Source organism: Acidobacteriota bacterium, assembly GCA_012729555.1.
Classification (GTDB): Bacteria; Acidobacteriota; UBA6911; order UBA6911; family UBA6911; genus UBA6911.
The window spans coordinates 1-43559 of sequence record JAAYCX010000028.1; the positions used below are offsets into that span (position 1 = coordinate 1).

The following is a 43559-nucleotide window of genomic DNA, read 5'->3' on the forward strand; positions in this document are numbered from 1 at the left end:
CCCGTTGACTCATAATTAAATGTTACCGAAGCGGGCCTCAGTGGATCGTTGACCACATATGGTCTGCTTATAGCAGGATTGGAAGATATTTTTAAGCTTTCTCTCGATGAATTCTCTGAGTGTGAATGGGTTCAGTGAGACAAATCTGGTTGCAAGATCCGTTTTGATCTCCTGAGAGACATGAGAGGATTCGAGCACTCGTTGGTATGGAGTTTTAGGGCTATCGTGAATCTTGATGGTTTTGGAACCCACCCTTTTTTTGTCCAGGAGTTTAACAGAGGGACAGAAGAAGTTTTGGAATAGACGCCATTCGTTGCAGTAGAGGTCATTGAGCAAAGAAACGACCCGAGGATTATCGAAACGATCATAGCCGAGCCACTGTCGCACGTGGGTCCAGTTTTTCTGCTCAATGTGGGCGTTGTCATCTTTGTGGTAAGCACGGCTGCGGGTGAAAAGAACCGGCTTGGAGCGATCACGGAAATGGCGCAGGAGGTGGTGGTTGAGAAACTCGGATCCGTTGTCGCAGTCGAATCCAAGCAGGGGGAATGGAAGAGATTGTTCGATGTGGCGGATCTGCATCAAGACATCGGTTTCGCCTCGGCCCCAAACGGCACGTTGCTCGCTCCATCCGGTGGCAATATCAACACAATCAATGGTATAGGCGAATTGGCCAGCCATGGATTCACCACAGTGAGCGACGGTGTCTGCCTCAAGAAAACCAGGTTTGCTCTGGTTCCATTGCTCGGTGGCGATGGGGATTTGGTTACGAAGCAGGGTTCCTGGTTTGGTTGTGCAGTGTCGTGTGTGACGAACACGAATGGGCTTCAGCAACCGGTCGATGGTGGCGGCAGAAATGCGCTGTAGCAGCTTCAGATTATCCGGAAGTAGCGAGCCATACCGATGCTCGTAGCCGGGGAGCCAAAGAGGCAGGATGGCCTTCAATCGTTTCGAGCACGGGAGATTGGCCGCAAGCCAAATCTTCTTGAGCGGCTGGAGGATTTCATCCGTGTTATAAACCGGCTTGGGGCCCCGGTGACCGAGTTGAACTCGTCGGCGGCGCTTTAACTTTCGCAGCAAACGGATCGCATGCTTTCGATGAAATCCGCAATTGGCACAGAGCTCATCCAGGATGTGGCTCTTGCCAATTCTGTCGCAACGCCGGTAGCGTTTAAGTACGGTTTCGAGATATTCGAGTTTGGTTCGTGGACTCATAATTCCAGCTTCCTCGGGGTCCAATCCCCGGTAACATGAAATATGAGTCAACGATCCCTTTTAAGTCCATTTTGGGTAACATTTAATGTGAGTCAATTCGGGCGCCGAAGGAAGCCTTGAGCCCGCCGGGTTCCGGCCGTACAATGATCCATTTGGGCGATGCATGCTAGAAAAGATCGTCATACGCGGCGCGCGCCAGCATAACCTCCGCAACCTCAGCCTCGAAATCCCGAGGCACAGGCTCACGGTCGTCACCGGCCTGTCCGGGTCGGGCAAATCGAGCCTGGCCTTCGACACCATCTACGCGGAGGGGCAGCGGCGCTACATCGAATCGCTCTCGACCTACGCGCGGCAGTTCCTGGAGCGGATGGAAAAGCCGGAGCTGGACAGCGCCGAGGGGCTCTCCCCCGCGATCAGCATCGAGCAGAAGACCACCAGCCGCAGCCCCCGCTCCACGGTCGGGACCATCACCGAGATTTACGACTACGCCCGGCTGCTGTTCGCCTCCGTCGGGCGCCCCCACTGCCCCCGGTGCGGCAAGCCGATCGCGGCGCAGACGGCCGACCGGATCGTGCAGCAGATCCTGGAATACCCTGAGGGGACGCGGGTGGTGGTGATGGCCCCGGTGGTGCGGGACAGGAAGGGGGAATTCCGGCAGCTGTTCGAGAGATACCTCAAGAAGGGGTACGTGCGGGTGCGGGTGGACGGGCGGATGCACGACCTCGAGGAGGCGATCCCCCTGGCCAGGACCCGCAACCACACGATCGAGGTGGTCGTCGACCGGGTCGTCGTCAAGCCCGGCCTCGGTGGAAGGCTGGAGTCCTCGGTGCGCAAGGCGCTCGAACTTGCCGAGGGGCTGGTGACGGTCGAGGCGCTCGAACTCGGGGAGCGCCTCTTTTCCGAGCGCCAGGCGTGCCTTGACTGCGGCGTCAGCGTGGCGACCCTGGAGCCCCGCTCCTTTTCCTTCAACTCGCGCCACGGCGCCTGCCCCGAATGCGGCGGCATGGGGACGCGGCAGGTCTTCAACCCGGAGAGCCTCGTCCCGGACCCGGGCCTCCCGCTCGCGGAAATGGCATTTCCGGTCGGCAACGCCCGGATCGCGGAGCACCTGAAGGACACCCTCCTCGGTCTCGCCCGGAGGCGCGGGATCGACCCGTCGACCCCGTTCGGGAAATTGCCGAAGGCGGCGCGCGACGCCTATTTCCACGGGGGGGAGGGGCGGCGGGGGATCGGGCCATGGCTTGAGGACCTGCTCGGGGAGAACCAGAGCCCCGGAACCCGGGAGGAGCTCGACCGCCTCTTCCGCGCCGAAGACTGCCCCGCCTGCGGGGGGGCGCGCCTGCGGCCCGAGAGCCGGGCGGTCAAAATCAACGGCCTCGCGATCTCCGATTACGCCCGGCTTTCGCTCGAGGGGGCGAGGGACGCCTTCGCCGCCGTCACCCTTTCGCCGCGGGAGGAACAGGTCGCCGGGCAGGTATTGAAGGAGATCCTCGACCGGCTGGAGTTTCTGCTCAACGTCGGGGTCGGGTATCTCTCGCTCGACCGCTCCGCGGCTTCGCTCTCCGGGGGGGAGGGGCAGCGCATCCGGCTGGCGACCCAGATCGGGTCCAAACTCCGGGGGGTCCTCTACGTGCTGGACGAGCCCTCGATCGGGCTGCACCCGCGGGACAACCGGAGGTTGCTCGACACGCTCGCCGGCCTGCGGGACATGGGGAACACGATCCTGGTCGTGGAGCACGACGAGGAGACCATGCGCGCCGCGGACCACATCATCGACCTGGGGCCGGGGGGCGGGCGCCTCGGCGGTTACCTGGTGGCGGAGGGGAGCGTCGGGGACCTGACCCGGTGCCCCGATTCGATCACTGGCGCCTACCTTTCGGGGGAGCGCAGCATCCCGGTCCCTGCGGTCCGGAGGCGGGGGAACGGCAAACGCCTGGTGGTCCAGGGGGCCCGGCACAACAATCTCCGGGACCTGACCGTGGAATTCCCGCTCGGGCTCTTCATCTGCGTGACGGGGGTTTCGGGCTCGGGGAAGAGTTCCCTCGTGGGGGACGTGCTCTACAACGCCCTGGCGCGCCGGCTGCACCGCGCGCTCTGCACCCCCGGGGCCCACGACGGGATCGCGGGGATGGAGCACCTGGACAAGGTGATCGAGATCGACCAGTCCCCCATCGGGCGGACCCCCCGGTCGAACCCCGCGACCTATACCGGGCTGTTCACCCCCCTGAGGGACCTGTACGCCCTTCTCCCCGAATCCCGCGTCCGGGGCTACGGCCCGGGGCGCTTCAGCTTCAACGTCAAGGGGGGGCGCTGCGAGGAGTGCCAGGGGGACGGGCAGCGGCGGATCGAAATGAACTTCCTCCCCGATGTGCACGTGCTGTGCGACGCCTGCCAGGGGAAACGGTACAACCGCGAAACCCTGGCGGTGAAGTACAAGGGGTATTCGATCGCCGACCTGCTGGGGATGAACATCAGCGAGGCGCTGCCGGTCCTGGAAAACATACCGGCGATCGCGCAGAAGCTGAAGGCGCTCGACGACGTGGGGCTCGGCTACGTGCAACTGGGACAGTCTTCCACCACCCTGTCGGGGGGGGAAGCCCAGAGGGTCAAACTGGCCCGGGAGCTCGGCCGGCGGGCGACGGGGCGGACGCTCTACATCCTGGACGAGCCGACGACGGGGCTCCATTTCCACGACGTCCACAAGCTGCTCGAGATCCTGAACAGCCTGGTCGACCTGGGAAACAGCGTGATCATCATCGAACACAACCTGGAAGTCATGAAGACGGCCGACCTCATCATCGATCTCGGTCCCGAGGGGGGGGAGCGGGGGGGGCGGGTGGTGGCCGCCGGGACCCCGGAGGAGGTGGCCCGGGTGGAGGATTCCGCCACCGGTCTCGCCCTGCGGTCGGTGCTGGGCACCGGACGGGAGACCCCCTCCCGGCGGAGGCCCGTCAAGAAGGGGCCCGTCAAGAAGGGGCCTCTCAAGAAGGGGCCCGTCAAGCAGGGGGTCGCCGAAGGGGGGAAGCGATGAGGGTCAACGAGTTCTTCTACAGCATCCAGGGGGAATCGAGTCATGCGGGCCGTCCCTGCGCCTTCATCCGGCTGACGGGGTGCAACCTCCGCTGCTCCTACTGCGACACCGAATACGCCTTCGAGGCGGGAATGGAGATGACGATCCCGGAGATCGTCGAGGCGGTCGGGGAATATCCCACGCGCCTGGTGCTGGTGACCGGGGGGGAGCCGATGCTCCAACCCGGGATCCACGAGCTGCTGGGGGCGCTGCTCGATCGCGGCTGCAGCGTGCTGCTCGAGACCGGGGGGCAGGTTCCCCTCTCCGGCGTGGACCCCCGGGTCCACAAGATCGTGGATTTCAAATGCCCTTCGAGCGGCATGACGGGGCACAACGACTACGGCAACGTCGGCTGCCTGACCATGCGGGACGAGGTGAAGTTCGTCGTGGGGGACCGCCCCGATTTCGACTGGGCGTGCGCCCGGATCCGGGAATACGACCTCACGGCGCGGGTTTCCGCGGTGCATCTTTCGCCCGTTTACGGCCTCCTGCCGCTGGACCGGCTGGCCGGCTGGGTGCTCGGGTGCGGGCTCGAGGTCCGGCTGGGGCTGCAGCTGCACAAGATCATCTGGCCCGGCGTCCCGCGCGGCGTCTGAATTTTCGTGAGCGTTCATGAATTCCTGGGAAGCCCTATCTGAAATCAGGCGGCGGGTCGCAAAAGAGGAGGGGGTGCTCCGCAGTCCCGCGGCCCTCCGGGTGGCGCTGTGCCATCCCGCTTCCTACGAGGTGGCCATGAGTTCCCTGGGATTCCAGGCCATCTACCGGGAGATCCATCTCCACCGCGGCGCCGCGGCGGAGCGGGCGTTCCTCCCCGACCGGCCGGCGGAGTACCGGAAAAACCGCCTGCCGGTGTTCACCTACGAGGGGGAGCGGCCCCTTTCGGAATACGCCGTCGTCGCCTTTTCCATCGCCTGGGAACTCGAGATCACCGGCCTGTTCGAGATGCTGGACCTGTGCGGCATCCCGCTCAGGCGCGGGGAACGGGGCGCACGCCACCCCCTCGTCGTCGCCGGGGGCCCGCTCACCCGCTCCAACCCTGCGATCCTGGCCCCCTTCGCCGACCTGATCGCGCTGGGGGAAGGGGAGGAGACGATCCACGACCTGCTCGACGCGGCCGCGGCCATGAACCGGGAACAGACGCTCGAGTACCTTTCGGGGCGGCCCGGTTTTCACGTCCCTGGGGTTTCCCCCGGTTTCGGCCCTCCAGGCAGGGTGGACGACGCCCGCCTTCCCGCTTCCTCCCAGATCCTCACCCCGAACGCCGTCCTCCGGTCGATGTTCCTGGTCGAGCCGGAGCGCGGCTGCTCCCGCACCTGCCGCTACTGCGTGATGCGGTGCGGCGCGGGGGGTGGGATGCGGGTGGTCCCCGCCGACCGGGTGTGGGCGAAGATCCCGGAAGCCGCCCGGCGCGTCGGGCTGGTGGGGGCCGCCGTCACCGACCACCCCGAAATCAGGCCCCTGATCCGGCGGATCGTCGACAGCGGCCGGGAGGTCGGCGTTTCCAGCCTGCGGGCCGACCGCCTCGACCCGGAACTGGTCGGGCTGCTGGCGCGCGGGGGGTACCGGACGCTGACGACGGCGTCCGACGGGGCTTCGCAGCGGATGCGGGACCTGGCCGGCCGCAACATCGACGAAAGCCACCTCCTCCGGGCGGCGGAACTGGCCCGCGGGGCGGGGATCGAGCGCCTCAGGCTCTACATGATGATCGGGTTCCCCGGGGAGACCGACGACGACATCGGGGAGCTGATCCGCCTCTGCGGCGAACTCGCCCGGGTCCTTCCCCTGTCCCTGAGCGTATCCCCCTTCGTGGCCAAGAAGCACACCCCGCTCGACGGCGCCCCCTTCGAGGATCTCCGGGTGCTGGACCGCAGGCTGCGGGCCATCCGTGCCGGGCTCAAGGGGAAGGCCGACGTCCGCCCCGGTTCGACCCGCTGGGCCTGGGTGGAATACGCGCTGTCGCAGGGGACGGAGGAAGCAGGCTTAGCCGCGCTCGACGCCTGGCGCGGCGGCGGGGGGATCGGGGCCTGGCGGAAGGGGTTCGCCGCCCGCGGGTGCACGCCGGCAAGGCCCTGATGCGGGGCTTGGATGGGAGCGCCATCCGCGTATAATAAGAACATGGCTTTTCTTATTCCCTGGGGCTTCGAACGGAAGTCGGCGTGCCGGGCACTGGCTCTGGTTCTTTTCGTCCTGCTCCCCACGTGCGCCCGCGGTGCGGGGCCGTCCCGGGAGGAGGGGGAATTCGAGATCCGGATCGACGGGGAGGAGATCGGGCGGGAAAAATATTCCATCGAGGTCCGCCCCGACGGAATCGTCAGCGTTTCCACCGGGACCCTCCGGAATTCCGGCAGCGAGGGGGGGCGCGTGAGGGTCGAGACGCGGCTGGAGATGGACCCTCATTACATGCCGCGCTCCTACCGGGTCGAGACTTCGGCCGGAGACCGGAAAGGGCGGCTGGAGGGGACCTTCTCCCCCGGCCAGGCCGATTTTCAGTACCTGATCGAGGGAGCCCCGCGCAGGAGCGGGCTGATGCTCGACGAATACTACGCCGTCCTGGACGCCAACGTCTTCCACCACTTCGCCTTCGTCGGCCGCCTCTTCGATTTCGATGACGGGGAGGCGCAGGCCCTCGACGTGGTGATCCCCCAGGAACTGGACAACGGGACCGTCGTCATCCGCGACGCCGGGTTGGACACCACCGAAATCGGAAGAAAAGAGAAGCGGCTGCGTCACCTGAAGCTCGATTCCGGGCAGCTGCTCATCGACCTGTGGCTGGACGAGGAGCGGGTGCTGCAGAAGATCGCCCTTCCGCAGCGGAGGATCGAGGTCGTCAGAAGACCGTAGGCGGTTTTTGCAACGGAATCGGCCGAATGGCGTAAAATGAAGGGCAGGAGCGGTCTTATTTATGGCATTCAAGGAGGAAAGGGTATGAGCGAACAGCCGAAAAGGGGATTTCCCGGCGGCAGGCGGATGCTCGGCGTTGTCATGGTTCTGGGAGTTCTGGGCCTCGGCATCGGGATCGGCAGCCTGATCACCGACCGGGTGGATGCCACGGGGCCCGGGGACAGCCGGCTCGAGATGCAGGAGGGGAAGCCGGTGGCGGGGGAGTCGGTCCTCAACCTGTCCAAGGCCTTCGAGGAGGTCTCCAACCGCGTCGAGTCCGCGGTCGTGAACATCAACACCGAGGAGGTCATTTCGCGCCGCGGGCGGCAGATGCCCCAGCCCGCCCCCGGCGACCCCATGTTCGATTTCTTCGAGCGCTTTTTCGGCGGGGTTCCCCAGATGCCGGAACAGCAGACGGTGCGCAGCCTCGGCTCCGGCGTCATCGTCGACCCCCAGGGCTACATCATCACCAACAATCACGTGGTGGAAGGGGCGACCAAAATCAAGGTGAACCTGGCAGGCGGGAGTGAATACAGCGCCAGGATGATCGGTGCCGACCCGATATCGGACATCGCGGTGATCAAGATCAGCGGCAGCAAGCCGTTCCCCTACGCCAAAGTCGGCAATTCCAAGGCGATGAAGGTCGGGGACTGGGTTCTCGCCATCGGCAGTCCCTTCGGCCTGGAGCAGACGGTGACGGCCGGGATCATCTCGACGACCGGTCGCACCTTCAAGGAGGGGGACGGTCCCTCGGATTACTCCGTGTTCAACGAGTACCTGCAGACCGACGCCGCCATCAACCGCGGCAACAGCGGCGGGCCCCTGGTGAACATGAACGCCGAGGTGATCGGGATCAACAGTTTCATCTCCACCCCGACCGGGTCCAATGCCGGGATCGGGTTCGCGGTCCCCTCCCAGCTGTTCGTCAGGGTGTACAACCAGGTCCTGGAAACGGGGAAGGTCTCCCGCGGCTGGATCGGCGTCAGCATGAACTCCCTCCCCTTCACCCCGGCCATGGCCGAATTCTTCAAGGTGAAGCAGGGGAGCGGGGTTCTGATCACCCAGCTGATCGACGAGAAGGGGAATCCCTCGACTGAAGGCCCGGCGGCCAAGGCGGGGGTGAAACCGGAGGACGTGGTCATCGAGTTCGACGGCAACAAGATCCGGGACAACCAGGATTTCCTGATGGCGGTGACCAACACCGTTCCGGGGCGGATGGCCAAAATGAAGGTGGTGCGCAACGGCGTGGAGAAGGAACTGGAGATCGTCCTGGCGGAACGGAGCCGGGAAACCCTGGCGGAGCGGCGCTACAGCTTTGAGGAGAGCGAGGAACCCCCGCGCACCGAAATCGGGCTCGAATTCGACAATGTTCCCCCCACGATCGCCAAGACGCTCAACATCACGGGCGGAGTCCTGGTCACCTCCGTCAAGCAGGGGAGCCTGGCTGACGAAGCGGGCCTGATCGGGCCCACGAGGACCGAGGAGGGGGAGGTGGTGGACGTGATCGTCGCCGCCAACGGGAGGAGCGTGAAGGACAAGGATGACCTGTTCAACACCGTCAAGGCGATGCGGAGCGGGAGTCCGGTGGTCCTCAAGTTCATGCGCGTCCTGCCGCGTTCCGAACCGGCCCCCTATTACACCAGCATCACCAAACCGTAGTTTCTCCACCGGCCGCCGGGGACGAAGGCCTCCCCGGCGGCCGGATTCCGCCCCCGGCCGCCGGGCCGCCGGAAGCTTTATCCCGTCCCTCCGTTTGACTTTGACTCCAGCGATACTATAATCTTTGCGGACAATGATTTGCCCGAAAGGCGAATGGTGTCCCCCAGAAGTTTTTCCGGATGGTCGGCGGTCATGACGGATGCCAGAGAATATCTTATTAATGAAAGGGTTCGCGAGATCCTCAACTGGGTGATCGCCTCTTTTACCGTGACCGGCCGGCCGGTGGGGTCGCGCGCGGTGGCGCGACACAGCCGGGAGCAGCTCAGCCCCGCCACCGTGCGCAATATCATGGCCGACCTGGAGGAGATGGGATACCTGCAGCAGCCGCACGCCTCGGCGGGCCGGGTGCCCACGGATAAGGCCTACCGGTTCTATGTCGATTATTTGTTGGAGAGAAAGGATTTATCTCTTCAGGATCAGGCCATTGTGGAACGGGACCTGCGCCTCGATGACAACGCCGAGCACCTGATGGTGCGCGCCAGCCAGGTGCTTTCCCGGGTGTCGAAGAACGTGGGGATCGTCGTTTCGCCGCCGATCAGCCGGGTGGCGTTGGAACACATTCATTTCACTAAACTTGCGGATAAGAGGATCCTCGTCATCCTGGTGTCGCGGTCGGGCATCGTCCAGAACCGGATCATCCACTGCACGGAGGAGATCGGCCAGAACGAACTGGACCAGGCTGCCCGCTACATCACCGATCATTTCAAGGACCGGACCCTGAGCGAGATCCGGAGCCGGATCCTCAAGATGATTCAGCACGAGCGGGCGATCTACGACACCTTCATGCAGCAGGTCATCACCCTGAGCACAAAGGCGTTTTCCGAAACGGGGGGAGTGCCCGACGCGGAGGTGTACCTCGACGGGGCTTCAAACCTGATCAACACGCCGGAATTTTCCGATATCAGCAGGATGAAGCTGCTGTTTGAAACCATCGAACAGAAAAGCCGGCTGGCGGACTTGCTTTCCCGCTGTATCGAGGGGGACACCCAGGAGGTCCGCATCACCATAGGAGCCGAGAACGCCCTCCCCGGAATCGAGGACTGCACCCTGATCACCTCGCGCTATGCCGTCGACGGGAAAACGCACGGGTCGCTGGGGATCCTCGGCCCCACCCGGATGGAGTACGCACGCGCCATTTCGCTGGTGGACTATGTCGCCCGCATGTTCGGACGGGTGCTTGAGACAGGAACCAAATCATGACGCTGAAAGACAATCCGGAAACCGCTGAAATTCAAGCGCAGGCCGCCGGGATGGACGGAAAGGGGGAGCCGGTCGAAGCGGTGGTCCCCTCCGATCCCGAGGCGCAGCTCGAGGCGGACCTCGAAAATGCCAGGAAGGAGGCGGCCGAGTGGCAGGACCGCTTCCTGCGCAAGGCGGCGGACCTGGAAAACTACCGGAAGCGGATGGACCGGGAAAGAACCGAAGCCCGGTCGCTGGCCCAAAGCACCATCCTGATCGAGTTCCTGCCGGTCGCCGATGCCTGCGAGAGGGCGCTGAAGGCGTTCGCGTCGGGGACGGGTGACGGCCTCGATCAGTACCGGGAAGGGGTCGAACTGCTCTACCGGCAGCTGCTGGATACCCTGGGCCGGGCGGGCGCCGTGCCCCTGGAGGCCGAAGGGAAGCCGTTCGACCCGCACCTGCACGAGGCCCTTTCGCGGCAGGAGACCGCCCAGTACCCGGAGGGGACCGTGATCACCGAACTCCTCAAGGGGTACCTGTTCAGGGACAAGCTTCTCCGGCCGGCCCAGGTGATCGTGGCGGCCACGCCGCCGACGGAAGACCCCGCAAACCCATGAGCAGGATCATCGGCATAGATCTGGGCACCACGAATTCGTGCGTGGCCGTCCTGGACGGCTCTTCGGTCGAGATCGTGCCCAGCGACCTCGGGGGGAGGACGACCCCGTCGATCGTGGCTTTCGCCGCGAACGGCGAGAGGGTCCTCGGCCAGGTGGCCAAGCGCCAGGCGGTCACCAACGCCGCGAACACGATCTCGGCGGTGAAGCGGCTGATGGGGAGGCGGTACGACTCCGACGAAATCCAGAAGATTGCGTCCTTTCTGACCTACGCCATCGTCCCCTCCGACAACGGGGACGTCCGGATTTCGGTCCGCGACCGGGAGTACAGCCCCCCGGAGATTTCGGCCATGCTCCTGCAGCACCTGAAACTCCTGGCCGAGAATCACCTGGGGGAGCCGGTCACGGAAGCGATCGTGACGGTCCCCGCCTACTTCGACGATTCCCAGCGGCAGGCCACCAAGGACGCGGGCCGGATCGCGGGCCTGGAAATCCGCCGGATCATCAACGAACCGACCGCCGCGGCCCTGGCCTACGGGCTGGGGAAGAGCGAGCGGGAGCGGATCGCCATCTATGATCTGGGGGGCGGGACGTTCGACATCTCCATCCTGGAACTGCACCAGGGGGTTTTCGAAGTCGTCTCGACCTGCGGGGACAGTTTCCTGGGAGGGGAGGATATCGACCGGGCCATAGTCGACTGGATGGTTGCCGGGTTTCGGGCCGAAACCGGGATCGATCTCTCCGCCGACATCCTGGCGCGTCAGAGGCTGAAGGAGTCGGCGGAAAAGGCCAAATGCGAGCTCTCCTTCGAGCCGCGGGCCCGAATCAGCCTTCCGTTCATCGCCTCCGGCCCGGCGGGGCCCCGGCACCTGGACCGGACGCTGGAGCGCGAGGAGTTTGAAAGGCTGGCGGCGCCGCTGATCGAGAGGACCACCGGGTTCTGCCATAAGGCCATGGAGGACGCCGGGTTGACTCCGGCGGATATCGGCAAGGTGATCCTGGTCGGGGGGCAGACCCGCACCCCGGCCGTCCAGCGCCATGTCGAGGCGGTTTTCGGGCAGCCCCCCTCGCTCGAGGTCAACCCGGACGAGGTCGTGGCGGTAGGGGCCGCGCTCCAGGGGGGGGTGCTGCGGGGGGATCTCAGGGATATCGTGCTCCTGGACGTGGTGCCGCTCTCACTGGGGGTCGAGACGCAGGGGGGGCTGTTCACCCGCGTCATCGAGCACAATTCGACGATCCCGCTCAGGAAGAAGAACATCTTCACCACCGTGGCGGACCACCAGACCGTGGTGGAGGTTCACGTCGTCCAGGGGGAGCGGGACCTGGCCCGGCACAACCGGTCGCTCGGGAAGTTCGAACTGGTGGGGATACAGCCGGCCCCCCGGGGGGTGCCCCAGGTCGAGGTGGCCTTTGACATGGATGCCAACGGGATCCTCTCGGTTTCCGCCCGCGACCTCCTTTCGGGCAGGGAGCAGGCTGTCCGGATCACCCCCTCGACCGGCCTGGGCAAGGACGAGATCGACCGGATGGTGGCCGAAGCCAGGGAGTTCGGGGAAAACGACCGGAAGAGCCGGGAGTTGACCGAACTGCGCAACCGCATCCAGGCCCGGGCGGCCGTGCTGGTCAGGAGCTACCTGGCCCTGGGGAGCCTGCTTGACGCGGCGGACCAGAAAATGTTAAACGAGGCGCTCCGCAGGGCCAGGGAACTCGGCCCCGAGGACGGAGACGCGGAGACGCTGGGCGAGCTCCTGGACCTGGTCGAAGCGGGCGCATCCCGGCTGTCCGAGGCCGTGATGTCGAGCCCCGGAGAGGGGCAGGGGGGCGACCCCGGCGGGACGGAAAAGCCCGAAACCGGCATGCGGAACCTGATGAAGGCGGCGCTTGACGATATGGAACATACCTAGGGAAGGCGGGGACGGAGCATTGAACGACAAAAGAGACTGCTATGAGGTCCTGGGGGTTTCGCGGGACGCTTCGGACCAGGAGATCAAGAGCGCCTACCGGCGCCTGGCGCTGAAGTATCACCCGGACAAGAACCCGAACGACAAGGGGGCCGAGGAGAAGTTCAAGGAGGCGGCCGAGGCCTACAGCATCCTCTGCGACCCCGACAAGCGCGCGCGCTACGACCGCTACGGGCACAGCGGGCTCCAGGGGGGGTTCAGCGGGTTCGACCCCACCACCTTCGGCGATTTCGGGGACATCCTCGGGGAATTTTTCGGGTTCGGGGACATCTTCGGGGGGCGCCGCCGGGGCGGGCCCGAGCGGGGGGCCGACCTGCGCTACGACCTGAAGATCTCTTTCCGTGAAGCCGCCTTCGGCCTCAAGACCCGGATCAAGATCCCACGCCAGGACACCTGCGGCGAGTGCGACGGCCGCGGAACGCCCAAGGGCAAGACGCCGGTCAAGTGCCCCACCTGCCACGGTACCGGCCAGGTGCGCTACCAGCAGGGATTCTTTTCCATCAGCCGGACGTGCAACCAGTGCAACGGCGCCGGGCAGATCGTGACCGAACCCTGCCCCGAGTGCCAGGGGCGCGGACGGGTCCGCAGGGAGAAGGTGCTCGAGGTCCGGATCCCCGCAGGGGTGGACAACGGCGCCCGGCTCCGCATCCAGGGCGAAGGGGAGGCGGGGGTGCACAACGGACCCCCCGGAGATCTCTACGTGGTGATCTACGTGGAGGAGCACCCGTTTTTCCAGCGGCAGGGGAACAATATCTACTGCCAGGTTCCCATCGGCGTCACCCAGGCGGTCCTGGGGGCCGATATCACCGTCCCGACGCTCGAGGGGGAGGAGAAGGTCCGGATCCCCGAGGGGACCCAGAGCGGCTCGGTGTTCCGGTTGCGCAACAAGGGTGTGGTCAGCCTCGGGGAGCGGGGGCGCGGCGACCAGTTCGTGACGGTCAGCGTGGTGATCCCCACCAAGCTGACGAGGGAGCAGCGCCAGCTGTTCGAATCTCTCGCCAAGGCCAGCAAGGACGACGAACTCGTACAGGAGCGGAATATCTTCGACAAGGTCAAGGATATTTTCGGATAGAGCCTCATGGCCCGCAGGCGCTTTTACGTTCCCCCGGAATCGATAACCGGTCCGTCGGCCGTTCTGCCGGAGGAGCAGGCGCACCACCTGCGCGACGTGCTGCGGCTCGGCGCGGGCGAAACGGTCGAGATCTTCGACGGCACCGGGCGGGGATGGGCGGGGGAGGTGACGTTCGGCGGTTTCCGCGTCCTGGTGTGCGGGCTGAGACCGCTGGCGGCTCAGGAATCGGGGGTCCCGGTAATCCTGGCGGCCGCGCTCATCAAACCGGCCAGATTTGAATGGATGATCGAGAAGGCGACCGAACTGGGGGTAGGCGAGGTCCTTCCCCTGAAGACGCGCTTTGGCGACGTCCGGATTCCCGGCGATAAGATCGGGGACCGCCTCGGCCGCTGGGACCGCATCGCCCGGGAAGCGTCGCGCCAGTGCGGGCGGATGGACGCTCCCCGGATCCACCCCCCGATCGATTTCGACCGGTTGCTCGATTCGGATGGCGTGCGCGGGCGCGGGTGCGTCCTCTTCCACGAAAAGGCCGCCGAGGTCTGGAACCCCGATCCGGCGCTCCCCGCGGCGGGCGTTCTCCTCTGCGTCGGGCCCGAGGGGGGGTGGGCCGACCGGGAGACGGAGGCGGCGCGCGCGGCGGGGTTCGAGGTGCGCGGGCTGGGAACGCGGATCCTGCGCGCGGAGACGGCGGCCGTGGCGGCCCTGGCCATCCTGCAGCACCGGATCTCCGGGGCCGGCGGCGACGTTTCCGGGCCGCGGGGGCCGTTAACGTCGGCGGGCAAATCTTGAGGCTTCGGGAGGGCGGTGTGCGGAAGCGGTTCTGGACGGTGTGGGTCGCCTGTTTGATCTTTCCGGCGGTGGTGTGGGGCCAGCAGCGGCCGCTGGCGACCGACGACGCGGAAATCCTGGCTACGGGGCGGGTCCGGGCCCAGGTCGGGATCGAGTTCCTGCAGCGACAGCGCTACACCCTCTCCGGGCTCGAGGGGGACCTGTCGCGCCTGGGGGTGGCGGCCGTGCAGGTGGGGGTGGGGGAGTACGCGGAGTTCCAGCTGTCGGGAGTGCTCCAGGAGGTCCTGTCGGTGACCGGCCGGTCCGAACCGGTGGTGGCCCCCGGATTTTCCGGGGAGTCCACGAGCGCCTTCGGGAACCTGAGGCTGGGGACGAAACTCCGGATGGTGCGCGAGAAGGGGCGGAGGCCGGCCGTCGCCTTCAAGTTCGCGGTCGAACTCCCCAATACAAACCAGAAGAGCGGGCTGGGGAACGATGAAATGCGGTTTTACTCCAGCCTCCTCTTCAAAAAGGGCTTCGCCCGGGCCGAGGTGCTGGGCGAGGTCGGGTTCGCCATCCTGGGATCCCCCGTCGCCGCCGGAAGGCAGGCCGACCCGTTGACGTACGGCGTCGGGGTCCTCGTCCCCCTGCATCGCAACGTGAAACTGGTGGCGGAGGTCAACGGCCGGCAGGGGCCGGGGGGAAGGATCGGCAACGAAAACAGATCGCAGGCCCGGGCAGGAGTGCAGTTCCGGACCGGGGCCGTGCGCTGGGACCTCGCGGGGGTGGCGGGCCTGACCCGGGACGATGCGCGATCGGGGATCGTGGCGGGGGCCACCTACGAGTTCCAGGCCTTCAACCGGAAACCGGTCCCGGTCAGGCTGGTCGACTGAACGGCGCCCCCCTGCGGCGTTTCGGTCAGTCCCTCATGAGGCAGGCGACCAGGCGCCGGGGTCCGTGCGCGCCGAGGATGAGGATCTTCTCGATATCGGCGGTGCGGCTGGGGCCCGTGATCAGCAGGAGGTTCTTCCGCTCCTCGGGCGGCATTCGCTTGAAAAGCTCGAAGTGGTTGGCGACCAGTGATTTCGCGGAAACCAGCGCGATGACGATCTCCGGCAGGAAATAGGCCTGCATGCTGCGCCCGTCGAGGGGGATGGCAAGCGTGGCGGTGTCGGCCACGGCGCAGGGGGCCTCCACGATTCCGACCAGGATCTTCGCGACGGCGTTCTTGCGGGCGTCCCCCTCCAGGGTTTCGGGCTTCACCAGGCGTATCCCACCGGCGGAGAGCGCGGCCGAGACCGCGTCGACGAGGGGACCGGAGGAGACGGAGGCTTCCGCGGCCGGGGCCTCGCGCACGAGGGCGGCGATCTTTTCCGCCGCTTCGGCCGCCGAGGCGGCCTCGATGTATTCCCCCGACACCGCTTTCATTTCATCCCGGAAGAGACGGATCTTCTCCTCGAGGCCGAGTTCGGGTATGGCGGTGGCTTCGGAGAGCGTTTCGGGCGCCGCTTCGTCGGGAAGGTGGGAGGGCGTTTCGAGCGCCCGGCGGATGGAATCGAGTATCTGCTGCCGTGCATCCATGTCTTGTTCCTAATCAGGTCAGGCGGTTGTTATCGGGAGTTCTTTTCGAGTTCCAGGAACCGTTTCCGGAACCCCTTGTCGTCAAAGCGCCCCAATGCGCGCTCCGCGGAGTAGCCGGGCGCCGGGAACGATCCCTTGAGAAGCTTCTGGAATCTCCCGGGGAACCATGTCGCCAGCCGGTACATGAGCGGATGCTTCGCGAGGAAGGCCCAGACCGCGATGCCGGCGCGCTCCACCTTCATCGATTCGCCCGCCTCGACCACCCGGTTGCGCAGCTTGAGCAGGTGGTGGGGGATGTCGATCGACATGGGGCAGATCTGGCGGCAGGCGCCACAGAGGCTGGAGGTGAAGGGGGCGTACCGCCCCTCGTGCGTGCCGAGGTATTGCGGGATGAGGGTCGCGCCGATCGGGCCCATGTAGACCCAGCCGTAAGCGTGGCCGCCGACCTGCTGGTAGATCGGGCAGGTGTTCAGGCAGGCGCCGCAGCGGATGCAGAAAAGGGTCTCGCGCAGCTGCGGGTCGGCCAGGATCTTCGAACGGCCGTTGTCGAGCAGGACGACGTGCACCTGCTCCGGGCCCTCCCCGCTTTTGGAGCGCTGGGGCCCGCCGACGACGTTGACGTACACGGTCTGTTTCTGGCCCGTGGCGCTCACAGGCAGGAGCTTGAGAAATACCGGGAGGAGTTCGAAGGACGGCACCAGTTTTTCGATCCCCATCACGGCGACGTGGACCCTGGGCACGCCGACGCTCAGGCGCGCGTTGCATTCGTTTTCCACGACGACGCAGCAGCCGGAGTCGACGACCCCGAAATTGACCCCCGAGATGCCCATGTCGGCGGCGAGGAACTTCTCCCTCAGCTTGGCCCGCGCGATCGCCAGGAGCTCCGTCGGAACCTCGGTGTATTCCACCCCGAGCTTTTCGTGGAAGACGCGGCCGACGTCCTTGCGCGTCAGGTGCAGCGCGGGCGCCGTCAGGTGCGAGGGGATCTGGTCGAGGAGCTGGACGATATACTCCCCCAGGTCGGTTTCGAGCGTCTCGATCCCCTCGTCGATCAGGAACTTGTTGAGGTGGATCTCCTCGGTGGTCAGGCTCTTGGATTTGACCACCGTGCGGACGTTGTTCTCGCGCGCGATCCCGAGCACGATGGAGCGCGCCTCGGCCGCGTCGCGCGCCCAGTGGACCGTCATCCCGTTGTTGCGGCATTCGGTCTCGAACCGGGCGAGGTTTTCGTCCAGGCGTTCCACGACCGCGCGCTTCGCCGCGTGCCCCAGCTTCCGCAGCTCTTCCCAGAAGGGGTTGATCGCGACCTTTTCGGCCCGCTTCGCGAGCGCCGTCTGCGTCGCCTTGTCGACCGCGTCGCGAACGGCGTCGTCCTTGAGCGCCTTCTTGATGTACCGTTTTGTCTCTGATGCCCGCAGTTCCATTACAGCCCCAGACTTTCCGCCAGCAGTTCGGCAATGTGCAGGGTTTTCGCCTTCATCCCGTGCTTGCGCAGGTACCCCTCGATGTTCATCAGGCAGCTCGAGTCGGCCCCGATGCAGTACTCCGCCCCGCTGGCCTCGATCAAGCGGCATTTGCGCGCCACCATGGCGACCGATAATTCGGAAAATTTATAGGAGAAAGTCCCGCCGAACCCGCAGCACAGATCGGGCATCCCCATCTCCACGAAGTCGATGTCAGGGATGCCCCGGATCAGCTTGCGCGGCTGGGCGTTGATGCCCAGTTCGCGGTTGAGGTGGCAGGAGTCGTGGTAGGTGACGGTGTGGGGGAAGGATCCCCCCAGCGCGTCCCTCCCCATCACGTCCACGAGATATTCGGTGAACTCGAAGATGCGACCGGCCAGCCTCTTGCGGGCCTCGACGAGAGCGGGCCGGATGTCGAGGTCGAAATAGAACTTGCGCACCATCGCCACGCAGGATCCGCTGGGGGCCACGATGGCGTCCTTGTCGCTGAACATCTCGATGAAGCGTTCGGCTACGGGGATGATGTCCTTGCGGTAGCCGGAATTGAAGGCCGGCTGGCCGCAGCAGGTCTGGCCCTCGACGTATTCGATCTCCGCCCCGACGTGGCGCAGGACCTTGACCATGTCCAGTGCCGCCTTGGGGTATAAATGTTCGGAAAGGCAGGGTACAAACAGTGCAACGCGCATAATCACCGTCATTGATAGATGAACAAGCCGCTGCGCCGCGAGGCGCACTCGTTTCCTGGCGGGGGGCGCACGCCCTGGGACGCACGGGAAGGGGAATTAAACGGCCTGGGAGCCCAAAAGTAAAGGGCTTTTTGGCAAACCCTTAAAACGCAATATTTTCTCCCGGGCCGGGGAGTACGGCGAAATCAGGCGATGACCTCGAATGCGCCCATCAGGGTCGCCTCGGAGTCGCCGCCGATCCAGAGGTGGAAGGTCCCCGGCTCCACCACGTAGTCCATGCCGGCGTCGTGAAACCCGAGGACGTCGACCGACAGGTCGAAGATGACGGTCCGGGATTCCTGCGGCCGGAGGCGGACGCGCTTGAACCCCTTCAGTTCCCTGACCGGGCGGGTGAGGCTCGCCACGGTGTCGCGGATGTAGAGCTGGACCACCTCCTCGGCCTCGACCGCGCCGATGTTGGCCACTTCCACGGAAACCAGCAGCCTCTCCCCCGCCCGGATCTTCGTTGAGGAGATCTCCAGGTTGAAATAGCCGAACTCGGTGTAGGACAAGCCGTAACCGAAGGGGTAGAGCGGCCGGTAGCCGGCGTCGAGGTAGCGCGCGCAGTCGCCGAGCGAACTCTGCCGCGCGCGCAGCGGGATGTCGTCGATCAGGGTGAGCGGCTGTTTGTCCGGGGGCCGGCCGGTGTTCTTGTGCGCGTAGTAGATCGGGATCTGCCCCTCGGTCGACGGGAAGGTGACCGGCAGCTTCCCCGAGGGGGATTCGGTCCCGAAGATCAGGTCGACCAGGGCGGGTCCGCACATGGTGCCGGGGTGCCAGGCGTAGAGCACCGCGTCCGCCTTTTCGGCCGCGCTCCCGATGGTCAGGGGCCTTCCGGCGAGGATGACGAGGACGAGGGGTCTGCCCGAGCGGGCGATTTCGGCGATGAGCGCGTCCTGGGCCCCCGGCAGGTCGAGTCGCGCGCGGCTGTGCGCTTCCCCGGAGAGGATGGCCTCCTCGCCGCCGAAAAAGAGCACGACGTCCGATTGCCGAGCCGCATCGAGCGCCGCCTCGAACTGGCTGGTGTAGCGGCTGCGCGTGTAGTCGAGCCCCGCGACCGCGTGGATCCGCGTCTTCCCCCCGAGAAACTCCCGGAGCGCCTCGAGGGGGGTTACGGTCTCCTCCGTGCGGCCGTCCCGGTTCCATGTCCCCAGGACTTCGTAGGGATCGTCGGCCAGGGGGCCGATCACGGCCAGCGACCGCACCCCGCGGGACAACGGGAGGAGGCGGCCGCGGTTTTTGAGCAGGACGACGCTTTCGCGCGCCGCCTGCCGGGCCAGTTCCAGGTGCGCCGGTTCCGGTTTCGGGTCGGGTCCCGCTGCACAGGGGCGCCTCCCGTCGAACAGGCCGAGCCGGAACTTGACCTCCAGGATGCGGCGGGCCGCCTCGTCGACGAGCCCGGGCGGCACCTCCCCCGAGGTCACCAGTTCCTCGAGGTGGTCGGCGTAGGCCGTGCTCTGCATTTCCATGTCAACCCCCGCCAGGAGCGCCTTCCGGGCCGCGTCGCCGAGGTCGGTGCAGAACCCGTGCTCGATCATTTCCGCCGGTGCCTGCCAGTCGCTGACCACGAAGCCGCCGAATCCCCACTCCTCGCGCAGGATCCTGCGGAGCAGGTGCGCGCTGCCGGTCGCGGGCACCCCGTTGAGTTCGTTGAACGCCGTCATCACCGTGGCGACGCCGGCGTCGACGGCGGCCCTGAACGGCGGGAGGTGGACGTCGCGCAGGAGCCCCTCGGGAAGGCTTACGGTGTCGTAGTCGCGCCCCCCCTCCACCGCCCCGTACCCGGCGAAATGCTTGGCGCACGCCGCGACGGCGTCGGGATCGGAGAGGTCGTTCCCCTGGAAGCCGCGGACCATGGCCGCGGCGAAGTCGGAGGCCAGGCAGGGGTCCTCCCCGAAGCTCTCGGCGATCCGGCCCCACCTCGGGTCGCGCGCGATGTCCATCATCGGGGCGAAGGTCCAGTGGTAGCCCGCCCGGGAGGCTTCCCGCGCGGCCGCGCGGGCGCACGCCCGGGCGAGCTGCGGGTTCCAGGTCGCCGCCAGCCCCAGCGGGATCGGGAAGAGGGTGCGGAACCCGTGCACGACGTCGCGCCCCATGATCAAGGGGATCCCCAGCCGGCTCTCCTCGAGGGCGATCCGCTGGATCTCGCGGCTCGCTTCCGGATCGGCGACGTTGAGCATCGACCCGATCCTCCCTTCCCGCAGCCGTTGCCTCAATCCGTCCGTGACCCCGCCGCAATCGGAGAGCTGGACCATCTGTCCGACCTTTTCCCGCAGCGTCATCGCGGCGAGAAGCTTTTCGATCCTCTTTCCGGTCTCGGTTCTGGCGGTCATGTTGTTCCGATCAGGATTCGGGCGTTTGACTTCAATCATACCGCGCGTTCCCCCTTCTTGCGGCCAATTCCCGCTCGACGGCCAGCACCTTTGCGCGGTCGAGGGGGTAGAGGAGCAGGGCGATCCCCTTGCCGACGGCGAAAAGGGCGGGGATGACGGAGAACATCAGCAGGATCCCCCGGAGGGTGGATTCCGATTGCGCCCGGTTGGCGACAAAGCCGAACCCGGCGAGCAGGTGACCCCCCAGAAACCCCGCGATCATGGTGCCCGTCTTCAGGGAGAAGAGGGAGGCGGAGTGGATCAGCCCGGTGGAACGCCTGCCGAAGCGGCTCTCGCCGTAGTCGGCGACATCGCCGTACATCGACCAGACCAGGGCGGAGGTCGGGCCCATCATGAAGGAACCGGCGGCGTTCAGGGCCAGCATGAGGCCATAGTATCCGGGCGGAACGAAGTAGAAGGCGAACCAGCACGCGGCGGTGCCGAAGGTGAGGGCGGCCGACAGCGGCTTCTTGTCGACCCTCCGGATCAGGAAACCGACGCAGAGCACCCCGAGCATCATCATGAGCCGGCCCAGGCTCAGGAAGAGCGAGACCCTGTCCATTCCCAGGAAAACGGGATCCCCCCCCGCCCCGACCACGTACTTGAAATAATGAAGGGTGACCGAGTCGCGGACGGCGATGAAGGTCGTGGAGAAGAGGGCGGCGAAAAAGAGGATGACCCAGGGGCGGTTGCGCACGAGTTCCCCGAGTTCCTCCCGGATATCCTGGCGCTGCCCCTCGGGAGGCTGCACCCGTTCGCGCGTCGAAAGGAAGGTGATCCAGAAGAGAACGACCGACGCCACGGCGAACAGCCCCATGGTGTGCTGGAACCCGCGCAGTTCGTCCCCGCCCCCGAGCCGCTCGACCAGGCCCCGGACATACATCGAGATCAGCAGGCCGCCCCCGTAGGCGCCGGCGAACCGGAAGTTGGAGGCCACGGTCCGTGCGTGCGACGAGGGGCTCAGCACCCCCATCAGCGAGGAGTAGGGGACGTTGATGGCGGTGTAGGCCATCATCATCATCGAGTAGGTGAAGTAGGCGTAAACGATCTTGGCCGCCCCCTCGAGCGGCGGGTTGGCGAAGATCAGGTACCCGAAGATCCCGTAGGGGACGGACACCCAGAACAGCCAGGGGCGGTACTTGCCCCAGCGGGTGCGGGTGCGGTCGCAGATGATGCCCATGATCGGGTCGTTGACGGCGTCCCACAGCCGGGTGATGAGAAACATCGTCCCGGCGGCGGCGGCGTCGATTCCGAACACGTCGGTGTAGTAGTAGAGAAGGAAGATGTTGAAGGTCTGAAAGAAGAAATTGGAGGCGGTGTCGCCGAGCGCGAAGCCGACATTTTCGAAAAAGGGCAGTCTTCCTTGCGGACGGCCGCCGGGGGTCTGGCGCATGAGGTTCTCGACGTTTCCGGGTTCAGACGATGCCTTGTGGGCTGCGATCTTACTATCGGGCCGCGGGCGCGTCAACCGCCATCGGGCGGCGCGCCCCTTTTGCCGGGGGAACCGATGGCGGGCCGCCCGTGCTTTCGGGTATAATCGCCCCGGGAGGAATGGATGAAATTTACGCTGAATCACAACAACTTCAACGTCCTGGACCTCGAGAAGAGCCTCCAATTTTACACGGAGGCCCTGGGGTTGGTCGAAACGAGGCGGTACGAACCCGAGGACAAAAGCTTCAAGCTGGTATTCCTCGGAGACGGCGAGACGCCGCACCGGATCGAGTTGACATGGCTCCGGGACCGCACCGAGCCGTATGACCTGGGGGACAACGAATTCCATCTCGCCCTGAAGACGGACGACTACGCCGCCGCCTTCGCCCGCCACAAGGAGATGGGGTGCGTGTGCTACGAAAACCCCGGGATGGGCATTTACTTCATCGAAGACCCGGACGGCTACTGGATCGAGATCATCCCGGAGCGCGGCTAGGCGAAGACATTACCACGAAGGCGGCGCAGACGCCGCAGGGGAGGAACCATGGGCCGCGACCCGTACCGTATCGCCGTCATCGTCGGGAGCCTGCGCCGGGAATCGATCAACCGCCGGCTGTCGGAGGCGCTGATCCGGCTGGCGCCTCCGGACCTGGCCCTGCAGCGGGTCGGGATCGGCGACCTGCCGCTCTACAACCAGGACGACGACGAGCGGCAGGCGGCCCCGGTGCTGCGGTTCAAGGGGGAGATCGAGGCCTCCGAGGGCCTGATCTTCGTCACCCCCGAGTACAACCGGTCGATCCCCGGCGTCCTCAAGAACGCCATCGACCACGGGTCCCGCCCCTACGGCAAGAGCGTGTGGGGCGGCCGGCCCGCGGGCGTCATCGGGGCCACCTTCGGCATGATCGGCACGGCGGCGGCCCAGCAGCATCTGCGCAACATCCTCGCGTGCCTGAACGTGCGGACCATGGGTCAGCCAGAAGCCTTCATCCGGATCACCGACGGCTTCTTCGACCCGGAAGGGAACGCGGGCTCCGAAAGCAGGGAGTTCCTGCAGAAATGGATGAAGCGGTTCGCGGCCTGGGTGAGGCTGCACGCCGACTGAGGCGGCCGGGCGGCCTTCAGTCCACGTACACCCGCGGCACCCGGGTGTTGATATTGGTCAGGATCTCGTAGGGGATCGTCCCCGCCCAGCGGGCCAGGTCTTCGGCCGTGATCCGCTCCCCCCCCGACTCCCCCAGGAGCACCACCTCGTCGCCGTTGTAGGCGGAGCCCCGCCCGATGTGGACCATCATCTGGTCCATGCAGATGGTGCCGACTTGGACGTGGCGCTCTCCCCGGATAAGGACTTCGGCCCGGTTGGACATGCTCCGGAAGTATCCGTCGCCGTACCCGACCGGGACGGTCACCACGCGCGCCGCCTGTTCGGGCCGCCACGTGGACCCGTAACTGACGCCGTGGCCCGGCTGGACGACCTTGAAATAGACTACGCGCGATTTCCACGCGAGCGCCGGTTCCACCGCGATCGTGCGCTCGACCTCGGGAGAGGGGTAGACCCCGTAGAGCAGGATTCCGGGGCGCACCATGTCCAGGCGGCTCTCGGGGAGGCGCAGCACCGCCGCGGAATTGGCGATGTGGCGCACCGGCATGGGAAGGCTGCGGCGCTCGTAGAAGCGGAGCACCTCCTGGAACCGCTGCAGCTGCCGCCGCGCGTCGGCCGGGTCCGGGGCGTCGGAGTTGGCGAAGTGGGAGAAGATCCCCTCCACCTGCACGTGCGCGCACCGGAGCGCCGCCTCCTGCAGCCGCCCGGCGCTGTAGTGGTGGACGCCGATGCGCTCCATGCCGGTGTCGATTTTCAGGTGCACCTTCGCCGCGAGCCCCATCGCCCCGGCCACCGCGTCGATCTGCTCGAGGCGCTCCACCGACGACGCCGTCAGGGTGAGGTCGTGCCGGAGGTAGCTCCCGATCTGGTCCCCCCAGACCCCGCCAAGGACGAGGATGGGGGCCGTCACCCCCAGCCGGCGCAGCAGGATCCCCTCCTCGAGCACCGCGACGCCGACGCAGTCGGTCCTGGGGGAGAGCGCCCGCGCCACCGCCGCCAACCCGTGCCCGTAGGCGTTGGCCTTCACCACCAGCATGATTTTCGCCGGGGCGACCGCTTTGCGGATGGCTTCGAGGTTGCGCCCGAGGCGGCCGAGGTGCACCTCTGCCCAGGTCGCTCGGACCCCGCCCTCCTCGGCTATGACGCTGTCGTGGATCTGCATGGGGCGTATTCTAGCCCAAATCGGCTCCGCCGGGTACCGGGAACCCGCCGGCTGAGGGCCCGAATCTGCTTTACTCCCGGTCGGATGCCGTTTTAAAGTCGCTGCCAGGGAGGGAGTGCCATGAACAAGAGGGCGTATGCCGCGCTGATCATCGTCTTTCTGGGGGGATTCCCGGCGCTGTCGGGGTGCAGGGGGGGCAAGACTCCCCGGCTGGGGAAAGACCCTGTCGCGCGCGTCGTCGCCGCCATGACGCTCGATGAGAAGGCCTGGTTCGTGACCGGCACCGGCATGGAGTTGCCCGGGATGCCGGGTGAAGCGGAGGCGGTGGCGGCCGCGGGGGCTCCGGTGGTGGGGGAGACCCGGAACCTGGTGCCGGGCGCCGCCGGCACCACCTATGAAATCCCCCGGCTCGGTATCCCGGCGATGGTGATGGCCGACGGCCCCGCGGGAGTGCGCATCAGCCCCACCCGGGAAGGGGACCCCGCCACCTATTACTGCACCGCCTTCCCCGTCGCCACCCTCCTGGCGTCCACGTGGGACCCGGACCTCGTCCGCAGGGTGGGGGAAGCCATGGGAGAGGAGGCGCTGGAATACGGGGTCGATATCCTGCTGGCGCCCGGGATGAACCTTCACCGCAACCCGCTCTGCGGAAGAAATTTCGAATACTATTCCGAGGATCCGCTGGTGACCGGGACCATGGCCGCGGCCATGGTCGGGGGGGTGCAGTCCCGGGGGGTGGGGACCGCGGTCAAGCATTTCGCCGCCAACAACGCCGAGACCAACCGCAACGCGCTGGACACGGTGGTCGGCCGGAGGGCGCTCAGGGAACTCTACCTCGAGGGATTCCGCGTCGCGATTCAGGAGGCGAAGCCCTGGACCGTCATGTCTTCCTATAACCTGATCAACGGCGTGCATGCCTCGGAAAGCCACGACCTGCTGACGAGGGTGCTGCGCGACGACTGGGGATTCGGCGGCTTCGTCATGACCGACTGGTTCGGCGGTGTCGACGCGGCCGCCCAGCTGCGGGCGGGGAACGACCTGCTCATGCCGGGGAAGGCCGATCAGGGTGCGGCCGTCATCCGGGCGGTGAGCGAGAAACGGCTCGAGGAGAGCGTGCTCGACCGGAATATCGAACGGATCCTTAAGGTCCTCCTGGAAAGCCCGCGGCTGAAGGGGTACCGGTACTCCAACCGTCCCGATCTGAAGGCCCATGCCGCGGTGGCGCGGCAGGCTGCGGCCGAGGGGATGGTGCTGCTCGAGAACCGCCGGTCGACCCTGCCGCTTCCGTCGCGGTCCAAGACCATTGCCGCTTTCGGAAACACCTCCTATGCCATCATCACCGGGGGGACGGGAAGCGGGGATGTGAACGAAGCCTACAGCGTTTCCCTGACCGGGGGCCTCGAGGGGGCCGGGTTCAGGGTCGAGCCGCATCTCGGGGACGCCTACGAGGCCTATCTCCTGCGGGAGCGCGAGCGGCGGCCCCCCGCCAAGCCGTTCTCCCTCCCCGACCCGATCGCCGAGATGGGGGTTTCTCCCGCCCTGGCGGCCAGAATGGCCCGATCTTCGGATGCGGCCCTGATCACCATCGGCCGCAACTCGGGCGAGGGGGGGGACCGCAAGGTGGAGGCCGATTTCAACCTCACCCAGGGGGAGAAGGAGCTGATCCGGCGGGTGGCCGAGGCTTTTCATGCCAGGGGGAAGCGGGTGATCGTGGTGCTCAATGTCGGTGGTGTCATCGAAACCGCCAGCTGGCGCCATCTGCCCGATGCCATCCTGCTCGCCTGGCAGGGGGGGCAGGAAACGGGGAATTCGATCGCCGATATCCTCGGCGGCAGGGTGAATCCCTCCGGGCGGCTCGCGTCCACCTTCCCGGTGAAATACGAGGACGTCCCCTCGGCCGACCACTTTCCCGGGGAGGTGGTGGAGAAGACGCCGTCCCGCCCCGGGGAGGATCCTGGCGACATGGCAGGACCCTTCCGGCGCCCGCGGGCCAGCCGGGTCGAATACCGGGAAGGGATCTACGTCGGGTATCGGTATTACGGGACCTTCGGCGTCGAGCCCGCGTACCCGTTCGGGCACGGTCTTTCCTATACGACGTTCGAGTACGGTGCCCTTGCGCTCGGCGCGCCCGAATTTTCGGGATCGATGAGGGTGACGGTCAGGGTGAGAAACGCCGGCGGGGTCGCGGGCAGGGAGGTCGTGCAGCTTTACCTGAGCGCGCCCGCGCGCCGGCTCGACAAGCCGGCGCTGGAGCTCAAGGGCTTCGCGAAGACGCGGCTCCTGGAGCCGGGCGAGTCCGAGACCCTGGAGTTCCTCCTCACGCCGCGATCGATCGCCTCCTTCGACCCCGCCCGTTCGAGCTGGGTCGCGGAGGAGGGGGCCTACACCGTGAAGGTCGGGGCCTCCGCGCGCGACATCCGCCTGGTCGCGGGTTTCGGGCTGGAGCGGGAAATAGTGGTGCGAGGGGAGAGCGACGCGCTCCCCCCCCGGGCCCCGATCGAGGAGAGGAAGCCGCCGGCGCGATAGGCTAGGCCGGCTGCCGGTCTTCGGCCTCGATCAGGGCGACGAAGACGTCCTCGAGGGAGGGCTGGATCTTCTCGAGCCGGCGGATCCCGATGCCGCGCTCGCCGAGGCGCGCGCGGATGACGGCGGCGCCCGATTCGAAGTCGTCGACCCCCACGTGCAGCCCCCCGCCGAAGACCGCGACCTCCCGTATCCCCGGGAGCTTTTCCAGCGCCCGCATGGTGTCGAGCGGCGCCGACGTGTCCAGCTGCACGAGGGTGTGGGTGGCGAGGTCCGCCCGCAGCCGGCCCGGCGCGCCCAGCGCGATGATGCGGCCGCGGTACATCAGCGCCAGGCGGTGGCAGTACTCCGCCTCGTCCATGTAGTGGGTGCTGACGAAGATGGTGTGGCCGGTCCCGGCCATTTCACGGATCAGGTCCCAGAAGGCCGCGCGCGCGATCGGGTCCACCCCGGAGGTGGGTTCGTCCAGGAAAAGGATCGGCGGGTCGTGCAGAATGGCGCAGCCGAGCGCCAGCCGCTGTTTCCACCCCCCCGAGAGGGTGCGCGTCAGCGCCGTGCGCCTCTCCGAGAGGCCGGCCATTTCGAGCACGTACCGTTTCCGCTCCTCGCGCATGCCGCGCGCGACGCCGTACATGCCGGTGTAGAAATCGATGTTCTGCTCGACGGTCAGGTCGTCGTACAGGGAGAACTTCTGCGACATGTAGCCGATGTTCCGCCGCACCTCCTCCGGGTCGGCGGCCACGTCGACGCCCCCCACCCGGGCCCTTCCCGCGGTGGGGGTCAGCAGGCCGCACAGCATCCGGATCGTGGTGGACTTCCCCGCGCCGTTCGGCCCCAGGAAGCCGAAGATCTCCCCCCGGCCCACCCGCAGGGTGACGCCGTCCACGGCCGTGAAGGAGCCGAATGTCTTCACCAGCCCGTCGGTTTCCACCGCGTGGTCGTTCATGATCCTCCCGCGGTTTCGGCCGCGCGCACCGTCCGGATGAAGACCGCCTCGAGGTTCTCCGCTCCCGCGGCGCGCTTGAGCGCCTCGGGCGCGTCGCAGCGGATCAGGGAGCCGCGGTGCATCAGCCCCACGCGGTTGCAGCGTTCGGCTTCGTCGAGGTAGGCCGTCGTCATCAGGATGGTGATCCCGTCCTTGAGCAGCTGGTAGAGGATGGTCCAGAAATCCCTGCGTGACACCGGGTCCACGCCGTTGGTGGGTTCGTCCAGAAACAGGATCTCGGGCCGGTGGAGGAGCGTGCACATGAGCGCGAGCTTCTGTTTCATTCCCCCCGAGAGCTGGCCCGCACGGCGGTCCCGGAACGGCTCCATGCGCGTCATGGCGAGCAGGCGCCGGGAAAGGTCGGAGCGCTCCGCTCCCGTGACCCCGAAGAGGTCGGCGTAGAAACTCATGTTTTCGCGGACGGAGAGGTCCGCGTAGAGCCCGAAGCGCTGAGCCATGTACCCGATCCTGTCCTTCACGGCCTGCGGCTCGCGCGCGACGTCGAACCCGGCGACCTCGGCGCTCCCCCCGGTGGGGTCCATGAGGCCGCAGAGCATGCGCAGCGTCGTCGTCTTTCCGGCCCCGTCCGGGCCGACCAGGCCGAAGATCTCCCCGCGCGCCACCTCGAGGTCCAGGCCGTCGACCGCGACCAGCTCCCCGAAGCGGCGGGTCAGGCCCCGCGTCCGGATGATGGGATCCATGGCTTACTCCAGTTCCAGGACGGCGTCCGCGGGCATGTTCGACTTCAACTCCTGGTCCGGGTTCGCCAGATCGATCTTGATCCGGTAGACCAGCTTCACGCGCTCCTCCGGGGTCTGGATCTGCTTGGGGGTGAACTCCGCCTCGGAGGAGATGAAGCTCACCCGCCCCTCGTACTTTTTATCCGGATAGGAGTCGGTGGTGACGACGGCGCGGGTCCCGAGCTTGACCCTGCCCAGGTCGGTCTGGTTGATGTAGGCGCGCAGCCACGGGTGCTCGATGTCCCCGATCGAAAGGACCGGCGTCCCGGCGGCGAGGACCTCCCCCGGCTCGGCCGATTTCACCAGGACCACCCCGTCGACCGGGGAGACCGCGGCCGCATCGGCGATCTGGGTGTTGACGAGTGCGAGGTTCGCCCCGGCTCGGGCGATTTCGGCCCGGCGCAGGGGGAGCTCCTGCTCCCGCTTCCGGATCTCCAGGCGGTTGTTTTCGGCCGCCCGGACGGCGGCACGCGCCCGCTCCACCTGTGCGGCGGCGGCTTCGATCTGCTCCTTGCGCGGCCCGGCCAGCGCCAGGGCCCGCCGCTGCCGGGCCTGGGTGAGAGCGGCCTCCGCCCCCTCCCACCGGCTGCGGTACTGGTCGTACTGCGCGGTGGAGATGTCGTCGTCCTTGTAGAGCTTCTCCGCGCGCTCCCAGTCGCGCCGCGCCCGGTCGAATTCGGCCTCGGCGGAGGCCACGGCGGCTTCGGCCTCCCTGATTTCCTCCGGGCGGGATCCGTTTTCGAGTTCCTGGAGCCGGGCCTCGAAGGCCGCCAGGTCGGCCCGGCGCTCGACGAGGTTCGCGGCGAAGCTCTCTGTCTGCCAGGCGAGGGCCGTTTCCGCCTGGGCCAGCTGGGCTTTGGCCAGGGCCAGGGCGGCGGTTTCCCGCTCCCGCTGCGCCTCGAGCTGGTCCTGGTCGAGGCGGGCGACGACCATTCCCTTCTGGACCACGTCCCCTTCGTCCACGTTCCGCTCCAGCAGCCGGCCCGAGGTCTTGAAGGCGATCTGGACTTCGGTCAGCTCGATGTTCCCGGAGACCTCGATCCGGTTCGGGGCCTCGTCGCCCGTCCGGGTGAGCAGATAGACGGCGGCGCCGGCGGCGGCCAGCGCGACGATGATGACGGGGATTCGTTTTTTCATTTCGGGTTCTCCGGTGCAATCGCTGCCCGCGGCCGCGGTGCGGCTACGGCAGCCGCTGCCTCACCCTGCCCATCGCCTGTTCCAGGTCGATGCGCGCGAGGTTGTAATTATACAGTGCCTGGATCTGGTTGTCCCGGGCCCGTTCGAGCCGTGTCTGCGCATCGGTCACCTCGAGCCCGAAAGACACGCCGGCCGCGTAACGCCGCCGGGCCTGCGCCAGCTCGTTTTCCGCCAGGCGCAGCCCCTCGCCGGAGACCTCGATCTGCTCCCGGGCCGAATGGAGCGCGTCGAGCGCCAGCCGGACGTCCAGCTCGATCTGCTTTTCGAGGTCCTCGGTCCGCGCCTTCTCGGCGCGGTGCAGCGAGGCGGATTCGGCCCGCCGGGCGTCCATGCGCCCGCCGTCGAAGATGGGGAGCCGGAGGGAGATGCCGTACGCGCGGGTCGGCAGCGCGTCGTCGAAGCCCCCGCCGATGGTGCCGTAGTCGCCGAAAAAGGAGAGCGAGGGGAGGCGTTCCATTTTGACGGCGCTCGAGGCCAGCCGGGCGCTTCGCTCGCGCTCCCGCTGCGCCGCGAGATCCGGCCGTCCGGCCAGCGCCAGGGCGGCGGCGCTCTCGAGCGTGGCCGGGTCCGCGGGGACGTATCCCAGGCGGTCGGTCAGTTCGAGCGCGACCTCGAGTTCGAGGTTCATGGCGCGCAGCAGTTCCATATGGGCGCGGCGCCGCGCGGTCTGGGCTACCAGCAGCCGCTGCCGGTCGTTGGCCAGCTGCACGCGGGCGCGGGTGATTTCGATGCCGGTGGAGGTACCCGCGGCTTTCTGGTTTTCGGCCAGGTCCAGCACCCCCTCGGAAAGGGTGACGTTGGCGCCGGCCGCCTCCAGGTCCGCATCGGCCCGGATGGCCGAGAGATAGGCGCGGGCGACGCGCGCGGCGACCTCCTCCTCGGCGCTTTCCATCTCCTTGCGCGCCGCCGAAACGGCGGCCCGCGAGGACTGGAACCGGCGGATGGAGCCGAAATCGAAGAGGGTCTGGGAGCCGGAAAGCCGGGCGTCCATGACGTTGTAAGGACCCACGAGGGCCGGGAAGGAGAAGGCGGAGCCCTCGATGACGGGGATGTGGAACCTCAGCCCGTTCGCCCGGAGGTTGACGGTCTGGTCGCGGTAATTGAGCGACGAGGAGACCTGGGGCAGCAGTTCGGCGCGGGCCTGGGCCGAACGGGCGCCCGCCTGGCGGAGCCCTTCCCGGGCCAGCCGGACCCGTACGTTGCCTTCCGGGGCCAGGGCGATGTCGACCGCCCGGCGGAGACTCAGGGGAAGCGCCTGCCCCCCGGTTCCCTCCTGGGCGGCGCCTGCGGCCGGCAGGAGCGCGGCCAGCAGAATCCATAGTGCTTTCATGATTTCACCTCGGTATGGTTCATGATGCCGGATTGGGACTCCCATGCTGCAAATGATTAAAGCACAGGGAGGGGGGGATCCGGAAAAATTTCCAAAGGAATTCCTCCCCCGGGGCTGCTAGACTGGTAAGCCATGAAAATTCCCGTCGCCCTCACCGTCGCCGGCTCCGACCCCTCGGGGGGGGCCGGGATCCAGGCCGATCTGAAGACCTTTCACCAGCGGGGGGTTTACGGGACGGCGGTCCTGACCCTCCTGACGGTCCAGAACACGAAGAGCGTCGACTCCGTGGAGGTCCTGTCCCCCTCCCTGGTCGGCGCGCAGATCGGGGCGGTGCTCGAGGACATCCCCCCGGCGGCGGCCAAGACGGGGGCGCTGGGGGACTCCGCGATCGTCGAGCTCGTCGCCGAAAGGGCGAAGGCATTCGACTTCCCCCTGGTCGTGGACCCGGTGATGATCAGCAAGCACGGGACCCCGCTGATGACCGCGGAGGCGCGCCGGGCGCTGGCTTCGCTCCTGCTCCCGCGGGCGTTCCTGGTGACGCCCAACCTCAGCGAGGCGGGGGAACTGGCGGGCATGCCGATCGACGATCTCGCTTCCATGAAGGAGGGGGCCCTGAGGATCGCCTCCCTCGGGGTGGCGGCCGTCCTGGTCAAGGGGGGGCACCTGGAGGGGGACGCCGTGGACCTGCTCCTTCACCGGGGGGAGGTCACCCTCTACCGGGAGCACCGGATTCCGACCCGGAACACCCACGGGACGGGGTGCACCTTTTCGGCCTGCATCACCGCGGAGCTCGCCAAGGGGCGCCCGCTGGCAGAGGCCGTGGGCACGGCCAAGAAGTACATCACCCTCGCCATCGAAACCGCTCCCGGCCTGGGCGGAGGCGCGGGGCCGGTGAACCATCATGCGCGGATCGAACCGTGACCCGGTCCGTGGAAAACCAACGACCGCAGGAGACAGACGAATGACCGACACGCCCAAACGACCGCTTAAAGCCTATCGCAACCCCCGGTTCCTCCACGGCAACGACGCCCGCGTGGTCCGGATGATCAGCGAATATCTCGAGCCGGCCAGCCGGCTGGGCCGGCATCACATCCAGGACACGATCGTTTTTTTCGGCTCCGCCCGTATCCTGCCGCTGGAGGAAAGCCGGAAGCGGCTGGACGACGTGCGCCGGCGCGCGGATTCCGTGTCGGGCCCGGACACCCCCTCCCCGGAGGAGGTCGCCCGCGCGGAAACGGCGGTGCGGCTGTCGCGCTACTACGAGGACGCCGCGACCCTGGCGGGACTGATCGTCGACTGGGCGAAGACGCTCGACGGCGGCATGAAGCGCCTGCTGGTCTGCTCCGGGGGCGGCCCGGGGATCATGGAGGCGGCCAACCGCGGGGCCAAAAGCGCCGGGGGGCAGTCGATCGGGTTTTCGATCAGCCTGCCGATGGAGCAGTCGGTCAACGACTATATTCCCGAGGAGCTGGCCTTCGAGTTCCACTACTTCTTCATGCGCAAGTTCTGGTTCGTGTACCTGGCGAAAGCCATGGTCATTTTCCCCGGCGGCTTCGGCACCCTGGACGAGGCGTTCGAGGTGCTCACCCTGGTCCAGACCGGAAAGGCCGGAAAGAGGATGCCGGTCGTGGTGTACGGGTCCGAATACTGGAAGGAGATCCTGAACATCGAGGCCATGGCCCGCTGGGGGACGATTTCGCCCGATGACCTCGGTCTCATCCGTTTCTGCGACGATCCCCGTGAGGCCTTCGAATACCTGAAGGGCGAACTCACCAGGCTCTATCGTCTCTAGCCCGGGCATCCGCCCCCCGGGAGGGCCACCGATATGGAAGAATTTCTGCTCGAGCGCCGACACCCTGAGGAAGCCCCCTCCTTGCGGGACCATCGCCATGCCACCGAGCGCGACCGGGACCGGATCCTGCACAGCTCCGCCTTCCGAAGGCTGCAGGGGAAAACGCAGGTGTTCGGGATCGGGCAGGCCGATTTCTACCGCACGCGCCTGACCCACAGCATCGAGGCCTCGCAGATCTCGCGGGCGATCGCCCACAACCTGCTGGTGGAGCAGCCGCAGCTCGGGCCGTGCCTGACCCCGGAGCTGGCCGAGGCGGTCGCGCTCGCGCACGACCTGGGGCATCCCCCCTTCGGGCATGCGGGGGAGCAGGCGCTGGACGCCTGCATGCGGGAGGTCAGCCGGGGGGCGAAACTGAGCGGGAGGCATTTCCTGCGCTTCGAGGGGAACGCCCAGACCTTCCACATCCTGGTGGCCGCCGAACCGAAATCCCCCGCCTACGCCGGGTTGAACCTGACCCGGGCGACCCTGTCCGGGGTCATGAAGTACCCCTACGAGCAGGACATCGGCAACGACAAGTTCATCTTCGCCTCCGATCTCCCGGCCGCCCGGTGGGCCCTCCGGCGGGGGGGCGGGGTTCTCAGGGCCCCCCGCCGGGGGCCGGGGCCGCGCCCCCGGACCTCCTTCGCCTGCCAGGTCATGGACTGGGCCGACGATTGCGCCTATTCGGTGCACGATGTGGAGGACGCGCTGCAGGCGCAGTTCCTCCACCCGGGGGACCTGGAACAGCCGCGGTTCATCCGCCGCGTCCTGGCGCACTACGAGGAGACCCGGCGGCAGGAGGCGGTCCCGAAACTGGCGCTCGCGGAGGTGAAGGAGCGTCTCTCGGACCTGAAGCGAAGGATCCTGCCGTCGGACGCGGGGGACGAGCGCGCCGAGCGCAAATCGGCCATGCGCAACATTCTGAACGACCTGATCACCTCGGTGTCGGTCGAGCCGTGCCCGGACAGCCGGCGCGCCGATTTCGCCTGGAAGCTCCGGGTTCCGGCCGAGGCCCGCATCCTGTCGGTCCTCTGCAAAGCCGTCATCTGGGAGGCGGTGATCACCGACCCCCGCGTGGCCGCCGTCAGCACGAAGGGGAGGGAAATCCTGCGCGACCTCTTCCACCTGCTCTTCGAGGAGGTCGTGGAGAAAAGGAGCGTGGCGCTCTTCCCGCGCTATTACCGTCCGATCCTGGAGGAGATCGCCGACGGGGATCCCGGGGCGGCGGCGCGCGAGGTCTGCAACTTCCTCGCCCTTCTGACCGACATGGACGCGCTCAGGCTGCACGCCCTCCTGCGCGGGTCCAAGGGTTCCTCGGTCTTCGATTTCATCTGACTTCCGGTTCGGGAGTTGCGGGCGGCGCGGGACGGCGCCCGAAGGCGCAGCGCCAGAGGGTGGCGGCCCACCAGGCGGCGGCTTCCTCCCAGCCGAGGGGCGATGTTTCCACCCGCACCAGCCCCCGCTTCACGGCCGAGACGATGGAGGAAACCTCCGGTTCGGCGTAGATCCAGGTGAAGGTGCGGTCGAGCTGCCAGAGGTAATGAACGTCCCCGAACCCCACCAGCGGCTTGTGCGCCCCGCGGGCGAATGCGGCCGCGCGGCGGTTGAAATCGAGCCCCCTGACCCGGAAGCCCGAATACTCCACGGCGTCGAAGGCGTCGGCGTTCGACGCGAGACGCTCCCGGAGGCTCATGGGGCCGGGGTAGAAGGGGTGCGGGGCGATGACGAGGGTGTCCCTGCCGGAGCGGGCGCGGATCTTGGCCAGGGTGTCGAGCTCTTCCGGTGCGGCGCGGAAATTATAGGCCAGCACGTGGCGTCCGTCGTCGTCGGCGACCTCCATGCCGGGGACCAGGACGATGCCCCGGCTCCGGGCGTACTCCGCCAGGCCGGGCGTCCAGATATCCAGGTTGTGGCAGGTGATCGCCAGCACCCGGTAGCCAAGTCCGGCCGACCGCTCGATCAGGTCTTCGGGCGAATGGGGGCAGATCCGGCAGTCCGAGGGGTCGAGGCTGCAGTGGGCGTGCAGTTCGGCCTTGAGCCAGAGTTTTCGGGAGTCCCCGCCGTCGGTCGGTTCCATGTGCGTCATTTCCGCAAAATATAGCAGTCCCGGTCCGCCCGGGCAAACGCGTTCGGGCAAACGCGTTCGGGCAAACGAGCCCGGGGTCCGCCCGTTCTCCATATCGGCCGGTTTCGGGCGCCGCGCGCGCGAATTCGGCCCGCTCAATCGTCGATTGACTTCGCCCCCCGCCTTTTATAGGCTTTTCGCTTCTGGACGTCGCTCGAAACCCTGGTGCTTGGAAAGGCGGAAGATATGGCGGAGCAGAAACTCCCCTCCCGGTCGGAAGATTTCTCGGAATGGTACAACAATCTCGTCCTGCGGGCCGAGTTGGCCGACTACGCGCCGGTCCGCGGGTGCATGATCGTGCGCCCCTACGGGTGGGCCCTGTGGGAGAACATACAGAAGGCGCTCGACGGCCGCTTCAAGGCGACGGGGCACGTGAACGCTCAGTTCCCCCTCTTCATCCCTCAGAGCTTCATCGAGAAGGAGAAGTCCCACGTGGAGGGATTCTCCCCGGAACTGGCGGTGGTGACGCACGGGGGGGGAGAAAAGCTGGAGGAGCCGCTGGTGGTCCGGCCGACCTCGGAGACCATCATCGGGCACTCCTACGCCCGGTGGATCCAGTCCTACCGGGACCTGCCGCTGCTGATCAACCAGTGGAACAACGTGGTGCGCTGGGAACTGCGGACCAAGCTGTTTCTGCGCACCCTCGAGTTCTTCTGGCAGGAGGGGCACACGGCCCACGCCACCGCGGAGGAAGCCGAGGCCGAGACGCTGCAGATGATCGACATCTACCGGGACTTCGCCGTCAACGAGGCCGCGGTGCCGGTGATCGTCGGGCGCAAATCCGCGGGCGAGCGGTTCGCGGGCGCCAACGAGACCTACACGATCGAGGCGATGATGGGGGACGGCAAGGCGCTGCAGTCGGGCACCAGCCACAACCTGGGCCAGAACTTCGCCAAGGCGTTCGATATCCGGTACCTCGACCGGAACGGGGCGCTGCAGCACTGCTGGACCACCTCCTGGGGGGTGTCCACCCGCTTCATCGGCGCCATCATCATGGTGCACGGGGACGACCAGGGGCTGATCCTGCCGCCGCGCCTCGCCCCCTGGCAGGTGGTGATCGTCCCCATTTACAAGACCGACGACGAAAGGGCTTCGGTGCTGGAAGCGGCCCGCGGGGTGCGTGCGGCTCTCGGCGGTTTCCGGGTGACCCTGGATGAGCGGGAGGGCTCGAGCCCCGGCTTCAAGTTCAACGACTGGGAGATGCGGGGGGTCCCCCTCAGGATCGAAATCGGGCCGAAGGACGTGGCCAAGGGGACGGTGGTGCTCGCCCGGCGCGACCGGCCTGGCAGGGAAGGGAAATCGTTCGTCCCGCGGGAGGAGGTCGCCGCGGCGGTGGGGCGGACGCTGGACGAGATCCAGAAGGCGCTGTACGAGCGCGCGCTCGCCTTCCGCGAGGCCCGCACGGCCGATCCCGCGGACTACGCCGAATTCAGGTCCGCCGTGGAGCAGGGGTTCGCCCGTTCCTACTGGTGCGGCAGCGCCGAGTGTGAAAAGAGCATCAAGGAGGAAACGAAGGCGACGCTGCGGTGCGTCCCCCTCGATCAGCCTCCCGGGGAGGGGCGCTGCATCTACTGCGGCGCCGGCGCCCGGGAAAAGGCCTATTTCGCCAAGGCGTACTGACCCGGGCTACCTCATGTCGCGGGCGAAGCGTTCGGCCGACTCGTAGTTCATGTAGGGGTTGTTCCTCTTCTGCTCCCCCAGGGTCGAGGTCGGACTCCCCCCATAGTCGTGGCCGGGATAGAGGAGGGTGCAGTCCGGGAGGTCTCTCAGCGTGCGGCTGAGGCTGCGCCACATTTTTTTCGCGTCCCCTCCCGGGGTGTCTACGCGCCCGCAGGCGTCGACGAAGAGCGTGTCCCCCGAGAACAGGCATCCTTCCACCAGGAAGCACTGCGACCCCGGGGTGTGCCCCGGGGTGTGCAGGCACTGGACCGCGAGACTCCCCACCCGGACGATCTCCCCGTGCGACACGGTGCGGATGCCCGGCGCCCGGGCCTCCAGAAGTCCCGGGTCGATCCCGAAGGCTCCCGCCGCCCGGCGCACGTAGGCCAGCTCCTCCTCGTGGAGGACCACCTCGGCGTCGACCTCCGCCAGCAGCGGCTCCAGCGCGTTGAGGTGGTCGGGGTGCCCGTGCGTCAGGAGGACGTGCCGGATCTCGAGGTCCGCCTCCCGCGCCCGCCGGAGGATGGCCGCCGCGTCCCACGCGGGGTCCACGACCGCCGCCTCGCGCGACGACGGGCAGCCGGCCAGGTAGACGAAGTTCATCATGGGGCCGAGTTCCATCCGGTGGACGATGATGTTTTCGGGTGTCATGGCTCCTCCTCCCGACAGTATACAGGGGGCCGGGGGAGTTTTCAGGTATCCGCCCGGGGGGAAAAGCTGGTATAAAGCGGGCATGCCGGACAGGGACACCCATGGGAAACTGGTGGAGGCCTGGCTGCGTTTCCACCGGGACGAACTCTGCCAGAAGCTGGACGCGGTCTTCGTCTTCGGCGACGAGGGGGTGGAAGTCTGGTGCGTCGTCGAGAGCCGGAAGCACTACGAGCGGCTAGAGCGGCTGCTCGAGCCGCTCGAGGGGGCTTTCCGGGTGGACCTGTACCCGACCCGCCCCGCCGGGGACCGGAGGAAGATGGAGGACCCCCCTCCCAGCCTCTGCGAAAACCGCGAGCTGCGGGCGTTTCTGGATGACCCGTTTCTGCGCTTCGAGCGGTCCCTGGACGACCTCGCGATCCGCGGGTCGATTTTCCCCCCCGACGAGCTGATGAAGCGGAGGCTGCTGGCCTACGCCCGGCAGCTCCTCGGGTGGAACGAAAGGGTGCGGCGCTACGGGTCGGAGCTGCCGGCGCTGGTTGCGGTCGCGTCCGACCCGGCGCGTCCCGGGAAGCTGAGGAGGCTGGCGGCCGGCGTCTGCCGCGCCCACGCCCGGGAACTCGGGAAGGTCGTGCGCAAGATGAAGAAGGAGCTGGCCTACGCGATCCCCGATCCGGCCGGCGGCCGGGAACCACCGCCGGGGACCGATCGTGGGACCGGGGGGGGGGATCCGCGGGAGGGGGCGGAACGGGTCGCCCGGGCCGCCGCGGAGGTCTTCCGGGGGGTGAAGCGCTTCCTCTACCCGGAGCGGCACACGGTGGATGTGAACGACCTGCACCGGCCGGGACTCCTCGAGTCCGTGGAAACGCTCGAAGGGGCCGTGGAGCGCCTCGGGAAACTGATCGATGAAACCCGGCCCTCGTAAGCGACCCGGGCCGGCAGGGGAGGACATGACACTTACGCCGGAAGTGGACGCGCACCCGCTCTGGGTCGAAAACCTGCGCCGGCACGCGACCCTGGGGGAACTCCGCAGGTCCCCTTTCTTTGCCGAATGGGGCGGGCGGATCGAGCGGTTTCTGTCCACCCCCCAGGTCGTTCCCCTCCCCGGAGCGGCCCCTCGCCTCGGCTCCTTCCTCCGGGTGGCCTCCTGGAACGTGGAGAAGGGGAGACGTTTTGAAGAGGTCGCCCGCCTGCTCGAGGCGGACCCGGTCCTCCGATGGGCCGACGTGATCCTGCTCAACGAGGCGGACCGGGGGATGAACCGGTCGGGAAACCGGCATGTGGCCCGGGACCTGGCCCGTCGGCTCGGGATGCACATGGTCTTCGCCCCCGCCCATTTCGAACTGACGAAGGGGGTCGGCGAGGACCTGGATCTCCAGGGGGAAAACAGGGAGGGCCTTCAGGGGAACGCCATCCTCTCCCGCTACCCGATCGAGGAGGCCCGGACGGTGATGCTTCCCGTCTCCTTCGAGCCGTACGAGTTCCACGAAAAGCGCTTCGGCCGGCGCAACTGCGTGTGGGCTCGGCTGAGGCTCGGGAAGGGGGCCCTGTGGGCGGGAACGACCCACCTGGAACTGCGCAACACCCCCGCGTGCCGCGCCGCGGCGATACGGTGCATCCTCGAACGGCTCCCCGGCGCCGGGGATGAGGCGTATCTCCTCGGCGGAGACCTCAATACCAACACCTTCGGACGCGGGACCGCGTGGCGCACGCTCAAGGCGGCGTCACGCCTGCTCCTGCTCCCCCCGTCGCGGGTCGCGCGGCAGCTGCTCCATCCCGAATCGGGACGGGAACCCCTCTTCGCGGCGCTCCGGCGCGGAGGATTCGAGTGGGAGGGCCTCAATGCCCCCGGGGAGACCGCCCGTGCCCCCATAGGCTCGCTGGAGGAGATGCGCGTCCTCCCCCGGCCGCTCCGCAGCCTGCTCCCGGGCCGGCTGGACGCCTATGGGGGGTACCTCGGGCTCAAGCTGGACTGGCTCCTGGGGAAACACGTCCGGGGGCTTCGTGCCGGACAGGCCAGGGACCGCGCGGCGGGGGTGGAATCGGCGGACCCCGGATGCCGGGCGGCGGTGCATACGGGCCCCGACCGCCTTTCGGATCATTTGCCCGTGTACGCCGATCTCGATCTGGCATAATGGGACGACACCGCCCCGGCGGGAGAAAGGATTTTATGAGCCGAAGCGAGCGTTTCTTGCAGGCCTGCCGAGGGGAGGCCGCCGACTGCACCCCGGTCTGGTTCATGCGTCAGGCCGGCAGGTACATGAAGGCGTACCAGGAGATCCGTGCCCGATACCCGCTGATGGAGATGTTCCGCACCCCCGGGCTCGCGGCCGAGGTCACCCTGCAGCCGGTCCGCGCCTTCCCGATCGACGCCGCCATCATCTTCGCCGACATTCTCCTCCCCCTGGAGGGGATGGGGATCGGGTTCGAGTTCGTCGAAAGCCGGGGGCCCGTGATTGCCCGGCCGGTGCGGAGCGCTGCGGACATCGAGGCGCTCCGGGTGGCCGATCCCGAGGAAGACCTGGGTTACGTGCTCGAGGCCGTGCGCCAGGTGAGGGCCGAGATCGACGGGAAGGTCCCGCTCATCGGCTTTGCCGGCGCCCCGTTCACCCTGGCCGGGTATGCGATCGAGGGGGGGGGGTCCCCCAACCATCTGCTGACGAAAAGGGTGATGTACGAGCAGCCGGAGGCCTGGAACCTCCTGATGGACAAGATGGTCCGGACCCTGGTCCCCTTCCTGAAGGCGCAGGTGCGGGCGGGAGCCCAGGTGGTGCAGCTGTTCGATTCCTGGGTGGGGTGTCTCGACCCGTCAGACTACGCGCGCCACGTACTGCCTCACACCCGGAGGATCTTCCGGGAACTGCGTGCGGAGGGCATAGTGACCATCCATTTCGGGACCGGGACCGCGGGGCTGCTCCCGTTCATGGCCGAGGCGGGGGGGGACGTCCTTGGAGTGGACTGGCGGCTTCCGCTCGGGGAGGCGTGGCGGAAAGCGGGACCCGGGGTGCGCATCCAGGGGAACCTCGACCCGGCGGCGCTGCTGGCCCCCCGGGAGGTCCTCGTCCGGAAAGCGGTGGAGGTGCTCGATTCCGCCGCCGGCCGGCCCGGCCACATCTACAACCTCGGGCACGGAATCCTCCCCGGGACGCCCGAGGATTCGGTGCGGGCCCTGGCGGACCTGGTGCACGAGCGTTCCGCGGGCCTCAGTCGAACACAACCGTCTGAAGCGACGTGATTTCGATCGTCTTCCCGCAGCGCGGATTCCGGCACCGGATCTTGTCGTCGAGCCGGATGCGGTAGTCCCGGGCCTTGGCGTACCTCGCCCGGTCGCGTTCGTCCGCGCCGCGCGGGAGGGATGCCTTCTTGGTCCTCCGGCGCCACCGGATGGGGTATTCCATCGAGGTCCGGCATTTCGGGCAGTAGATCGTGGCGGTCACGGTCTCGTCCTTTTCGTTGTACAGGTCGCGTTCTTCCATGGGAACGTATTATATGCTTCAATGCTCCCGGCGGCATCAAGAACTTGCCTTGAACCGAAAATAAGGGCGCACGGCTTCGGGCCGGCGGGCTCATCAGGGAACAGGAGACTATGGGACTCATCAGCAGGCTCTTTTCAAGGGAATCCGGCCCTTCGCCGGGCCAGGTCCGGAAGGCGCTCAAGCAGGTCACCCAGATGCACGGCGAAGCGGGGACGCGCGTCGCCGCCATGGAGCGGCTGGCGTCCTGGCGCACGCCCGAGGCCGCCCGGGCTCTTCTGCGGCGGTTTACGGTCCAGACGCCGCAGGCCAGCATGGACCTGGAGGAGAAACAGTACGCGGTCAAACTGCTCGCCGGCATGGGGGAACCGGCCGTCGAGCCGATTCTCCAATACCTGAGGACGGAGCCGGACGTGACCCACCCGGTCCGGGCGCTCGAGGAAATCCTCGCGCCCCAGGAATTTCATGGCGCGCTCCTGGGAATCCTCACCGGGATGGCGGACGAATATACCCGCTGGCCCGAGGCCAAGGCCGTGCTCATCGGGCACCTTTCGGATCAGGCGTTTTCCCTGGTTGCGGATACGGTGGAGCGGTTCATCGACGACGACGATGACGACGTCTCGATCGCGGCCATCGACTACCTGGCCCGCAGCGGGGACGAAGCCGTGCGGGAAAAGCTGTTGGAAGCCTACCTGGCCGCCGAACACCGTCCCAGGGTCCGGGGGAGAATCCTGGACCACTTCTGCGAGCTGGGGTGGCCCGTCAGGGGATACCGTAAGAAGATGGAGGAGGCGGTCGAACTCCCCTACTACCTGACGGGCAAGGGGATCGTCAAGCGCCGGACCGGCCCGGAAGCCTGAAGCCGCCGGTCATTTTCCCCCGAAGAACGATTCGAGCGCCTGGTTGAACGCCTGCGGTTTCTCCAGGAACATGGCGGAGCCGGTCCCTTCGATGATTTCGAGCCCGGACCGGGGCACGCTCTTTTTGAGGTACTCCCCGAGCGCCCGGTTCTCCGGCGTGGTGACAAAGAGGCTGGGAACGGTGATGTGGCGGAGATCCTCCCTCCTGTCTCCCGTGACGAGGTCGAAATAGAGCGCGAGTGCCGCCGCCATGGGGGTTTTCAGGCTGGCCTTGGACAACTGGCCGATCACCCGCTCGCTCGGACCCGACCGGAACAGGCCGCGGACATAGCCGTCGGTGGCCTCGGTCCGGTCGTCCTGGAAACCCAGCAGCAGTTTCCGGGTCCGGTCGAGGGGGACTCCGGCGTAATCCTCCGATTCCATGAACGCGGGGCTGAAATCGACGAACACGGCCATGTCGGGATCGATGGTCTCGGGACTGGCCAGGTATTCCAGCAGGGCCGTCCCCCCCGCGCCCCAGCCCACCAGGTAGGAATGCTCGATTTTGAGCTCCTGCAGGAACGCGTGCAGGTCGGCCGCCTGCTGGCGGTAGGTGTTCCCCTGCTCGGTCTTCGTGGTCTCCCCGTGACTGCGGGGATCCAGGGCCAGCACCCTGAAGCCGCGGGCGGAGAAATAGGGGATCTGCTCCTGCCAGGCTTCGGCCGGCATCGTCCATCCCGGGATGAAAACCAGGGTGCGGTCGCCGGACCCCGCATCCAGGTAGCGTATCCTGATATCCCCCGCCTTCAGCTTCTGCTCCCTCCATGTGGCGCCGTTCCCCGCCGGGAGAAACAGCCCGCCGAGAAGCATCATCCCCGCCCAGAGAACTCCCGCCCGCCGTGGCATCTTCATCTTCCCCCTTCCTCCTCCGAAACCGCGCTGTCTTGCCATCCTCGCTCCGAAATCGGCTGTGGTCAACCGTCAATCGACGGCCTGGGTACCATTGTATGTAACAAGCCGCATCATTTTGACGTAATTACACAACGAAACCGGTCAGGATCGACCGGCTTCAGGACGCGCCTTCCCCGATGGGGGCGCCTCGATTTTTTGACAGGAGACAGGGTAAAAGTCATGCTTCGATTCCTGCTTGCCGCTCTGCTCGTGGCCGTCCCGCTGGGCGCGGGGTCGGCAAACGCCCAGGCTGTTGCGTTTAAAAACTTTGCCTCGTTCCGAAATCTCGTTCCGGGGATCGATTTTTTCGCCTCCAGCCGGAAGGCGGTGTCCCCCTACGAAAAGCCGGCGGCCGAGGCGATCGCGCGGCTGAAGGAGCTGATGGGCGAGGAACTGCCCAGGGGCGCCATCTTCATCTGCTCCAATCTGCAGCAGAAGGATTCGGTCTTCGAGCCCCGGGTTCTCCGGTCCGGCTACCGCTGGTCCATAACGGTGGTGACGCCCGAAGTCCGCATGCAGGAGATGATGGAGCGCATGAAGGCCCAGATGGGGGACGACCTCCCGGCCGAGATCAGGAACCGGATGCGGGAGCGGCCGCCGGAGATGATGGCCAATGTCGAGCAGCAGGCGGCGGCCGCCCTGGTGCAGCAGATCGCCCACGCGGTGACCCAGACCTCCATGGACGAAAACATCCAGTTCCGCTCCTCCCGGCTGGACGACATGGGCAAGAGCCCCCTGCCTGACTGGCTGGACATAGGGATCGCCTGGTACGCCGCGGGAGGCAAGGCGAATCTGGAGTTCCTGAATCAGAACATGGAGCAGACCTTTCCGATCGAGGATATCATTTCCATGTCCCGGCCCTTCGTGGCATCGTCCTTCGACCAGGGGGGCGGCATGCCCGGGACGAACGGCGGCGGCTTTCCCGGCGGCGGCATGCCCGGGATGAACGG

General features: G+C 67.0%; 37 protein-coding genes and 1 pseudogene. 23 read left to right on the plus strand and 15 right to left on the minus strand.

Features of this window, described 5'->3' with window-relative positions; genetic code table 11:
• Positions 1-78: 78 nt before the first annotated feature.
• Positions 79-1212, minus strand: a pseudogene (locus GXY47_06845) (transposase family protein).
• Positions 1213-1375: 163 nt separating this feature from the next.
• On the opposite strand from GXY47_06845, the gene uvrA reads away from it, so the two are divergent.
• The 11 genes from uvrA to GXY47_06900 all read left to right on the plus strand — a co-directional run bounded on the left by uvrA (position 1376) and on the right by GXY47_06900 (position 15368).
• A complete protein-coding gene (gene uvrA / locus GXY47_06850; GenBank protein NLV30860.1) occupies positions 1376-4243 on the plus strand; it encodes an excinuclease ABC subunit UvrA in 2868 nt (955 codons plus the stop codon).
• Complete coding sequence (locus GXY47_06855; protein ID NLV30861.1) at positions 4240-4878, plus strand: radical SAM protein; 639 nt, start codon at positions 4240-4242, stop codon at positions 4876-4878. Before uvrA ends, GXY47_06855 begins: the two co-directional genes overlap by 4 nt.
• A 16-nt stretch (positions 4879-4894) precedes the next feature.
• A complete protein-coding gene (locus GXY47_06860; protein ID NLV30862.1) occupies positions 4895-6355 on the plus strand; it encodes a radical SAM protein in 1461 nt (486 codons plus the stop codon).
• A gap of 42 nt (positions 6356-6397) precedes the next feature.
• Complete coding sequence (locus GXY47_06865; GenBank protein ID NLV30863.1) at positions 6398-7123, plus strand: hypothetical protein; 726 nt, start codon at positions 6398-6400, stop codon at positions 7121-7123.
• Positions 7124-7207: 84 nt separating this feature from the next.
• Positions 7208-8821 carry a PDZ domain-containing protein gene (locus tag GXY47_06870; GenBank protein ID NLV30864.1) on the plus strand — a complete coding sequence of 538 codons (1614 nt, stop codon included), beginning with the start codon at positions 7208-7210 and terminating at the stop codon, positions 8819-8821.
• 192 nt (positions 8822-9013) lie between these two features.
• The gene (hrcA, locus tag GXY47_06875; protein ID NLV30865.1) at positions 9014-10081 is read left to right on the plus strand and encodes a heat-inducible transcription repressor HrcA; all 1068 of its coding nucleotides are present in this window, start codon (positions 9014-9016) and stop codon (positions 10079-10081) included.
• Entirely contained in the window at positions 10078-10677 is a 600-nt protein-coding gene (locus GXY47_06880; protein NLV30866.1) for a nucleotide exchange factor GrpE, read from the plus strand. Before hrcA ends, GXY47_06880 begins: the two co-directional genes overlap by 4 nt.
• Positions 10674-12578 carry a molecular chaperone DnaK gene (gene dnaK / locus GXY47_06885; protein NLV30867.1) on the plus strand — a complete coding sequence of 635 codons (1905 nt, stop codon included), beginning with the start codon at positions 10674-10676 and terminating at the stop codon, positions 12576-12578. Before GXY47_06880 ends, dnaK begins: the two co-directional genes overlap by 4 nt.
• 19 nt (positions 12579-12597) lie before the next feature.
• Positions 12598-13707 carry a molecular chaperone DnaJ gene (gene dnaJ, locus GXY47_06890; protein ID NLV30868.1) on the plus strand — a complete coding sequence of 370 codons (1110 nt, stop codon included), beginning with the start codon at positions 12598-12600 and terminating at the stop codon, positions 13705-13707.
• A 6-nt stretch (positions 13708-13713) separates the two neighbouring features.
• Positions 13714-14496, plus strand: coding sequence for a 16S rRNA (uracil(1498)-N(3))-methyltransferase (locus GXY47_06895; GenBank protein ID NLV30869.1), 783 nt, complete (start codon positions 13714-13716; stop codon positions 14494-14496).
• Positions 14497-14513: 17 nt separating this feature from the next.
• On the plus strand, positions 14514-15368 hold the full coding sequence (locus GXY47_06900) for a hypothetical protein (GenBank protein NLV30870.1): 855 nt from the start codon (positions 14514-14516) through the stop codon (positions 15366-15368).
• Between the two features lie 25 nt (positions 15369-15393).
• On the opposite strand, the gene GXY47_06905 is transcribed toward GXY47_06900, so the two are convergent.
• From GXY47_06905 to GXY47_06925, 5 genes are all read right to left on the minus strand, one after another.
• Complete coding sequence (locus GXY47_06905; GenBank protein ID NLV30871.1) at positions 15394-16056, minus strand: LUD domain-containing protein; 663 nt, start codon at positions 16054-16056, stop codon at positions 15394-15396.
• A gap of 29 nt (positions 16057-16085) precedes the next feature.
• Complete coding sequence (locus GXY47_06910) at positions 16086-17480, minus strand: iron-sulfur cluster-binding protein (protein ID NLV30872.1); 1395 nt, start codon at positions 17478-17480, stop codon at positions 16086-16088.
• Positions 17480-18205 carry a (Fe-S)-binding protein gene (locus GXY47_06915; GenBank protein ID NLV30873.1) on the minus strand — a complete coding sequence of 242 codons (726 nt, stop codon included), beginning with the start codon at positions 18203-18205 and terminating at the stop codon, positions 17480-17482. Before GXY47_06915 ends, GXY47_06910 begins: the two co-directional genes overlap by 1 nt.
• 185 nt (positions 18206-18390) lie before the next feature.
• Positions 18391-20577 (minus strand): beta-glucosidase BglX, encoded by a 2187-nt coding sequence (gene bglX / locus GXY47_06920; GenBank protein ID NLV30874.1) that lies wholly within the window; start codon positions 20575-20577, stop codon positions 18391-18393.
• Positions 20578-20608: 31 nt separating this feature from the next.
• Positions 20609-22009, minus strand: coding sequence for an MFS transporter (locus GXY47_06925; GenBank protein NLV30875.1), 1401 nt, complete (start codon positions 22007-22009; stop codon positions 20609-20611).
• A gap of 162 nt (positions 22010-22171) precedes the next feature.
• Here GXY47_06925 and GXY47_06930 point away from each other — a divergent pair, with 162 nt between their 5' ends.
• The gene (locus GXY47_06930; protein ID NLV30876.1) at positions 22172-22543 is read left to right on the plus strand and encodes a lactoylglutathione lyase; all 372 of its coding nucleotides are present in this window, start codon (positions 22172-22174) and stop codon (positions 22541-22543) included.
• Positions 22544-22591: 48 nt separating this feature from the next.
• Complete coding sequence (locus GXY47_06935; protein NLV30877.1) at positions 22592-23149, plus strand: NAD(P)H-dependent oxidoreductase; 558 nt, start codon at positions 22592-22594, stop codon at positions 23147-23149.
• A 16-nt stretch (positions 23150-23165) separates the two neighbouring features.
• Here GXY47_06935 and alr read toward each other — a convergent pair whose 3' ends face one another.
• Positions 23166-24308, minus strand: a complete 1143-nt coding sequence (gene alr / locus GXY47_06940) for an alanine racemase (protein ID NLV30878.1) — start codon at positions 24306-24308, stop codon at positions 23166-23168.
• A gap of 120 nt (positions 24309-24428) precedes the next feature.
• Here alr and GXY47_06945 point away from each other — a divergent pair, with 120 nt between their 5' ends.
• The gene (locus GXY47_06945) at positions 24429-26834 is read left to right on the plus strand and encodes a beta-glucosidase (protein ID NLV30879.1); all 2406 of its coding nucleotides are present in this window, start codon (positions 24429-24431) and stop codon (positions 26832-26834) included.
• Between the two features lies 1 nt (position 26835).
• Here GXY47_06945 and GXY47_06950 read toward each other — a convergent pair whose 3' ends face one another.
• The 4 genes from GXY47_06950 to GXY47_06965 are packed head-to-tail and all read right to left on the minus strand — an operon-like array spanning position 26836 to position 31083.
• Positions 26836-27777, minus strand: coding sequence for an ABC transporter ATP-binding protein (locus GXY47_06950; protein ID NLV30880.1), 942 nt, complete (start codon positions 27775-27777; stop codon positions 26836-26838).
• A complete protein-coding gene (locus GXY47_06955) occupies positions 27774-28517 on the minus strand; it encodes an ABC transporter ATP-binding protein (protein ID NLV30881.1) in 744 nt (247 codons plus the stop codon). The genes GXY47_06950 and GXY47_06955 overlap by 4 nt, the downstream gene beginning before the upstream one ends.
• A 3-nt stretch (positions 28518-28520) precedes the next feature.
• Positions 28521-29693, minus strand: a complete 1173-nt coding sequence (locus tag GXY47_06960; protein ID NLV30882.1) for an HlyD family efflux transporter periplasmic adaptor subunit — start codon at positions 29691-29693, stop codon at positions 28521-28523.
• A 43-nt stretch (positions 29694-29736) separates the two neighbouring features.
• Positions 29737-31083 (minus strand): TolC family protein, encoded by a 1347-nt coding sequence (locus tag GXY47_06965; protein ID NLV30883.1) that lies wholly within the window; start codon positions 31081-31083, stop codon positions 29737-29739.
• 132 nt (positions 31084-31215) lie between these two features.
• Between GXY47_06965 and thiD the strand changes: the two genes are divergently transcribed.
• The 3 genes from thiD to dgt are packed head-to-tail and all read left to right on the plus strand — an operon-like array spanning position 31216 to position 34249.
• Positions 31216-32004, plus strand: coding sequence for a bifunctional hydroxymethylpyrimidine kinase/phosphomethylpyrimidine kinase (gene thiD, locus GXY47_06970; GenBank protein NLV30884.1), 789 nt, complete (start codon positions 31216-31218; stop codon positions 32002-32004).
• Between the two features lie 40 nt (positions 32005-32044).
• Complete coding sequence (locus GXY47_06975) at positions 32045-32875, plus strand: LOG family protein (GenBank protein NLV30885.1); 831 nt, start codon at positions 32045-32047, stop codon at positions 32873-32875.
• Between the two features lie 33 nt (positions 32876-32908).
• The gene (gene dgt / locus GXY47_06980; GenBank protein ID NLV30886.1) at positions 32909-34249 is read left to right on the plus strand and encodes a dNTP triphosphohydrolase; all 1341 of its coding nucleotides are present in this window, start codon (positions 32909-32911) and stop codon (positions 34247-34249) included.
• On the opposite strand, the gene GXY47_06985 is transcribed toward dgt, so the two are convergent.
• Entirely contained in the window at positions 34242-34991 is a 750-nt protein-coding gene (locus tag GXY47_06985) for a hypothetical protein (protein ID NLV30887.1), read from the minus strand. The genes dgt and GXY47_06985 overlap by 8 nt on opposite strands.
• Positions 34992-35225: 234 nt before the next feature.
• Between GXY47_06985 and GXY47_06990 the strand changes: the two genes are divergently transcribed.
• The gene (locus GXY47_06990) at positions 35226-36659 is read left to right on the plus strand and encodes a proline--tRNA ligase (GenBank protein ID NLV30888.1); all 1434 of its coding nucleotides are present in this window, start codon (positions 35226-35228) and stop codon (positions 36657-36659) included.
• Between the two features lie 6 nt (positions 36660-36665).
• Here the strand turns inward: GXY47_06990 and GXY47_06995 are convergent, their stop codons facing one another.
• A complete protein-coding gene (locus GXY47_06995; protein NLV30889.1) occupies positions 36666-37349 on the minus strand; it encodes an MBL fold metallo-hydrolase in 684 nt (227 codons plus the stop codon).
• 82 nt (positions 37350-37431) lie between these two features.
• Here GXY47_06995 and GXY47_07000 point away from each other — a divergent pair, with 82 nt between their 5' ends.
• Genes GXY47_07000 through hemE form a run of 3 tightly spaced genes read left to right on the plus strand, consistent with a single transcriptional unit; the run spans position 37432 to position 40581 of the window.
• A complete protein-coding gene (locus tag GXY47_07000) occupies positions 37432-38271 on the plus strand; it encodes a hypothetical protein (protein ID NLV30890.1) in 840 nt (279 codons plus the stop codon).
• A 25-nt stretch (positions 38272-38296) separates the two neighbouring features.
• Positions 38297-39481 (plus strand): hypothetical protein, encoded by a 1185-nt coding sequence (locus GXY47_07005; protein ID NLV30891.1) that lies wholly within the window; start codon positions 38297-38299, stop codon positions 39479-39481.
• Positions 39482-39516: 35 nt separating this feature from the next.
• Positions 39517-40581, plus strand: a complete 1065-nt coding sequence (gene hemE / locus GXY47_07010) for a uroporphyrinogen decarboxylase (protein ID NLV30892.1) — start codon at positions 39517-39519, stop codon at positions 40579-40581.
• Here the strand turns inward: hemE and GXY47_07015 are convergent.
• The gene (locus tag GXY47_07015) at positions 40550-40822 is read right to left on the minus strand and encodes a hypothetical protein (protein NLV30893.1); all 273 of its coding nucleotides are present in this window, start codon (positions 40820-40822) and stop codon (positions 40550-40552) included. The two genes, hemE and GXY47_07015, sit on opposite strands and share 32 nt — an antisense overlap.
• A gap of 110 nt (positions 40823-40932) precedes the next feature.
• Between GXY47_07015 and GXY47_07020 the strand changes: the two genes are divergently transcribed.
• Positions 40933-41679, plus strand: a complete 747-nt coding sequence (locus GXY47_07020; GenBank protein ID NLV30894.1) for a hypothetical protein — start codon at positions 40933-40935, stop codon at positions 41677-41679.
• 9 nt (positions 41680-41688) lie between these two features.
• Here the strand turns inward: GXY47_07020 and GXY47_07025 are convergent, their stop codons facing one another.
• Complete coding sequence (locus tag GXY47_07025) at positions 41689-42570, minus strand: alpha/beta hydrolase (protein NLV30895.1); 882 nt, start codon at positions 42568-42570, stop codon at positions 41689-41691.
• Between the two features lie 219 nt (positions 42571-42789).
• Here GXY47_07025 and GXY47_07030 point away from each other — a divergent pair.
• On the plus strand, positions 42790-43559 hold a 770-nt coding region (locus tag GXY47_07030), incomplete at its 3' end, for a hypothetical protein (protein NLV30896.1).

What these genes read in the sequence shown, in the direction of transcription:
- uvrA (NLV30860.1), top strand. Translation starts at nt 1,376, where the DNA reads ATGCTAGAAAAGATCGTCATACGCGGCGCGCGCCAGCATAACCTCCGC.
- GXY47_07005 (NLV30891.1), top strand. Translation starts at nt 38,297, where the DNA reads ATGACACTTACGCCGGAAGTGGACGCGCACCCGCTCTGGGTCGAAAAC.
- GXY47_07000 (NLV30890.1), top strand. Translation starts at nt 37,432, where the DNA reads ATGCCGGACAGGGACACCCATGGGAAACTGGTGGAGGCCTGGCTGCGT.
- GXY47_06935 (NLV30877.1), top strand. Translation starts at nt 22,592, where the DNA reads ATGGGCCGCGACCCGTACCGTATCGCCGTCATCGTCGGGAGCCTGCGC.
- GXY47_07025 (NLV30895.1), bottom strand. Translation starts at nt 42,570, where the DNA reads ATGAAGATGCCACGGCGGGCGGGAGTTCTCTGGGCGGGGATGATGCTT.
- GXY47_06870 (NLV30864.1), top strand. Translation starts at nt 7,208, where the DNA reads ATGAGCGAACAGCCGAAAAGGGGATTTCCCGGCGGCAGGCGGATGCTC.
- GXY47_06865 (NLV30863.1), top strand. Translation starts at nt 6,398, where the DNA reads ATGGCTTTTCTTATTCCCTGGGGCTTCGAACGGAAGTCGGCGTGCCGG.
- GXY47_07015 (NLV30893.1), bottom strand. Translation starts at nt 40,822, where the DNA reads ATGGAAGAACGCGACCTGTACAACGAAAAGGACGAGACCGTGACCGCC.
- alr (NLV30878.1), bottom strand. Translation starts at nt 24,308, where the DNA reads ATGCAGATCCACGACAGCGTCATAGCCGAGGAGGGCGGGGTCCGAGCG.
- dnaK (NLV30867.1), top strand. Translation starts at nt 10,674, where the DNA reads ATGAGCAGGATCATCGGCATAGATCTGGGCACCACGAATTCGTGCGTG.
- dgt (NLV30886.1), top strand. Translation starts at nt 32,909, where the DNA reads ATGGAAGAATTTCTGCTCGAGCGCCGACACCCTGAGGAAGCCCCCTCC.
- GXY47_06855 (NLV30861.1), top strand. Translation starts at nt 4,240, where the DNA reads ATGAGGGTCAACGAGTTCTTCTACAGCATCCAGGGGGAATCGAGTCAT.
- GXY47_06965 (NLV30883.1), bottom strand. Translation starts at nt 31,083, where the DNA reads ATGAAAGCACTATGGATTCTGCTGGCCGCGCTCCTGCCGGCCGCAGGC.
- GXY47_06990 (NLV30888.1), top strand. Translation starts at nt 35,226, where the DNA reads ATGGCGGAGCAGAAACTCCCCTCCCGGTCGGAAGATTTCTCGGAATGG.
- bglX (NLV30874.1), bottom strand. Translation starts at nt 20,577, where the DNA reads ATGACCGCCAGAACCGAGACCGGAAAGAGGATCGAAAAGCTTCTCGCC.
- GXY47_06945 (NLV30879.1), top strand. Translation starts at nt 24,429, where the DNA reads ATGAACAAGAGGGCGTATGCCGCGCTGATCATCGTCTTTCTGGGGGGA.
- GXY47_06955 (NLV30881.1), bottom strand. Translation starts at nt 28,517, where the DNA reads ATGGATCCCATCATCCGGACGCGGGGCCTGACCCGCCGCTTCGGGGAG.
- GXY47_06995 (NLV30889.1), bottom strand. Translation starts at nt 37,349, where the DNA reads ATGACACCCGAAAACATCATCGTCCACCGGATGGAACTCGGCCCCATG.
- GXY47_07020 (NLV30894.1), top strand. Translation starts at nt 40,933, where the DNA reads ATGGGACTCATCAGCAGGCTCTTTTCAAGGGAATCCGGCCCTTCGCCG.
- GXY47_06960 (NLV30882.1), bottom strand. Translation starts at nt 29,693, where the DNA reads ATGAAAAAACGAATCCCCGTCATCATCGTCGCGCTGGCCGCCGCCGGC.
- GXY47_06895 (NLV30869.1), top strand. Translation starts at nt 13,714, where the DNA reads ATGGCCCGCAGGCGCTTTTACGTTCCCCCGGAATCGATAACCGGTCCG.
- hrcA (NLV30865.1), top strand. Translation starts at nt 9,014, where the DNA reads ATGACGGATGCCAGAGAATATCTTATTAATGAAAGGGTTCGCGAGATC.
- thiD (NLV30884.1), top strand. Translation starts at nt 31,216, where the DNA reads ATGAAAATTCCCGTCGCCCTCACCGTCGCCGGCTCCGACCCCTCGGGG.
- GXY47_06905 (NLV30871.1), bottom strand. Translation starts at nt 16,056, where the DNA reads ATGGATGCACGGCAGCAGATACTCGATTCCATCCGCCGGGCGCTCGAA.
- GXY47_06910 (NLV30872.1), bottom strand. Translation starts at nt 17,480, where the DNA reads ATGGAACTGCGGGCATCAGAGACAAAACGGTACATCAAGAAGGCGCTC.
- GXY47_06860 (NLV30862.1), top strand. Translation starts at nt 4,895, where the DNA reads ATGAATTCCTGGGAAGCCCTATCTGAAATCAGGCGGCGGGTCGCAAAA.
- GXY47_06985 (NLV30887.1), bottom strand. Translation starts at nt 34,991, where the DNA reads ATGGAACCGACCGACGGCGGGGACTCCCGAAAACTCTGGCTCAAGGCC.
- GXY47_06930 (NLV30876.1), top strand. Translation starts at nt 22,172, where the DNA reads ATGAAATTTACGCTGAATCACAACAACTTCAACGTCCTGGACCTCGAG.
- GXY47_06950 (NLV30880.1), bottom strand. Translation starts at nt 27,777, where the DNA reads ATGAACGACCACGCGGTGGAAACCGACGGGCTGGTGAAGACATTCGGC.
- GXY47_06880 (NLV30866.1), top strand. Translation starts at nt 10,078, where the DNA reads ATGACGCTGAAAGACAATCCGGAAACCGCTGAAATTCAAGCGCAGGCC.
- GXY47_06915 (NLV30873.1), bottom strand. Translation starts at nt 18,205, where the DNA reads ATGCGCGTTGCACTGTTTGTACCCTGCCTTTCCGAACATTTATACCCC.
- GXY47_06925 (NLV30875.1), bottom strand. Translation starts at nt 22,009, where the DNA reads ATGCGCCAGACCCCCGGCGGCCGTCCGCAAGGAAGACTGCCCTTTTTC.
- hemE (NLV30892.1), top strand. Translation starts at nt 39,517, where the DNA reads ATGAGCCGAAGCGAGCGTTTCTTGCAGGCCTGCCGAGGGGAGGCCGCC.
- GXY47_06975 (NLV30885.1), top strand. Translation starts at nt 32,045, where the DNA reads ATGACCGACACGCCCAAACGACCGCTTAAAGCCTATCGCAACCCCCGG.